Source organism: [Clostridium] scindens, from assembly GCF_019597925.1.
Classification (GTDB): Bacteria; Bacillota; Clostridia; order Lachnospirales; family Lachnospiraceae; genus Clostridium_AP.
Window position 1 is genome coordinate 1,220,001 of the sequence record NZ_CP080442.1, and the last position, 57,671, is coordinate 1,277,671.

Sequence of the window (57,671 nt, forward strand, 5' to 3'; positions counted from 1 at the left end):
CGGCGATACGCCCGGGGGCAACACCCGTTCCCATCCCGAACACGATGGTTAAGGCCCGGGCGGCCGATGGTACTTTACTGGAGACGGTACGGGAGAGCAGGTGGCTGCCAGGATTTAAAAAAAGAGAAGGGCAGATGCAGATCCGCTGCAGATGTTCGGGATCAGATAGATACCGGCAGGGACGGGCAACAACCCGCAGGGCCGACCCCATCAGCAGGGCAGTGCTGTTAAGATAGCTGGTCTTACCAGTGATTAGAGGTCAGAAGCGCATTCTGGTTTCTAATGGCTGATAAAGCGTCAGCCGCGCATATGTACCTTGAAAACCGCATACATGGAAATACAAGAATGATCAAGAAGAATATCTAGATCAAGACATCCGAGGTAATCGCGGAAGCGATTATTCATAACAAACCAGATTCGAGGCAACGAATAGAAAAAATGCCGACTGGCCAACGCCGGCAACGCTATGCCGACGTAGGACTTAAGCGCCGCCCGTGCGCCGCTGTCCGCTTGGTCATGCTAGAAAGAGCATATGGTGGATGCCTTGGCACTAAGAGCCGACGAAAGACGCGATAAGCTGCGAAAAGCTTCGGGGAGGGGCAAATACCCTTTGATCCGGAGGTGTCTGAATGGGGAAACCCGCATGAGAAGCCCTCATGCATCCCTGCGCCAATCCATAACGCAGGGAGGGGAACCCGGCGAACTGAAACATCTAAGTAGCCGGAGGAAGAGAAAACAACAAGTGATTCCGTAAGTAGCGGCGAGCGAACACGGAAGAGCCCAAACCGGGGCGCGTGCGCCCCGGGGTTCGGACCGCATAATTGATCCGCGAGAGGTAGCAGAACGGCTTTGGGAAAGCCGGCCAGAGAGGGTGAAAGCCCCGTAAGCGAAACCGGGAGCGGCAAGGCGGGATCCAGAGTACCACGAGACACGAGAAACCTTGTGGGAAGACGCGGGGACCACCCCGCAAGGCTAAATACTCCTTAGTGACCGATAGCGCATAGTACTGTGAAGGAACGGTGAAAAGAACCCCGGGAGGGGAGTGAAAGAGAACCTGAAACCATATGTTTACAAGCTGTGGAAGGGCCTTACGTGCCCAACCGCGTACTTTTTGTAGAACGGTCCGGCGAGTTACGCCGGCTGGCAAGGTTAAGGGCCTTAGGCCCGGAGCCGAAGGGAAACCGAGTCTGAATAGGGCGAGCGAGTCAGCCGGAGTAGACCCGAAACCGGGTGATCTATCCATGTCCAGGTTGAAGTTGCCGTAAAAGGCAATGGAGGACCGAACCCACATCCGTTGAAAAGGGTGGGGATGAGGTGTGGATAGGGGAGAAATTCCAATCGAACCCGGAGATAGCTGGTTCTCCTCGAAATAGCTTTAGGGCTAGCCTCATACGAGTCTTGCGGAGGTAGAGCACTGAATTTCCTAGGGGGCGTCAAAGCTTACCGAAGAATATCAAACTCCGAATGCCGCGTAGATGATGTATGGGAGTCAGACTGCACGAGATAAGTTGGGCAGTCGAAAGGGAAAGAGCCCAGACCTGCGGCTAAGGCCCCAAAATGTGTGTTAAGTGGAAAAGGATGTGGGATTTCGAAGACAACTAGGATGTTGGCTCAGAAGCAGCCATGCATTCAAAGAGTGCGTAATAGCTCACTAGTCGAGAGGTCCCGCGCCGAAAATGTCCGGGGCTGAAACACACTGCCGAAGCCCAGGGATGTACGAGGTACATCGGTAGAGGAGCATTGGATGCGGGAGGAAGCGGCACCGGAAGGAGCCGTGGACCGCATCGAAGAGAGAATGCCGGAATGAGTAGCGAGAGGAAGGTGGGAATCCTTCCGGCCGAATATCCAAGGTTTCCAGAGTAAAGCTGATCTGCTCTGGGTAAGTCGGGGCCTAAGGCGAGGGCGGGAGCCGTAGCCGATGGACAACAGGTTGAGATTCCTGTACCGCGATATGACAGAACTGTGGGGACACGCGTGGAAAGCATAAGCCGGGAATGGAAAGACCGGCGCAAGCGGGGTAGGGGCTGCATAGGCAAATCCGTGCAGCGCAACCCGAAGCCGCGACGCGAACCGAACTACGAGTAGGGAAGTATGCGAGCCATGCGTCAAGAAAAGCCGCTATCGCTCATATCGCGCCCGTACCGCAAACCGACACAGGTAGATGAGGAGAGAATCCTAAGGCCGACGGGAGAAGCATTGTCAAGGAACTCGGCAAAATGACTCCGTAACTTCGGGAGAAGGAGTGCCATAGAGATATGGCCGCAGAGAATTGGCCCAAGCAACTGTTTAGCAAAAACACAGGTCTATGCGAAGCCGCAAGGCGAGGTATATGGGCTGACGCCTGCCCGGTGCTGGAAGGTTAAGGGGAGAGGTTAGGAGCGATCCGAAGCCTTGAACTTAAGCCCCAGTAAACGGCGGCCGTAACTATAACGGTCCTAAGGTAGCGAAATTCCTTGTCGGGTAAGTTCCGACCCGCACGAAAGGCGTAATGATTTGGGCACTGTCTCGACAATGCACCCGGTGAAATTGAAGTACCAGTGAAGATGCTGGTTACCCGCGCCAGGACGGAAAGACCCCATGGAGCTTTACTCCAGCTTGATACTGGGATCCGGTATTGCATGTACAGGATAGGTGGGAGGCTAGGAAGCGATGACGCCAGTCGTCGCGGAGCCGCTGTTGGGATACCACCCTTGCAGTGCTGGGTTTCTAACCAGCAGCCGTGAACCGGCTGGGGGACAATGTCAGGCGGGGAGTTTGACTGGGGCGGTCGCCTCCGAAAGGGTATCGGAGGCGCTCAAAGGTCCTCTCAGAATGGTCGGAAACCATTCGCAGAGCGCAAAGGCAGAAGAGGGCTTGACTGCGACACCGACGGGTGGAGCAGGTACGAAAGTAGGACTTAGTGATCCGGTGGTATAAAGTGGGATTGCCATCGCTCAACGGATAAAAGCTACCCTGGGGATAACAGGCTTATCACTCCCAAGAGTTCACATCGACGGAGTGGTTTGGCACCTCGATGTCGGCTCATCGCATCCTGGGGCTGAAGTAGGTCCCAAGGGTTGGGCTGTTCGCCCATTAAAGCGGTACGCGAGCTGGGTTCAGAACGTCGTGAGACAGTTCGGTCCCTATCCGGCGCGGGCGCAGGATATTTGAGAGGAGCTGTCCTTAGTACGAGAGGACCGGGATGGACTGGCCGCTGGTGGATCTGTTGCGCCTCCAGGCGCATGGCAGAGTAGCCAAGCCGGGACGGGATAAACGCTGAAGGCATCTAAGCGTGAAGCCCCCCTCGAGATGAGATATCCCTGGCGACAAGCCAGTAAGACCCCTTGAAGACGACGAGGTGGATAGGATAGAGGTGGAAGTGCAGCAATGCATGGAGCTGACTATTACTAATCGGTCGAGGGCATGACCAGAGAGGCCGGAAGGCGAGGAGGCCCGGGTCTGGGGCGTTGGATGGAAGTATTTCCCGTATGCGGTTTTGAAGGTATATATGAAAAGTCCAGGAATTAATTTCCTGGACTTTTTTGCTATTTAAAATCTTTTTCATAATGAAAAGTGGAAGTTTTTGTCCAATTGATATAGAAATGGTATAATACTTGTAACTATTTGGGGGATTGAAAGGTATTACATATGAAGAAAAAGAATGAGAACGGGGATATACGCCTGATTGATGCCAATAAAGCGCTGGATGACTACAGCGATATGGTGTATCGGATCGCGCTGCTTCATATGAAGAATAAGAGCGACGCGGAGGATATATTTCAAGAAGTATTTCTAAGGCTGGTCAGATATGCTGACAGGATAAAAGAAGAGGAACATCTGAAGCACTGGCTGATCAGGGTGACGATTAACTGCTGCAAGAAGCAGTTTGATAATGCGTATAGAAAGAGGACGGTTCCATTAGAGGCTGATGGCAGGAAGGAACCGTCTTATGAGATGCCTGAGCGGGATGATAGCATCTGGGAAGCTGTGAGACAGCTTCCGGATAACTACAGCAGCGTCATCCATCTGTTCTACTACGAACAGTATTCAATAAAAGAGATAGGGCAGATTATGGAATTATCTGACACCGCAGTTAAGACGAGGCTGTCCCGCGCAAGGGATATGCTGCGTGACTATTTGGAAGGAGGGCAAGGCTGTGCAGGATCACGATAAGGATTATGACAACTTTGAGAAAAGATATAAAGATGAAGTCAGCCAGATTCGTGCTCCCAGGGATTTGGTTGAGCGAACCAGGACTGCAATGCAGGCAGAGGCTTCGACATTTTGCAGGAACGAGAAAGAGCCAGATCAAATGGCTGAAGATCAGAACAGGAAAAAGAAACAGTACATGCGCAGATGGATCCCTGCCATAGCAGCCGCCTGCATATGCATTGTCATACTGGGCGTATATGGAGGCTATCGGTATTACGCTGGAAATCATATCAATGTAGGAGACATCGTATTAAGCCAGTCTGATGACAATGGATGGGAAATAGGAGTAGAACTTGGCAGGATAGATCCGAAGCAGGAGGAAGACTCGCCAGTGCAGATCGTGTCCGGGAACGAAAGAAGTATTGCGCCGAAACAGTTGTGGGAGATTAAGCCAAGCATGATAGAAGGACAGGAGGTATATATAGGCACGGATCAGAATAAAGGAACTTATTATGCAGCCTGGGAAAAAGAAGGGACTTATTATTACGCATCCTCCAATTCTACGAAGGAAGAAAAATTTCTGGATTATTTGAAAAAAAATATAAAAAAACTGTAACCTTAGCGGTCTATGCAAGGTATTCATAATAGAAACCATACAATGGAGGGTGATACATGAAAGAGAAAAGACGAAGACAGGCTGTCAGCCTTTTCCTGGTATTGGCGATACTGATGACGGGCTGCCAGGGAAAGCAGCAGGCACAAGATAGCCAAGAACGCAGCGGAGAGAAGATCGAGGCCGGGAAACTTGCCCAAAGTGTCCGTGATAAATATGCGGATGAAGAAAAATATGAGTACGGCGAGCCGATTACGGATATCGCAAGAGATGAGCATCTGAAGATTCAGATGGGATTTGACATCATGAATGCAGGATTTGACCAGTATACTCAGATCGTCCAGGTATTTCAGAATGCGGAACTTACCCAGAGCGTTGGAACCGGATTTGAGTGGGATGAAGAAAAGCAGGTGATATCCATCACCCCTCCGAAGTGGAGCGCAGGCGGTATCAGCAATGCGGAACTGGACAAGGATGTGCCGGGAAATAAATCTACTTCAACGGAACTGTTTGATAAAGGCGAATCAAAGGATTGGGGCAACCTCCCTCAGTACTATTTGGTGCAGTATGTAGACCTTGAGACAGGAGAAGTTCTGGCGAAGCCGATCGTTACAATTGTTACTGTAGACCATGAGGTGAAAAAGGCACCAAAAGTGTCGCTGCGGATCAGCGAGGACGGGCTGCCTGAATTCTCCTGGAAGAAGGTGCCGGGAGCGGATACCTATTATATTATGGAGATGAATTATTCTAAGGAGTCCGGATTCAGCGGCGCGGGATGGGTACAGGGACATACAAAGAAGACAAAGTGGAAGCCCGAATCAGCGACACATCTGGTGACCTTTACTGTCTCCGAAGCCCAACGTATCGAGGAATACAATATTGAAAAGTATGGAGAGGGCACAGACCCGATTCCAAAAGACGGAGTCTACGAAACATACTATTGCGTGATCGCTGCTTCCGAAGATGGCACATCCGCGATCAGCAATACATTTAATGAAAAAGAGATCGTAAGGCGCGTCCCCTATTCAGAAGAAGTAGGGATCAGCAGGGAAAAAGAAGGATCAAACTATGCGGATGGATTTGCGAATATGCCGTCATATAAGTGGGTGACCATGTGTGATGGTACCTTGGTACAGAAAATGATCAATTATGATTTCCAGGAAGCGGAAAAGGTAGTGGAGACTTGGGGAGAATATGAGAAAGAAGATATGTCCGATCTCCATAACGTGGAAGTAGACGTCGTAAGGGTTCCTTATGTAATAGAGGGAACCGGATTCACCGGAATCGTGAAGGTCCAGAACTTTAACAGCGAGACCTGGGAAAAGGATTTGAAAGAAATAGAAAAGCGGCAGGAGCAGCTGCGAAACCGGGCAGGAGCCAGGGATATCGAGATTGAGGAAGCACAGACAGAGGACGAGGCTGGAGGGGATAGTCAGAACGTCTATGAGACGGATTATAAGATTACAGCCAACAGCGCGTTAAGCGAATATCTTGCAGCCAATATGCTGACGGGCGCTTCGATGATAGACTTAAGCGACTTCCCGGAGAGCGCGGATCAGCAGTATCTATCCGATGCCTGGATGGAGGCGGTCTACCAGAACCCACTGATTCTTGGAGTCAAGAGCGCAGGCATCGCTGATGGCGGAAAGACGCTTATGGTACAGTACGATACGGACCCGGCGGCAATGGAAGAAAAGCAGAAAGAAATTGCAGAAGAGGTAAAAAGGGTCACAGGAGAGATCATTACGGACGATATGTCCGAACTGGACAAGGAACTGGCGATCAACCAATATCTCTGCGATACGGCTGAATATGATATGGATGCTCTTGATAATGCCGAGAAGAATAATTTTGAAACGGTAGATGAGCAGTTTAATGATTCTTTCACCCCATATGGCGTACTACTGAATAAGTCAGGCGTGTGCGCAAGCTATGCGGGGGCTTTTAAACTTCTGGCAGATGAGGCGGGATTAGAGAGTATCGTAGTGACAGGCAATCTGGAGGGAGAACTTCCTCATGCCTGGAATAAGATAAAGATTGACGGAGAATGGCAGATCGTTGACAGCACGAATAATGACAATGAGCTTATCTTTAACGCGCTGCTGAATCTTCCGGATAAGGCGGCTGGCAAGGTGCTGGTAGAGGATGACAGATATGTGCTGGATACCAGGATAGCACATTACCAGGCGCCGACAGATAAGATGGAGTATTACCGGCTTCAGAATAAATATTTCCAAAAAGACCAGATAGCAGATTCGCTTACGGCAGAACTAAAGAAAGGCAATGCGGCCGTACTTCGTACAGATTACGATCTGAATGACCAGCAGTTCAATGATATTGCCATGAAGGTGCTTGAGGAATACGGGAATGATGATCTTGCCGGATACTACTGGATGGGAGTCATATATCTGACGGACCAGGAATAATAAAAACTCACGGAGGGAAAAGAGATGAAGAAAAAGTTAACAGCAACAGTTACAGCAGCTTTGATTCTAACAGTCGCAGTAAGCGCGGCCGGCTGCGGAAAAAAGGCTACGCCAGAGAACCTTTTGACAGACTTGAACAAAAATATTAAGAAAGTAGAGTCTGTTTCTGGGAATATGAAGATGACGGCATCCATGGGAGATGACACGGGTTCTGCCGGCATGTCCATGGATGTGGATATGGAGTCAACCAGGAAGCCGGCGGCCACCCATATGGATGGAGAATTTTCCATCAAATATAATGGCTCAGATATCAATACGACGATCGAGGCATATGCGCTGATAGAAGACGATGAAGTGGTTACTTACACGAATACGAATGAAGCATGGTCAAAAAGCACTTCGGATGACGTAGAGGATGCGCTGGACATCAATGCATTTGAAAATCTTACCAAGACCCACGAGTCGTTTAAAAAGAAAGAAGATCTGGTAAAGGTAAATGATAAGGAATGCTTTGAACTGACCGGGAAAATTGGAGGAAAATACCTGGAAGGAATCATGGATGAAGATATGGTGAATTCTTTTGGCTCTTCCGGAGATATCCTGGATGAAGAAAAAATGGAAAAAGCCAAGATTCCATGTACCATAGACATTTACAAGGACAGTATTCTTCCTGCGAAGATCCATATTGATCTGAAAGATCTCGTACAGAAGTCTTATGCCGATAGCTACCAGAATCTTGAAGTAGAAGATTACTTTGTGGAAATCACATATTTTGAATATGATAACATAAAGGAGATCAAGGTTCCAAAGGAGGCATTGGAAGCGACCAAAGGAAGCGATACGGATAAAGACGATCAGGATGACGATAAATCTGCTAAGAGTAAGAAGGCTACCCCGGCAAAGCAGAGCAGCGAGCTGAAGGATAACTGGGACAGTTATACGGTTCAGATAAATGACAAGGTTCTAACGCTGCCATGTGAGATTAAGGATCTGGAAGCAGCAGGACTTGCCCTGGATACGGAGGATACGGCTGAGGATTATGTCGTGAATGCGGGCGAGTACGAGTTTGTCTTTTTTAAGAACGACTCGGGCGCATCCGTGATGATAGACATGATCAACCAGACAGACAGTCCTTGCAAAATTACCGAATGCATGGTAGGAGGGATCACGGTAAATGAATATGATCTGGAGGATGGAACTTTGTCCGTGATCTTCCCGGGAGGAATCCAGATTGGAGGCGCTAAGGCAGATGTTCTGTCAAAATATGGCGAGACGCAAGACGTATATTCCGATGAGAATTTCCAGATGTACACTTGGAAAGATGCTGATCCGGAGAAATATTATAACAGTTGTATGATAGAATTTGATGCGCCGACTGAAACCATATATGAGATGCAGATGCAGTGCTATGAGTAGGCACTGCCAGCAAGAACAAGACTGAATAAGAGAGAATAAGAGCGAATAAGGAGCACGCGGCAAGATTTCCGCGTGCTCCTTATTCGCTATCCGTTATCTAAGATTCCTGCCTGAGTTCTAAGATATGATTGACAAGCAGCGTGGCAACATCATCCTTGCTCATCAGTTCCAGTTCTGTTACAGAACCCGGAGTGATCATGGTGACAATATTGGTGTCGGCCTCAAATCCGGCTCCCTTCACCTTTAGATTATTGGCGATGATCATATCCAGATTCTTTTTCACCAGTTTCTTCTTGGAATTCTCCAGCATATTCTCGGTTTCCATAGAGAATCCGCAGAGGAACTGGCCGGGCTTTTTGTTATCGCCCAGGAATTTCAGAATATCGTCCGTGCGCTCCAGCGGGATGCTAAGTTCGGCATCCGATTTCTTGACCTTTTCATCTGCAACCTGGGATGGACGATAATCGGCAACAGCAGCAGCCTTGATGATAATATCCATATCCCGGCTTCTGGAAGTGACGGCTTCGAACATGTCTCTGGCAGAAATGACAGGAACCACATCGACGAACATCGGCGGATCTATAGCGGTTTTGCCGGTTACCAGCGTAACCTGGGCTCCCCTTAGCATACAGTCCCTCGCGATACTGTATCCCATCTTTCCCGAAGAGTGGTTGGTAATGTACCTGACAGGATCGATGGCTTCCTGGGTAGGCCCGGCGGTAACGAGAACCTTTAAGCCCAGCATGTCTTTGGGACAGGCGCAGCATCTGTAAATGTGCTGGAGGATGGTTTCAGGCTCCGGCATCTTCCCTGCTCCGGTATCTCCGCATGCCAGCCTTCCGCTGGCAGGATCTATGATTTCCATACCGTACTTTCTCAACGCCTCCAGGTTGTTCTGGGTTACCGCATTCTCATACATTGCCGTATTCATCGCCGGCACGATGATCTTAGGACATTTGCAGGCCAGGAAGGTAGTTGTCAGCATGTCATCAGCCATACCATGGGCAATCTTGGCAATCACATTGGCAGTTGCCGGGGCGATTACGAAAGCGTCCGCCTTCTGGGCAAGAGCAACATGCTCAACCTGGAATTCAAAATTCCTGTCAAATGTATCGATTACGCAGCGGTTGCCAGTGAGCGTCTCAAAGGTAATCGGCGTAATAAAGTTTGTAGCATGCTCGGTCATAAGCACATGGACCTCGGCTTGGGATTTGACCAGCATGCTGGCCAGGCTGGCGCTTTTATATGCTGCAATTCCTCCGGTAACGCCCAAGAGGATCGTTTTTCCTTTTAACATAGTAAGATTTCCTTTCTGTAGTAGTTTTCATATTACTATAACTATAACCTGTTTTGGGACGTGTTGCAAGAAGTCCTGTGTGAAAAGGGTGCTCCATCATCAGTTCAGGCGTTCGCTGCCTAATAATATTCTTATGGACATGGAGCATAGAATAGAGTAAAATATGAAACAAAAACAACGGTAGCCATGACAACGCCAGACTTCCTTCCGTATCTGGCTCAATCTCAATTGGGAAACGCCCCGGATTGTCCGGGAAAGGAAAAGGATATGGGTATTGATATGGGCCCGCATAAAGGGCAGGTGCCGGATTCGGCCATCTTCAATAAAAGACGATACGTTAGGGCGGGGAATTTTACAGCGAAAATCAAGGAAGATCGCTGGATAGCTGATTTGCCCGGCAGGCCTCTTCTGCACCCTCGTATTTCTTCGCTGCCAAGTCAGGAATGTGGGGGTGAACTATGAGAGAGTATGAAATCCTTATGCTGCTGCGGGAAGCATACCGCTTTATTGGGCGTGAAAACAGAAGGGGATATCAGCGTTGCATGGAGCAGGCTAAGGCTGCTATCGATGCTATGCCAAAGAGTCGTGCGCTCCGGGGCGAATGGCTGCTTATATCCGCGATTTCCTGTCCTTCGGATTTAGACCGTCTCTGCGTCCTCTTCCGGGAAGCAGCAGAGCTGATGGAAGGACATTCCCGCGTTCTGCCGCATTGCGCGCCGCTGTATGATGACTATGGCGCGTTTGCTGTCTGCAATAAACAGCCTGGTCATGCTGAGGAAAATATAGAGAAACTGGCTGAGGCAGTTCGGCTGTTCTATGGTTTGACGGGCGGCGCAATGGCAACAGACGTGTGTTATCGCGCCCAGGTCGCTTATTATCAAGGCAAGATAGCCGAGGCCCGGACGCTGGCAAAGGAAGCGTTCGAACTGTCACAACAGCAGGGACTTGTGGCGTTATGGGCCGCCTACATACTGGCCGACCTCGCAAAGCACCAGCTGGACAGCAGATTGTGGAGTTTTGCCTATGGGTATATAAACGCCGTGGCAAAAGGGATACGCAAGGCTGATCGCTGCAGTAGAGAGCAGGCGCTGATGTTTTCCTGTCTGCTGGATATGTCGCTGGGGCTTTTGCACAGCGTCCCGGACTGGGTAAAGGCTGGTGACTTTGGAATCATATCCACTTCATGGGGCTACGAACTTGTCGAGGACAAGGTCCTTCGCGGAACCCTCGTCCCGGCCCTGGTGGCCCGGCTGGAATATTACTGTTACTGCGCCCAGCCAGTGAAGGCGCTGAACATTGCCGATACAATACAAAAGGTATACGGCATGGGAAACGTTGAACTGGACGCTTACCTAGAGTTTTTCCGGGCAGGCAGTTATGCTTACATGGGCGATGCCGATCGGGTGCGTAAAGCCCTGATGCGGGCAGTAGAACTTCTTGCTCCGGACGGCCTGTGGCTGATTGCCGCTGAATTTGAACCATCCTTTGGAGAACTTCTTCATGAAGTCGCCAATCGGGTAGACCGGGAAGGAGCAATCCAAATTCGGAAGATCGGCGCGGGTTTCTGGGAAAAGCTTGCGCCGCTTCGGGAAGAACTTCTGCTTAAAACTTCCGTCGGATTGACAAAGCGGGAGCGGGAAGTCGCCGCGCTGCTGGTAGAGGGAAGAACCAACAGTGAGATCGCCGCAGCATTGTCCATCAGCGAGCGAACAGTGAAGGGCCATCTGACTAATATTTTCAGGAAGTACAATATTTCGCGGCGTACCCAGGTGGCGAGGGCCATGGAACAGGACGGAAAAATAGAACTGGCTGCCTGGATCACTTGAGTTTTTGTAAAAATCAATACCTTTGTACGGTATGTAAAATTAAAATCTATGTTAAACTTATAGGGTAGAATGTGGATTTTAATCTGTATAGAAAAGGAAAGGTACAAGCAAATGATAAAGAATACAAAGAAAAAACTGCTGACAATAGTGGTGTGCCTATTCGCAGTTTTGTCTGCAATGCTGCCTTTAAAGGCCTCTGCGCTGAACATGGAGGAAGGAACTCCGGAGCTAATAATAAATACGCATACCGTAAGTTTTGCGGGAACCGAATGGTGGGTCGTAGGAACGAAGACGCTCGGGGGCGTCCATGTGCAAGAGGACTGCATTACTCTTTTAGAAAAGAATGGTCCCTTTGGCAATACGGCATTCCGTACAGGGGCTGATACGCAGAATCAGCCGGACTGGAAAGAGTTTGTCTATGACGGATCATTCTATAATGGATGGTACTATGAGGGTGACTTTACAGATCCTAATGATTATGCGGACAGCACCTTGCAGCGCAGTATAGAAAAGATGGCAAATCAGTATCCATCTTCCAAAGAACAAACGTTGATTAAGCCCAGGACAGAATTATCTGAAGGCATCAATGATCAGAAAATGTGGGCTTTGTCCTATGATGAGTTTTTATATTTTAGTGGTACAGATGCGGCACCCTATAAAAAATCATGGTGGCTTCGGTCGCCGGGGCGCGGCATACCGAGCGCTGGCCCCGTGTTTGCTACTACGGTAGCCCCGACGGGAGACTCTATCAACTATACGAACGTAGATTTTGATGGACACCATGGGATACGCCCGGCACTCAATATGGACTGTTCCACTGTTCAATATACGGCTGACAGCCTTGCTAAGGCAGCGGTTACAGTCAGCGATGGCTTTATCCCTACATCGGAAATAGGTGCTTCAGGAAATGCGCTGAAATTTACTATGCAAGACAGTTCGCTGCGATTAAGTATGAATGCCACTGATGCGCAAAAAACACAGAGCGGCTCGACGCTGCAGTTCCCTTATTCCAGAGCGACCACAGGCGAGCACCAGTACATTTCCTGCGTACTGACGGATAATACAGGGGTAAAATATTATGCCAGGCTGGCGGACACTGCACAGAGCGAAGAGGGTTCTCTGGCAATTCCTCTTTCAGGAGTGGCCGATGGGACATACACATTAAAGATTTTTTCAGAGCAGGTCAATGATGCTAATTACACAGATTTCTCGGGTACGCCGACCACGATGACCTTAAAGGTGAATCAGGGAGAAGGTACAGTGAGTGATTTTAAAACAGAGCATATGCATTCTTGGAGCAAGGACTGGAGCTCGGATGATAAATACCATTGGCACGACTGCGATGAAGCGGCATGCCCCATTACTGATAACAGCGAGAAGGAAGGATATGCAGAACATACATGGCAGGACAGATCCGATGCGGACAAGCATTGGCAGGAATGCAGCGTATGCGGAAAGAAGCGCGATGAGGGCGTGCACAGTTATGGCGATTGGCAGACCATTAAGGAGGCGACTGCAGTCGAGGCAGGAAGCAGAGAAAGAGTCTGCTCGGTATGTGGCTATAAGGAGACGGAGCCGATTCCGAAAATTGTAACGCCAGCAAAGCCTACTGTAGAAAACAAGGCGCCAGAGACGGGAGATGATAGCTTGATGTGGGTTTGGGCCGCTCTTTTTGCGGCAGGCGGATTGTCTGTTTCCATTCTTTGGATCAGGAGAAGAAAATACAGTAAATTTTAATCCATAAAGAACCAGTATTTTACCGGGCTCGATGAAACGGGTCCGGTTTATTTTTTTACAAATTGAGAATGGCAATATAACTTTGAGCCTTATATTGCCTGGCATATATGGAAAAGAGTTGCTTAATATTAGGCTGGGTGTTATAATTACAGCGTAATTGTATTGTATCCTGCACAGCAGGAATGATAACAAGGAGGAATTGAATAATGAAGACAAAGAAACACGACACACGTTGGATGGTCAGTGTTGCACTTATGGCAGCCATTGTCATCGTGCTGGCGAACACGCCGCTGGGGATGATTCAACTGCCGATTATTAAGGCGACAACTGTACACATTCCGGTAATTATCGGAGCGATTCTGTTAGGCCCATCAGCGGGAGCAATCCTGGGCGCCGTATTTGGCGTATGCTCATTGATCAGCAATACGATGGCGCCAACGCTTTTATCCTTTGCATTCTCACCATTCATGAGTACTACAGGGATACCGGGAGCATTAAAGGCAATCTGGATTTCAGTAGGATGCAGGATTTTGATTGGAGTAGTGGCAGGATGGCTATGGATTTTACTGAGCAAGTTAAAGGTAAGCCAGGTGATAGCGCTTCCAATCGTAGGATTCATCGGGTCAATGGTGAATACGGTGGCGGTTATGGGAAGCATCTACCTGTTATTCGCCCAGCAGTATGCGCAGGCCAGGGAAGTAGGCGTGACCGCGGTGTGGGGCCTGATTATGGGAACGGTGACTGCATCGGGAATACCAGAGGCAATTGCGGCAGCAGTGCTGGTACTGGCGTTAGGCAAAGTACTGATTCAGGTATTTAAGAAGATGAACATTGGAATGATGAGCACTCAGCTAGCAAAGTAAGAAGTTAAGATAAAAAAATTAAGTGCCAGAGCAATCTGGCACTTGACAATTATATAGTAAATATGGTATAAATATCTAGTGCGACAGATAATGCCGCAGATATATAGGGGATTGGTCAAGTGGTATGATAGGGGTCTCCAAAACCTTTGGCGGGGGTTCGATTCCCTCATCCCCTGGTTCAAAAAAAGAAGCACCGGAAACTTTGCTTACAGCAAGGATTCCGGTGCTTCTTCGATTTTGCAGAAATAAACCTGCAGGGAATGGTTATTCTATCTTTAGGTGACAGTTGAAGGGAAGAATCAGAAAGGCAGGAATACGAATGTCATATTACAGTTATCACGGGATGGCAAAGAAGCTTATCAAAGAGGGGCATTTGATCAAGTATGAGATCGTTGAAGACTGGAACGGAATCAGGCCGGCACTGGTACTGTATTTTGACAATCACAGGCCAATGCCGGTAAGAGCCGGAAGATGGGATGAATATTGGGAGATGCTATCCTCCTAAGGAATATTTTTCTCGGCAGGAATGAAGAAAGTATGCGGACACTCCAAAGGTAAGCAGTTCGGCAACGGGAACCGCCAGCCACACGCCATTTACTCCGATGAGCGCAGGAAGGATGAGCAGGCATAGCATGATCAATCCAAAGGTTCTGAAAAAAGAGATCAGGGCTGATATCCTGCCATTGGATAAAGCAGTAAATGTGGCAGAGGAAAAGATATTCATGCCGGAGAACAGGAAACTGAAGGAAAAGAGTACGAATCCGGGCGCAGCAATGTCATATACCAGAGTTTCCGAACCAGCGAAAAGATGTACCAGCTTTGGGCCAAAAAGCAGAGAGGAAAGGAATATGCAGGCAGAGCTGACAGCGATGAATCTCAGGCAGATCCTACAGATATTCTTTAGCCGCAGGAGGTTTCCGGCACCATAGTTGAAGCTGATGACTGGCGCGACGCCCATGGAAAATCCAATATAAAGAGTGGTCAGCAGGAACTGGGCATATATAATGATCGTTATGGCGGCAACTCCATTTTCACCCAGCATCTTCAGCATGGCGCGGTTGAAGAAAAAAGTGGTGACTGCGGAGGAGATCTGGCTGACCATTTCGGAAGAGCCGTTGGCACAGCTTTTGGCCAGAACCGAGAGGCGAAGGGATGGCATTACAAAGGATAAGGTGCCATTTTTGCCGCTGAAAAACAGAATTCCGATGCTTGCCGGGATCACATAACCAATTCCTGTTCCCAGTGCGGCGCCCATGACGCCCATACCCAGGACTGCCATAAAAAGATAGTCTAAAATGATGTTGATAATACCTGCGCCGACAGATAGAGACAGGCCAAGCGAGGGTCTTCCGGCTGTGACGGTCAGATTCTGGAACAAGGTCTGCAGCATGCTTGCTGGGGCAAATAATAGCAGAATCCGTAGATAATCTTTACAGTAAGGGAACAGCATGTCGGTGGCTCCCAGCCCCCATATGATATGGTCCAAAAAGAAAAGGCCTGTGACGGCGACCAGAATTCCCAGGAACGCGCCAAACAATACGATCAAAGTAAAGTCCTGCTTTGCCTGCCTCTCCTGGCCTTCGCCCATCCTGCGGGCGATAATGGCGCTGCCGCCAGTTGCTGTCATTGTCCCCAGGCCTACCATGATATTAATGACAGGGCAGACGATGTTGACGGCTGAGAGCGCATTTGTGTTTACAAGTCTGGATATGAAGATCGTATCAGTCATGGTGTACAGTCCCATGAAGAGCATGGTGGCGATTGTGGGAAAGGCGAAGCGAAGCAGGGGAATCAGCGTAAAATCCTGCGCCAGAGGATTTCCAGGCGTTCTAGGGCGCGTCATCGGTATTGCCTCCTGCCTCTTTCGCAAGTATAAGCCTCTGCGTAGGATAGCCGAATTCTGTCAGTAGTTCTGCTTCTGCAAATCCCAGATTCAGATAGGCATCCCGGTAGCCAGTGTCCGCCTTGTCCCCTTCGCGGAAAGTGGTGATAGAGATGCTTCGGTCAGCCAGAAGCTCATTCATAAGCTTATCAAGGAACAGCCGGGCAATATTGGAGTTCCGATAAAGAGGATGAACTCCAAAAAAATCAATGCTGCCCGTGTTATGGCTTATGGTCATTACCGCAACAGCGATTCCTTCGCTTTTTAAGATCAGCGCCTGCTTTTTGCGGATATATTCTTTTAGAGTCATAAGATATTCGGATTCGTTCAGATGGGGGAATCCGTCTACGACCAGATGGACCAAGTCCATCCATACAGGGATATCTTCCGCTGTGGCAAAGGAAATATTCTCTTTTGCATCCATCATCGTATGGTTCTGAGGCGACCCTGCCTTCAAATCAAACTTTAACTGCAAGGGATAGAACTCTTCATCTGACCGGTATTCGTTGGGCGATTTTTTATACATCTGCCGGAAGATATTCGTAAAAGCCTGCTGGCTCTCATATCCGGAGATTAAGGCAATCTCCAGTATAGGCCTGTCAGAGAAAACAAGCAGTTTGGCGGCTTCTGTCAATTGCCTGCGCTGGACATAATCGTGGATGGAGAGTCCCACGGTATCGGAGAATATCCGGTGCAGATGGTATTTTGAATATCCAACCGATTTGGCGATAGAAGATAAGGTCAATTTCTCGCTCAAATGTTCTTCTATATAATTGATGACTGATATAATGTTTTCTACTTTGTTCATCTTTTCAAACCTCCTTACTAGTAAGATTATAGACAATTATTCAGCAGGTGTTTTAATAGATGTTGCGGTTTTTCCTATATAAATATTGAAAAAGAGTAATATTCTTCCATGCTTGTCTATATAATAATACTACATAGCCGCGATAAGGAAAGAGTAATTCCGTACGGTCAAATATTATGGCAAAGAGGAGATTTGTGGGATGGCAAGATGCAAGAAATCGTATGAGGATCAATTAAAGGCAGTAGAAGAACAGATAGCAAAGGTACAGGAGAAACTCAATCATCTCAAAGAACAGCGCGAAAATATCCTGTCAAAAAAGCGAGAGGAAGAGTTGGCAGAACTATACCAGGTGCTTCAGGAAAATGAACTTACGGTAGATGACGTGTTAGGCATGCTTCAGGAAAGCGAGGTACAGACAGCATAAGTCGGGGAACGGGGCAAGAGAGTCAAATCTTTTGCCCTGTTTTTGTATATGCATGGAAAAACTATCAATGATATAAATTTGACATCCCAGCTTATTGTCCTTACAATGAAGATATAAAAAGTACTAAAGAGAGTGAAAGAGAAGATGAAAAAACAGAAGAAGAATCCATTATATAAAAGTTTCCGCTATGCATTCGAAGGAATTATTGCAGGGATCAAAAAGGAGCGGAATATGAAGATCCACTGCATGGCGATGGTTCTGGTCATTGCAGCGGGAATCATCTTGAAACTATCCATAACAGAGTGGTGCATCTGCCTTGTGCTCTTTGGAGTAATACTTGCGCTGGAACTGGTCAATACTGCCATAGAGGCGGTGGTTGACCTGGTAACGGAGGAGTACAGGCCTTTGGCAAAACTAGCTAAGGATACGGCAGCAGGCGCAGTCTTGATCGCGTCGATAATGGCTGCAGGGGCGGGAATCTTGATCTTCCTTCCCAAGGTCCTGAGACTTGTGGGAGCGCTTTGATTTGCGGGGATGCATAGATGCATAAAATGGTGTAGAATAATAGAGAACAAGGAAACAGGTTTTATTAACAGAAGACAGAAAGGGGACATGCAGCATGGAGAAACTGGGAGATGGCGTAAAGAAGGTACTGCTGGCTGGCATCGGAGCAGTCGCCGTGACAGCCGAAAAGTCAAGGGAACTACTGGATGAGATGGTAAAAAAGGGAGAACTTACCGTAGAGCAAGGAAAGGTTCTCAATGAGGAACTGAAGCATAACATTAAAAAGACGGTGAAGGAAAATGTCAATGTTTCGATCAAGCCGTCTTCTGCCGAGGAACTGGAAGAGCTGGTAAGCCAGATGACGCCGGAGCAGCTTGCCGGGCTGAAGGAGCAGATTGCAAGAAAAGAGGCAGAAGTTAAAGCCGATGTAAGCGAAGAAACTGACGGAGCAAAGGATGAGTAAAAAGGAATCAGGCGAATACGGTGCCCGGTTAAGGGAGATGACCTCTGTACTGCACAAGCACGGCATAACCAGAGGAGTGACTCCGGAGAAACTCCGGCTGATACTGGAGGATCTGGGACCAACTTTTATTAAACTGGGGCAGATTATGTCTATGCATTCGGACATCCTGCCCAAACGGTACTGTGATGAATTGATGCGGCTGCAGTCTGAAGTGACGCCGATGCCCTTTGAGGAAGTGGCAGAAGTAATCGAGGGAGCATATGGCTGCCCATGGAAGGAAATATTTCTCGAGATAGAGGACACGCCTCTTGGATCAGCCTCTATCGCGCAGGTGCACAAGGCCGTACTGGGCAATGGATGCAAAGTCGTGGTGAAGGTTCAGCGCAAGGGAATCTATGAGACGATGGCAAGGGATATCAGCCTCCTCCACAAAGCAGTAAAGCTTCTGCCGCCGGTCAGCCTCAAAGGCGTGGTGGATCTGGACATGGTTTTGGATGAACTGTGGGCGGTAACGCGCGAGGAGATGAATTTCCTGACAGAAGCGGCCAATATGGAAGAGTTTGCCCGCAGAAATGAAGGAATTGCCTACATCGGCACCCCTGTGCTCTACCAGGAATATACAACGCTTCACGTGCTGGTCATGGAGTATATCGAAGGATACAGGCTGGATGAAAATGAGGCGCTTATCGATAATGGATATGATTTGAAAGAGATTGGCAGCAAACTGGTAGATAACTATATCAAGCAGGTGATGGAAGATGGGTTCTTCCATGCGGATCCTCATTCAGGCAACGTTAAGATACGGGATGGGAAGATCATCTGGATTGATATGGGCATGATGGGACGCCTCACTGAGCGGGACCGCGAGCTGATCGGGAATGCGGTGCAGGGAATCGCGTTAAATGATATCGGGATGATACAAGAAGCGGTGCTCGCACTGGGAGAATTCAAAGAGAAGCCGGATCAGAACAGGCTATATAAGGATATTGACGGCCTGCTTCTTAAGTATGGCAACGTTGATATGGGAAAGATTAACGTGGCAGAGGTCATGACGGACCTCATGGACGTCATGAAGGAAAATAAGATTGCCATGCCCCATGGCCTGACGATGCTTGCCAGAGGCCTGACGCATATGGAAGGCGTGCTTGCAAGCCTGTCACCGGATATCAATATGGTGGAGATTGCTTCCGCTCATATGGCTGGCGAAGTCTTAAGGAATAAGGACTGGAAGAAGGAAGCAAAGGCCGGGGGAAGGAGCCTTTACCGGTCATTGAAGAAGGCATTGGATATCCCGGCGCTGACGGCGGATATCATGCATGGCTACTTAAAAGGGCAGACAAGGATCAATCTGGATCTGCATGCGGCGGATGATCTGGCCCTGCTTCTTAGGCGTCTGGTCCGCAATATTGTGATGGGGCTATGGGTAATGGCGCTGCTGATCAGTTCCAGCATCATATGTACGACGGATATGTCGCCTAAGATCTGGGGGATTCCCGCGCTGGGAGCCTTTGGCTATCTGATGGCCTTTGGGATTGTCATGTATGTATTTTTAAAACATATTTTTTCGAAAAAGTAAAGGATGCAAGGGGAAGGATATTCCCCTGCATCCTTTTTTTTGCAAGCGGATCATTACTGGCAGTATTTTTCCATATCTTCTTCGAAGTCGGCGATCTGCCTGGCAAGGGACTCTCTGTGCGCATCCGTCAGGGCCGCCGTAAGAGTTGCCATATTCTCTTCGATCTGGGCAGGGTTATAAGGAATATCCAGGGCAAAATCGCTGAATGCGCGTATCTTCTGAAAATACATATTCGTATCAGGCTCCTCATGGCCGTTTCTGCACATGTGGTACATAGTAACGCAGTCGGTTGCCTCGGTATCTGTACATTCCTTGCAGATCCATTTTCCCAGATAATAATATCTTCCCCCAATATCATATAAGAATCCGGGGAGTTTTAATAATTTTTCCACCATCATTGAACGATACCTCCTTCATCTAAATACAACAGTAGCAAATACGACGGGAAAAAGCAAGCTTTTTGGCTTCTAAAGTGAATTTTTAGGATAGTCTTTTTCTGGATAATAGTGTACAATTAAAGCAGTGAGATTTTGTAAGTCAAGACTCAGAGCAGACGTAAGGAGAAGACGATGGAAAATGCACGGCATACGATGCTATTAGTAGATGATACAGAGATTAATCTTGACATTCTGGAAGGGATTTTTGAGGCTGATTTTATTATATTAAAGGCACTGAATGGAAAGCAGGCGTTGAAGGTCCTGAAATCACAGAAGGTTGATATTGTCATATTGGATGTTGTTATGCCGGAGATGGATGGCTTTGGGGTACTGGAGGCAATGAAGGAAGATCCTGCGCTTGCGGACATCCCGGTGATCATAGCGACAGCGGACGAAGGCGAGAATGAGGAAAGGGCGCTGCTTAACGGCGCCGATGATTTTATCAAGAAGCCATATAATCCAGTAGCTGTTTATAAGCGTGTGGAAAATATTCTGGTTAAGCACGTGCTGGAGCGGGAGAAGTTAAAAGATGCCCTGAATAATTCCAAGATGGAATTTCAATCCCTGGCAGACAGCGTGCCGAGAGGAATCAGCGTATGGAAGGCGGAAGATAAGATAAGCGTCCGCTACTATAATGATGGATGGTGCGAGCTTATGGGGTGTACCCCGGAGAGGTTTGCCGAGAAATATGCGGAAGACCTGTCCAAGGTCATCTATCCTCCGGACCGCGAGAGGGTGATGGGGGCGCTGCTGGCAGACAGCAAGCCGGGAAGAAGCGTGCACTTGGAGCATAGGATCGTGAGAGACGACCAAGAGGTAAGATGGGTCAATCTCTCAGCAGTACATTACAAGACGGAAGATGGCGCCCCGATCTACCGGGCGGTGGATATCGACGTTACCTCCAGCAAGGAGAATGAGATCCTGGCGGAGCAGCGGAACGTGGAGTTGCGGCATATATTGGAGCATGACTCGCTTACGGATGTATATAACCGTTATGGGTTCTGCACCAGGACATCAAGTTTTCTCAAAGACCATCCGGATGAGAAGTATGTGATCATGCAGCTGGACATTGAGCGGTTTAAGGTTGTCAATGAATTATATGGCATTGATGTAGGAGATAAGGTGCTGTGTACTCTGGCTGAGTGCCTGAAGAAGCATCTGGAAGGCATCGGAGTATTTGGAAGGTTTGAGGCGGACCATTTTGTAATGTGCATACCGGATGACAGGGAGTTCCAGGAGCATGTACGTACCACGCTTCAGAGTCAGATGGCCGATATGGGGCTGCGTCATGAGATTGACTTATATTTTGGAATCTATCCGATTACGGACAGGGACATGTCGGTAGAATTAATGTGTGACCGGGCGCAATTGGCGCTGGAGAGCATTAAAGGAAACTACAATCAGAATTATATCATATATGATGATATCATGAACCAGAAGGTTCTTCTGGAACAGGAGATTACTAATGAGATGGAGTGGGCGCTGGAGGGCGGCCAGTTCCAAGTATATATACAGCCGATCTACAGCCTGAAGGAAAACTGTCTGGTAAGCGCTGAGGCGCTGGTTCGCTGGTTCCATCCCGAAAAGGGAATGATATCTCCAGGAGACTTTATCCCATTTTTTGAGAAAAATGGCTTTATTGTCAAACTGGATGCTTATGTAAGGGAAAAGGTGGTTGAATTGCTGGCTGCTGTCAAGAAGCAGGGAAAGAGAAGCGTTCCGGTGTCTGTCAATCTGTCCAGACTGGAACTATATGACCCTGATTTTTGCAACAAGCTGGTAGGCCTGATTGAGAATTATCAGGTAAGCCCGGAATATCTAAGGCTGGAAATCACAGAGAGCGCTTATACCGATAACCCGCAGCAGTTGCTGGATACTATAGGAGTTCTGCGGAAGTATGGATTTGATATATTGATGGATGATTTTGGCAGCGGGTATTCTTCTTTGAATATGCTAAAAGAAGTGCCGGTAGATATTCTGAAACTGGACATGCGTTTCCTTGCGGGAAATGATGTGTTTGGAAGGGAAGCCAGCATTCTGGCATCCATCGTGCACATGGCTCATGATATCGGAATGGCTACGGTTGCCGAAGGAATAGAGACGGAAGAGCAGGCAAGCTTTTTAAAGAAGATCGCCTGCGAATATGGGCAAGGCTACTACTATTCGAGACCGATCCCAAGCGAGAAGTTTCTTGAATTGCTGGATTCCGGGACGCATGCCGAAGGCAGGCGGGCCTCTGGCAGCAAGGCTTAGGAATCAGAGGTACATATATGGGGACGGATAAAGAGGAAGTTTTGGGAAAAGGTATTTTTGAATCCATTTTAGAGCAGATGAACGCCAATATATTTATCATGGATGCACAGACCGGCATCATTGTTTTTATGAATGAAATGATGAAGAGGGACTTTGGCATTAAGGAGGCGGAAGGCAGACGCTGCTTTGAAGTCCTGCAGAGAGGAATGACGCAGAGGTGCTGCTTCTGCAAGCGGGATAAGCTGCTGAAGATGTGGGAGGCAGGAGAAGAGGCCGGCATTACCTGGATAGAGGAGAATACGCTGGATGGACGCAGTTATAAGAATCATGACCGCCTGATTCCGTCTCAAGGAAGGCTGTATCATGTACAGTACTCTACAGATATGACGGAATTAATGAGACTGTCCAAGAACGCAGCCATGGATGAATTGACGAAGGTTCTGAACCGAAGAGCGGGAAAAGAGCGGCTGGACCTGATGCTGGAGCAATCCAGGAAGGAAGAGAGGCCCCTCTGCGTTGTCCTGCTTGATATCAATCAGCTGAAGACAATTAATGATAATTATGGCCACATCGAAGGCGACAGGCTGCTAAAATATGTGACCTGCCTCGCAAAAGAATCTATAGGGGAAGAAGATATGATCTTCCGGCTTAGCGGGGACGAATTTGTAATCGCATACTATGGCGAAGATATATTAGGGACGGAAGAACGAATGAGGCTGATACAGAAGGAGATCGATAAAAGGAGGGAGGAATTCTCCATCTTTTATCCGGTGTCCTTCAGTTATGGCGCGATCCAGGTGTATCCAAGCGACACTTTGAGCGTCTCGGATATATTGGGAAAAGCGGACGAGCAGATGTATGTCCAGAAGCGGCAATACCATATTATGCAGGCGAAGAGCAGGCTGGAGGGAATGGAGTGCAGCAAGGGACAGGCGGCTGATTTTGAATATGACAAAGAACATCTTTATGAAGCGCTGATCGTCGGAACGGATGATTATATATTTGTAGGAAATATGAAGACAGGCGTATTCCGGTATCCGCCGAAGATGGTCGAAGAGTTCGGCCTGCCGGGCGAAGTTGTAGAGAATGCGGCGGCCTTCTGGGGCGAACTGATCCATCCGCATGACGAGCAGTATTTTCTGGAGAGCAACCAGGAAATTGCAGATGGAAGGGCCAGCTACCATAATATAGAATACCGTGCAAGAAATATCCGGGGGGAATGGGTCTGGCTAAGATGCAGGGGCAAGATGATTCCCGATGAGTATGGGGAGCCGGGCTTATTTGCCGGCATGATTACCAATCTTGGGAAAAAGAACCAGATTGATCATATGACAGGCCTGTATAACCGGTTTAAGTTGGAAGGCGATGTAAAAAAACAGCTGGCAGATGGCGACAGCAGCATGAAGTTCGGTATTATGATTCTTGATATGGATTCGTTTCACAATATCAACGATCTGTACAACCGATCCTATGGAGACGAGATACTGCGTATTGCCGGGCAGAGGATATCCTCTATCATTCCGCCCAATGCAAAGGCATACAGGCTGGATGGAGATGAATTCGGGGTATTGGTTCTTGGCGGGGAGAAGCAGGAGTGCTTAAGCATATATGGAAAGATACAGAACGCGTATCAGAAGCAGCAGGAATATAATGGAAGAAAGTACTATTGCACGATTTCGGCAGGATGCGTGTTCTATCCCCAGGACGCGGACAATTATCTGGACTTGATGAAGTATGCGAATTATTCGCTGGAAGCGTCCAAGGATGCTGGTAAAAACAGAATGACCATATTTTCGGGCAGCCTTCTGGCGGAGAGGGAGAGAAGCCTGGGACTGATGGAAGAGTTAAGGGAGTGCGTAGAGAGAGGCTTTGCAGGCTTCGCAATCTATTACCAGCCGCAGATCGTGGTGGATACGCAGGAACTATACGGGGCGGAGGCCCTGGCCAGGTGGAAAAGCGTAAAATATGGCAACGTATCCCCAATCGAGTTCATACCTCTTCTGGAAAAAAGCGGACTGATTATAGAATTCGGCGCATGGATCTTTTATCATGCAGCGATGCAGTGCAAGAAATGGATGGAGCAAAGAAACGATTTCCAGATGAGTGTAAATCTATCGTATCTACAGCTGTTGGAGGGGGATATTGTGGATTATATGCAGGAGACGCTGGAATCTCTGGAACTGGCTCCACAGCATATTACAATGGAACTGACAGAGACCTATCTGGTAAAGGCAGACGCGGATGTGCTTGGCACGATGGAAAGGATGCGGAGGATGGGCATAAGGATTGCCATGGATGATTTTGGCGTGGGATACTCGTCTCTGCATTCGCTTAAGAATATTCCAGTAGACCTTGTAAAGATTGACAGGGGATTCGTAAAGGGGATTGACGGAGATATTTTTAACGCAACCCTTATCCGTTCCATCACGGAGTTATGCCATGATGTGGGGAAAACGGTCTGCCTGGAAGGAGTAGAGATAGGGGCAGAGTATGAGGTGGTCCGGGATATGGGACTGGAACTGATCCAGGGATACTACTATGGGAGGCCGGTACCGGCCGATGAATTTGAGAAACAGTTCTTTTGATATAGGAAGTGTAAAAGCGGCGGGAAAGTACGAGGATAAGAAAATCCGGTATTTTCCCGCCGCTTGCTTTTTGCGCCTATATAGATAGGTTCTTCCGGCTGAAATGCACGATTGCGATCAGGTAGCCAAGAAGCCCGATGGCATACAGGATCAGGCATCCGAGAAAGGCTTCGCTTTTGGAGGCGGCCAGGCCGTCTGGATCAAAGAGTGTAAGCGGCGTAGCGTATTTTAGATTCTCAAATTTGTCCCCTACCTGGGAAATCATCTGCACCAGGAGGGAATACACGACGACTGCAGACGATGCTCCTGTGCAGTATCTGCTTTCATTAAAAAGGCAGGAAAAGAAGAAGCAGATTCCGCCAAAAAAGAGGAACAATCCGAAAAGCCCGACATTTACCCGCAGGAAGGCGGCCTTTTCCAACTCGCCGGGAAAGAGCGCTTCGCTAACGATAAGTATCAAGAGAGTGACATATACTGCCATCGCAAGAAGGCAGGCGACCATGAAAAAGGCCTGCGTCCCTGCCAGCTTGCTTCGCTTATGCGGAACGGACAGCAAATATGCCATAGAGCCATTGTCTACATATCTTGCAATAAGGCGGTTGGACAGAAGAATGATGAAGACTCCTGGAAACGCTGTAAACAGTATGCCATATAAATAGCCTATGATAGACTCCAGCAGCGTCGTTCCTACATCTGCCATTCCAAACGCAGAAAACAGCTGGGGCATGCTCTCGGCCATGGCCCGCAGGCTGTCGCCAAGCTTAGGGTCGAACATGGCAATGATCATGCAGGAATACATGCTTAAAACGGCGAGAAATATGAGAAGCAGTATATAGTTGGATTTGAATTCTTTTTTTAATAAGGTCGTGTTAATCATCTTCCTTCCCTCCATAAAAATGCATGAATATTTCTTCCAGCGACTGGGTCTTTATATCCAGATCAGCCACAGGATACTCGGAAGCCAGCTTAACCAAGGCATCCATATTGCCCTTCACCTTGACGGTGACCGATTCCCCGTTCTGGCGGGCAGAAGGCATTCTGGATGCAAAGTCCCGGGCCGTATCCGCGGAAGGGAATTGTAATTCTACGATCTTACGCTTGTTCTGGCGAAGTTTTTCTATATCCTCCACCGCCGCCAGACGTCCTTCGCGTATGATGGCCGCCCGGTCGCAGGTACGCTCCACCTCTTCAAAGATGTGAGAGGACAGAAGGATCGTCTTGCCCTTCTTCTTCTCGTCAAGAATCAGATCGATGAAGGCGCTTTGCATCAGAGGATCCAGGCCACTGGTGGGCTCATCCAGTAAAAGGATGTCAGGATCCTGCATAAAAGCGCATACGATACCTATTTTCTGCTTGGTTCCTTTGGACATTTTCTTGATCTTGGGAGAAGGATCCAGTTCGAACCGCTCCATCAGCTGATGGGCGCGGCCAAGTTCCTTCATGCCCTTCATCCGCGCAATGAAACGGATGAATTCCATGCCAGTCATAGAGTCGATGAATGCGATCTCCCCGGGTAGATAACCAACAAAGCGCGCGATCTGGTCCGCCTCCTTGAAGCAGTCTTTTCCCAGAATCAAGACCTTGCCTTTGTCAGGCTTTAGGAATCCCATCAACTGGCGGATGGTAGTGGTCTTTCCGGCGCCGTTGGGACCGAGGAAGCCCAGGACTTCCCCGCGCTTTACCTGGAAGGCAATGTCAAAGACGCCCCGACCGCCGCCGTAATCTTTGGTTATATCCTGAATGTCTATAATGTTCATACCAGATATTCCTCCTTGTAAACGAATTTGCGGAACATTTCCATCCATTTCGTGAATTCAGCCATCATTACGTCCATATCCGGCTGCTGACCCAGCATGCGGGCTTCATGCAGATAGCCGTCTGCCATCCAGATCAGCATCTTGCAGATCTCATGGGGAGATATGCCATCCTTAAATTTGCTGGCGTCTATATGGCTGAAATAAGCCTGATAGATCACATCCTGCTGGACGAAGTTATGATTCCTGAGGTCATCCGAAACATCTTCTTTCTCCGAGTAGAATGCCCGCATGGCAAAATCCATGATATAGGGGCTGCCTTGCTCCATTACCTTTACTTTTTGACGGGCCGCATATTCCAGAAGTTCAAAGAAATCAGTAATATTAAGAATGTCCCTGTCAGGCAACTGTTCTTTCATTACATCCATGATATAGTTATAAAGATACAGATACAGTTCCTTCTTATTATGAAAATAATAGAACAGAGAGCCTTTGGAAATTCCTGCTTTTGCGGCAATCAGGTCGGTGGAAGCATGCTTGTAATCGTACTTTGAGAATACTTCTATGGCTGCATTGATGATCTGATGGCGTTTTTCTTCCGGAAGGGCAAAGAATTTTTCGTTCATATAACCTCCTTTATATAAGTGGCTTTGGATGTTCGCCGGTCTGATTGACTGGAATGGTCAGTTCTTAAATATCAGAATACCTGATTGACTGGAATTTACAACCCCTTTATGAGAAATTTCCGCTATTTTTTCAAATCGGTTTTCCAGGACTGATGGAAGAGCCAGCCGCCAAAGACCGTGGCTGCGATATAGGAGAGGATTCCGGCCTCATTGCCCCATAAGCGTACGATATCACGGAACACGATCTGGTTCATATAATAATGAGGGCTGATATAGAACATATTGATAGCGCCATACTGGTAGAATGCCAGATTGAAAAAGGTCGCCAAAAGACAGCAGGAAAGGTAGCAGCATGCGCTCCCGAGAAAGCCTTTCGCCGAATCATCGGCTTCTTTTGATAAACCGGCAAACAATCCGATTGTAATCAGCAGGATGTGCCACGCATAAGAGTGGATGGTCAGTGGCAGATATTCATAGTGCATGCCGCTTGTATCAAAGAACGCAAAGATTCCGCCCAGCAGTCCGAAGTTCATAAGGAATGTGATCAGAATGCTGCGCAGCCTTTCGGTATGTATCCAAGGAATCACCAGGCACAGATACATAGGGATGCTGCATAACTGGAAGGGGAAATACCACCAGTTATATTGCCCGTGGTTCAGGATATAAGTAAGGCACCATTGCTTCCACAACTCGCTTAAAAGCATCAGGATGCCACAATATAGGTAAAAACGATTCTGCTTCTTCATATCAGATAATCTCCTTGCTTTTATTATACACAAATAAATGCCATTATGCTATAATACGGATAGTTGTCTGCTGACAAAAGAAAAATAGATATTGGAGTGAGCGTTATGAAAATAAAAAATGGAATTATGCTGGTGCTGACCGCATTTATATGGGGGACGGCCTTCGTGGCCCAAAGCGTCGGGATGGACTATTTGGGACCTTTTACTTTTAATGGCGTGCGAAGCCTGATTGGCGGCGTAGCGCTGCTTCCCTGTATCTGGCTCTTTCAGAAAGGAAAGGGCAAAGCCACAGAGAAACCCAGCCGTGGCGCGAGGAAGGAACTGATCGCAGGGGGAATCGCCTGCGGGCTTCTTCTGTTTGCGGCCAGCAGCCTGCAGCAGATTGGAATTCAGTATACTACGGCAGGAAAAGCAGGATTTATCACTGCATTTTACATCGTGATCGTACCGGTGCTGGGGATATTTCTTCATAAGAAGATCAGCGGAAAGGTCTGGGGGGCTGTGGCCATAGCGCTGGCGGGACTGTACTTCCTTTGCATTACGGAGAAGTTTGCCGTGGGAAAGGGGGATATCCTGATTTTCCTATGTGCGCTTGTATTTTCCATTCATATCCTGGTGATTGACTATTTCTCGCCCAAGGTGGACGGAGTGAAGATGTCCTGCATCCAGTTCTTCGTCTGCGGCATCGTATCCCTGCCGCCCATGTTCTTTACGGAGACGCCGAAGATCGGGGCTATCGTGGAAGGGTGGGCGCCGCTCTTATATGCAGGCGTTCTGTCCTGCGGCGTGGCTTACACTTTGCAGATCATTGGCCAGAAGAATGTGAACCCGGCGGTCGCTTCATTAATCTTAAGCCTGGAGTCCTGCTTTTCCGTGCTAGCCGGATGGATGGTGCTGGGAGAAAAACTTTCCATGAGGGAATCCGTAGGATGCGTCCTGATGTTTGCGGCGATTATTCTGGCACAGCTGCCGGATAGGAAGAAGGAGGAACTGCAATATGAATAATCAGCTGATCATGGAGATGACGCGATATTATAGCGGAGATCCAAAACATATCCAGCATTTTATGAAAGTCTATGCATATGCCAGGATGATCGGCGAGATGGAAGGGCTTGACAGAAAGACGCAGCACATGCTTGAGACGGCGGCAATCGTTCATGATATAGGGATTAAGGAAAGCATGAAAAAATATGGAGACAGCGCTGGGCATCATCAGGAGCAGGAAGGCCCTGCGGTGGCGGAAAATATGTTGGAGCGATTGGGCTATGAAGGGGATATTATCAAAAGGGTCTGCTATCTGGTAGGCCATCATCATACTTATCAGGGCATAGATGGCCTGGACTATCAGATTCTGGTGGAGGCGGACTTCCTGGTGAACCTGTATGAGAACGGCTCTTCCAAAGATGCGGTGCTGGCGGCTATGGACGGAGTATTTGTTACAGAAAGTGGAAAAGATATCTTAAGGAATATGTTTCTTGCATGATATGAAAAGATATAAAAGGAGAAAATGACAATGATCAGAGAAATCAGAGAAGAAGATAAGCAGCTGTATATGGATTTGACGGAAGAGTTTTATAATTCCGAAGCCGTGCTTCATCCGATTCCGGAAGCATACCGGGAGGCGACCTTTGATGAGATGATGCGCTCACAAGATTATGTAAAGGCCTATATTCTTGAAAAAGATGGGCAGGCCGCAGGCTATGGCCTGACCAGCTATACATTTTCACAGGAAGCCGGCGGCAAGGCAGTATGGCTGGAAGAATTGTATATCCGCCCCCAGTTTCGCTGTCATGGACTGGGAAAAGAGTTCTTTGCCTACGTGGATGAACAGATTGCCCCTAAGGTAATGCGCCTGCGGCTTGAGATCGAGCCGGATAACCTAAGGGCCAAGAAACTCTATCTGGCAATGGGGTATGAGGATCTTCCTTATGCACAGATGATAAAAGAAGTACAGGAGGTTAAGTAGATGCGTTTTGTAATACAGAGAGTGTCCGAAAGCGAGGTTAAAGTAGACGGACAGGTAATTGGAAAGATCGGGAAAGGCTTCATGGTGCTGATCGGCGTATGCGATTCCGATACCAGGGAAATTGCTGATAAGATGGTCAAGAAAATGCTGGGGCTTCGGATATTCGAAGACGAGGAAGGAAAGACGAACCTATCACTTGATACGGTGGGCGGAAGCCTCCTTCTGATCTCGCAGTTCACGCTGTACGCAAACTGCAAGAAGGGAAACCGTCCAAGCTTCATCGAGGCCGGAGAGCCGAAGATGGCGGAAGAGATGTATGAGTACATTATCGGGAAATGCAAAGAACAGGTAGAAGTGGTGGAGAGAGGCCAGTTTGGCGCTGATATGAAAGTGAGTTTGGTAAACGACGGGCCGTTCACGATTATACTGGATTCGGAGAAGCTGTAGGCTAAGTGGACACGTAACACTTTTTAAAAGTGTTACGTGTCCACTTAGCTTTTTTTGTTAAAATATCTAATTAAATTTCTGTAAAAAGTTATAGTGAATTCTTAAATAAATATAAATACGTTGACATTTATGGTAATATTGACTAATACAATCGTTAGATATCTAACTAATTGTTGGATTGGACTTTTGAGAGGAGGCGCATCATGCAGGATACAAAGGATGTATCTGTTTTTATACTGCTGTTTCAGATACAGCATCTAAGCAGATATCATGCCATGAAACGGCTGGAGGAACTGGAATTAAAGCCAGGGCAGGCCGGAATATTATTTACATTAAATGTGGAAGGGGTGCTCTCCCAGAGGCAGCTGGCCGAAAAGATTGGGATTACGCCTCCGTCCATGACGGTCGCACTTAGAAAACTGGAAGAACGGGGATACGTTCGGAAGGAGCCGGACGGCAGAGACCAGAGGATCATCAGAATCCGTCTGTCAGAGAAGGGGAAAGAATGTGTAGAAGACCTGAAGAAGGTTATGGGCGATATGGAAGAGATTATCTATCAGGGAATGTCCCGGGAGGAGAGGCTGCTGCTGAAGCGCCTGCTTCTGGAAATGCGAAAGAGTCTGATGGATTCGAAAGACTTTAAGGGGATGGATATGTGCTCTATCATGGAGAAGACCCGTCCGTCCAAGGGACCTAATGATTTCTAGAAAAGAAAGGAAAGACGCTATATGAGTAAATTATTGAAGTTTTTGAAGCCATATGCGGGCGCGGTCCTTGCGATCCTGTGCGTGCTGATCGTTCAGGCGTACTGCGACCTGTCGCTGCCTACCTACACCTCCGAGATTGTAAATGTAGGCATACAGCAGGGCGGCATTGATGAGACTGTGCCGGATACCATATCGGAGGAAGATTTGGATCACCTGCTGCTATTTGTGCCGTCGGATAAGCGAGAAGTGGTAGAATCCGCGTATAAAGAAGATGCGGGCGCTTATGATTACGACGGAAAAGTCATGAAGCTGAAATCTTCCGTGAAGAAAGACGAGGATAAGATGGATGAACTGTCCTCCCTTCTCGGCAAGCCTATGCTTCTTGCTTCCGGATTTGATTCAGACAGTGACATGACGAAGAAGATGGAAGAACAGATGAAGCAGCAGATGTCATCCCAGATGGAAGCGCAGATGGATGAGCAGATAGACAGCCAGCTGAAGGAACAGCAGCTGCCGGATGCTGCAAAAGAGCAGATGAAGCAGCAGATGAAAGAGCAGATGCAAAGTCAGATGCCGGATGTAAGCAAGATGTCCGTCTACGACATGTTTGAGATGATGGAAGATAAGCAGAGAGATTCTGCGGTAGGGGAGATCGAAAAGCAGATGAAATCCATGCCGGATTCCATGATTGAACAGGCTGCAGCCACATATATCAGGAATGCGTATGGCAAGATAGGCCTGGATACCGACAAGATAGAGACGGATTATATCCTGGGCACTGGTGCTAAGATGCTTGCCCTGGCGGCTCTTGGCATGGTGGCGAGCATTATCGTAGGGCTGATGGCGTCACGGGTGGGTGCCAGCGTAGGAAAGGGCTTGAGAAGAGACGTATTCCGCAAGGTGGTGGGATTCTCCAATGGAGAGTTTGATGAGTTCTCCACAGCCTCGCTGATCACTAGGAGTACCAACGATATCCAGCAGATCCAGCTTCTGACTGTCATGATTCTAAGAATGGTGCTGTATGCGCCAATCATGGCAATCGGAGGAATCTGGAAGGTATTTAATACGAACGTGGATATGTCCTGGATTATCGGCATTGCGGTAGGCCTTATCGTGATGGTCGTAATCGTGCTGTTTGTGGTGGTCATGCCAAAATTCAAGATTGTACAGAACCAGGTAGACCGGCTGAATCTGGTAAGCCGGGAGATACTGACAGGACTTCCGGTTATTCGTGCATTCAGTACGGAAAAATATGAAGAGAAGCGTTTTGACGGAGCAAACCGTGACCTGACGAAGACGAACCTGTTTGTAAACAGGGCTATGACTTTCATGATGCCTATGATGATGCTGATCATGAACTGCATTGCAGTGCTTATCGTATGGATTGGCGGCCATAGCGTAAATAACGGCACTATGCAGGTTGGCGATATGATGGCATTTATCCAGTATACGATGCAGATTATCATGTCCTTCTTAATGATCTGCATGATCTCTGTCATGCTGCCAAGGGCAGCCGTATCCGCAACCCGTGTGGATGAAGTCCTTGTGAGCCATACACTGATCCACGACCCCGAGAATCCGAAGAAACTTCCGGAGGATGGTCATGGAGAAGTGACATTTGATCATGTATCCTTCCGGTATCCGGGGGCAGAAGAGGATGTCCTGCATGACATATCCTTTACGGCTAAGCCAGGACAGACCACGGCCTTTATTGGAAGTACGGGAAGCGGCAAGTCCACGCTTGTCAATCTAATCCCGAGATTCTATGACGTGACCGAAGGGAAGATCACCCTCGACGGCGAGGATATCCGCAATATCACGCAGCATGAACTGAGGGATAAGCTGGGATACGTGCCGCAGAAGGGCATCCTGTTCTCGGGAGATATTGCTTCGAACATATTATATGGCAACCCTGACGGAAGCGAGGAGGATATGAAAGAAGCGGCTACGATTGCCCAGGCTACGGAGTTTATCGAGGCGAAGAAAAAGAAGTACCAAAGTTCGATATCCCAGGGCGGCTCGAATGTGTCCGGCGGACAGAAGCAGCGCCTGTCTATTGCAAGAGCGATCGCGAAGCATCCAAAGATCTATATCTTTGACGATAGTTTCTCCGCGCTTGATTACAAGACGGATGTGACGCTGAGAAACGCGCTGAAGGAAAAGACGGCCGACAGCACAGTCCTGATCGTGGCGCAGAGAATCAGCACGATTCTGCACGCAGAACAGATTATCGTACTGGATGAAGGAAAGATCGTAGGAAAAGGAACCCATGAGGAACTGCTGAAGAATTGCGATGAGTATTATCAGATTGCGTCTTCCCAGTTATCGGAGAAGGAACTGGAAGACAACGTAAAGGAGGTGGGCTAATATGCCAAGAAGAGGTCCGGGACATGGTCCGATGCCTGGAGAGAAGGCAAAGGACTTTAAAGGCACTATGAAAAAACTGATGGGCTATATGGGGAAATATAAGATTGCCCTGCTCTTTGTGGTCATATTTGCCATCGGCAGTACCATTTTCAATATCGTAGGCCCTAAGATTCTTGGAAAGGCCACGACAGAAATATTTACCGGCCTGGTAGGCAAGATATCCGGGGGAAGCGGAATTGATTTCACAAAGATCGGAAGAATTCTGGCGACATTGCTCTGCCTGTACTTATGCAGCGCCTTGTTCTCGTTTATCCAGGGATACATCATGACGGGCGTATCCCAGAAACTGACCTACCGGATGAGAAGAGAGATCTCCGAGAAGATCAGCCGGCTGCCAATGAACTATTTTGATAAGATGACCCACGGAGAGATCCTGTCACGCATCACCAATGACGTGGATACCCTGAGCATGAGCTTGAACCAGAGCGCGACACAGGTAATCACCTCGGTGACGACGATCATCGGAGTGCTGATCATGATGCTCAGCATCAGCCCGCTGATGACGGTGATCGCCCTGTTGATCCTTCCGCTGTCTATGGGGCTGATCTCTGTGATCGTCAAGCGCTCCCAGAAGTTCTTCAAAAGCCAGCAGAGGTACCTGGGCCATGTCAATGGGCAGGTGGAAGAAGTGTACGGCGGACATAGCATCGTAAAGGCATTCAATAAGGAGAAAGACGTGATCGCGGCATTTGACCGGGACAATGAGATCCTCTACCAGTCTGCATGGAAGTCCCAGTTCCTCTCAGGAATGATGATGCCTATCATGCAGTTTGTTGGAAATCTTGGCTATGTGGCTGTAGTCATTCTTGGTGGCTACCTCGCGATCAAGAAGACGATAGAAGTAGGCGATATCCAGTCATTTATCCAATACGTAAGAAGTTTTACCCAGCCGATCCAGCAGGTAGCGCAGGTGGCCAACATGCTTCAGTCCACGGCAGCAGCTTCCGAGCGCGTGTTCGAGTTCCTGGAAGAGCCGGAAGAAGACCAGACGGTGCCGGATGCAGTGGCTTTGGAAGGCCTGGAAGGGCGTGTGGAATTTGACCATGTGCATTTCGGATATAATCCGGATCATATCATTATCAATGATTTTAGCGCCAAGGTAGAGCCTGGGCAGAAGATTGCCATCGTCGGTCCTACCGGAGCCGGCAAGACCACCATGGTCAAGCTGCTGATGCGGTTCTATGACGTCAACAGCGGCGCCATCAAGGTAGACGGCCATGATATCCGTGACTTTAACCGCAGCGAGCTGCGCCAGATGTTCGGCATGGTACTGCAGGATACCTGGCTGTTTAAGGGGAGCATTGAAGACAATATCCGCTATGGCAAGCTGGACGCTACCCATGAAGAGGTGGTCGAGGCTGCCAAGGCTGCCCATGTACACCGTTTTGTACAGACGCTGCCGGGAGGCTACCGAATGGAACTGAACGAAGAGGCAAGCAATGTGTCCCAGGGACAGAAGCAGCTTCTGACTATTGCCAGGGCAATTCTGGCGGATCCGAAGATTCTGATCCTTGATGAGGCAACCAGTTCCGTAGATACCCGTACGGAAGTCCGGATTCAGAAGGCGATGGATAATCTGATGCGTGGCAGGACCAGTTTCATTATTGCACACCGCCTCTCAACCATCCGCGACGCAGACCTGATCCTTGTCATGAAGGACGGAGATATCGTCGAGCAGGGTACCCATGAAGAACTGCTGGCAAGAAACGGCTTCTATGCGGATCTTTATAACTCTCAGTTTGAAAGAAGCGCATAGGAGGGCAAAACTATGGAGCGTATAGATCAGCAGTTTGAATTCTTAAGAGAGATTGACAAAGAGAAGTTTATTGGCCGCCAGACTTATCTGACGGACGGAAAACGAAAGGAAAACGATGCGGAGCATGCATGGCATATGGCCATTATGACCATTCTTCTTGGCGAATATGCCAATGAAGAGATTGACGTCCTAAAGACGGTGACCATGCTGCTGATTCATGACATCGTGGAGATTGACGCGGGTGATACCTATGCCTACGACGAAGAGGGCAAAAAGACCCAGCGGGAGCGGGAAGAGAAGGCGGCAGAGAGGATATTCGGCCTCCTGCCAAAAGACCAGTGCAGGAAGATGAGAAGCCTGTGGGAAGAATTCGAAGCCTGCGAGACCAAGGAGGCTAAGTTTGCCCGTACTATGGATAACCTTCAGCCGGTCATGCTCAATGATGCCACGGACGGAAAAGCGTGGGAAGAGCATGGCGTTTGGCTTCAGCAGATACTGAACCGTAACCGAAATACTGCGGATGGCTCCCAAACCCTGTGGGAGTACTCCCTGAACCACTTTATCAGGCCGAATGTAGAAAAAGGCCGTATAAAAGACAGTGAAAAAGAAAAGGATAGCATCTGATCTGCAAAGAAAACAGCCGCCCGGATTCGGGCGGCTGCGCTTGTGTAAGGGCTGCTAGTAAAATATGCGGTCCATTACTTCATGGAAAGTCCAGTCAATACGGATTTTACGTGGTCGACTTCCTGCTGTGTCGCTTTTGCGGCAGGGACATAATAGCTCTTTTCTCTGGCAACCTGGTAAAGTTTTTCCTGAGACATTTCGCATTCGTTGCGAAGCTGCTTTAAGCAGGCTTTTAATTCCTTGTTTTCTGTCTGTGAGATCATTTCGCCGTAGCGTACAAGTTCTCCATTGACGCCTGCTAAGGCGTCAGATACCATTGTTTTGTCATCCAACATCTCGCTTACCTCCTATAAGAATTTCATCAAGTCTTGCTTATTCTTCATTGCAGATTGTGCAGCATCCTGGAAGAGTTTCTGCACTTCCGGATCCTGTGCCTGTGAGGCATAGTCCTGCATCTTGCAGTGACTTGTGTCAAAGCCGCCGATCAAGTGGCGTAAGTTCTGTAAGTCGAGTATAGATATATCAGCCATATTCGTTTCCTCCTTTTACCCTTTGGATTCAAGATTATTTTGTCCCTAAGTCGGAGAAAATATACTGTAGATTCTTAGCATCTGCGGCTTTTTTTAAAAAAGCATGGAACAACTTCTGCATAGGCTCTATGGACTGGTACATGCATTCCGGATGCCATTGTACGCCGAGGACGAAAGGACGGCTTACAGATTCTACCGCCTCGATGACGCCGTCAGAAGCGATGGCAGTAATCTTAAGGTCCGTTCCCAGCGTATGGACGGATTGGTGATGGAAACTATTAACGCACGCGGAGTCTCCTAGAATATTATATAGCATGCTATTTTGTGAGACCGTGATTTTATGGCTCGTGTCCGCGCGGCTCTCAGATAACTGCATATGGTTTAGGGAGGATGCCGGACGTAAGGCAAGATCCTGGAAGATGGTGCCGCCGAGGGCAATATTAAGAATCTGCATGCCCCGGCAGATGCCTAGGATTGGAAGCTTGGTCTGGAGGGCATATTCCATGAAGGAAAGGTGGAAGATATCCGTACGGGTATCCATCCGTCCACGATCTGTCTGTAGTTCTTCGCCGAACAGAAGCGGACTAACATCATCGCCTCCGCAGAACAAGAAGCCGTCGCAGATCTTCCCATAGTAAGGGAATGCTTCTTTTTCCCTGGTACAGGGAAGGATTACAGGGATGCCTCCGGCATCTTCCATGGCTCTGATGTAAGTCTGCGGCACGAATTGGCGCTGACCCATGTATCCGCACGCTACGATTCCGATGATAGGGTTCATAATATGACTCATCCTTTCAAAATAATGTTCACTTTATAGGCAAACGGAGTATACTTATAATTGACAAATGTTATTATGAAAGTATGAAAAGAGGCTGGTAATTATGAAACTAATCGATATGCACTGCGATACTTTATGGAAATTGATGGATCTGGATAAGAAGGGGAACCTGATGGAGAATGCCTGCAGCATCAGCATCCCTTCCATGAAAAAGGCGCGATCCAAGGCTCAGTTTTTTGCATGCTTTACTTATATAAAAGATTATGAGTCCAACGGAGGGTACAATAAGGCATATGAACATGTATTTGAGATGATCGCCTATATGAATTCTCAACTGGCAGCGTATGAAAGGGAGATATCCCTGGCCCGCTCTTATACAGAGTTGGAGAAAAACGCCGCAGAAGGAAGGATATCCGCATTCCTGACGGTGGAAGAAGGCGGAATCCTGAATGGGCAGATGAAGCGGCTGGAAGATCTCTATGGAAGCGGCATAAGGCTGATGACGATTATGTGGAATTACGAAAACTGCATCGGACATCCCGCCAGCAAGGACGCTTCCGTGATGTGGCAGGGGCTGAAGCCCTTCGGGATAGAGGTGGTCCGCCGGATGAATGAATTGGGAATGATCATAGATCTTTCCCACGCATCGGACGGTACGTTCCGCGATGTGCTGGAATACGCGGCAAAGGGCCCGGTGGTAGCGTCCCACTCCAATTGCCGGGCGATCGCGGACCATCCCAGGAACCTGTCGGATGAGATGATACGGAAACTGGCAAATGCAGGAGGTGTTGCAGGCCTGAACTTTTATGGCCCGTTTCTTGGAAACGATGAAGAGTCAAGAATTGACCAGATGGTGGCTCACATCCTTCATATGATCCGAACGGGAGGAAGCGAGTTTCCTGCTATTGGAACGGATTTTGACGGTTTTGACGGAATGAAGGTTATGGAGGTTCCGGATATATCGCAGATGGAAAAACTGTGGGATGCGCTGAAGAAGGCCGGCGTTGGGGAACGTCAGCTGGATAAATTATGGGGAGGAAATGTGGAGCGGATTTTAAATTACATATAGAGCATGACAAAGGCGGGCCGCTCGGTTTACGAACGGACCGCCTTTTGTATATTGGGATTCTATTTGGGATTATTTCTGGCTCTTTTCAACTTCCTGCATCTTCAGCGCGCGGACCTTTAGCGGCAGTCCGAACAGATTGATGAATCCTTCCGCATCATGATGGTCGTACAATTCTCCGGTGGTAAAGCTTGCCAGAGACTCGCTGTATAAGGAATATGGAGATGTGGTTCCGGCCTTGATGATATTTCCTTTGTAAAGTTTGAACTTTACTTCCCCGGTCACGTATTCCTGAGTGCTTTCGATGAATGCCTGAACGGCCTCGCGAAGAGGCGTGAACCATTTTCCTTCATATACGATCTGACTAAGCTTGTTGCCCATTTCTTCTTTTACTTCATAGGTGGCGCGGTCTAACACCAGTTCCTCCAGCTGCTGGTGGGCCTCATAGAGAATCGTTCCGCCAGGCGTCTCATATACGCCGCGGGACTTCATGCCAACCACGCGGTTCTCTACGATATCGCAGATTCCAATGCCGTGCTTTCCGCCAAGCTCGTTTAACTTGCGGATGATATCGGATACCTTCATCTCTTCCCCATTGATGCTCTTAGGAACTCCCTTTTCAAAGGTCATGGTGACGTACTCGCCCTCATCAGGCGCTTTCTCAGGCGTTACGCCCAATACAAGGAGATGGTCGTAATTTGGCTCGTTTGCCGGATCTTCCAGTTCCAGGCCTTCATGGCTGATGTGCCATAAGTTACGGTCACGGCTGTAGCTGTGGCTTGCGTCGAACGGAAGGTCAATTCCGTGCTGCTTGCAGTACGCAATCTCCTCTTCACGGGAATTCATGGTCCAAACGTCCGTCATTCTCCATGGAGCGATGATCTTAAGATCAGGGGCAAGAGCCTTGATGCCAAGCTCGAAACGAATCTGGTCATTTCCTTTTCCTGTAGCCCCATGGCAGATGGCGCTGGCGCCTTCTTTTCTTGCGATCTCAACCAGTTTCTTGGCGATCGCGGGACGCGCCATGGAAGTACCCAGGAGATACTTGTTCTCGTATACAGCGTGTGCCTGTACGCAAGGAACAACATAGTTGTCGCAGAAATCATCAACAATATCTTCTATGTATAACTTGGATGCGCCGGAAAGTTTAGCCCGCTCTTCCAGCCCGTCTAATTCTTCGCCCTGTCCGCAGTCTACGCAGCAGCAGATGACTTCGTAATCAAAATTTTCCTTCAGCCATGGAATAATGGCCGTGGTATCCAGTCCGCCTGAATATGCTAATACAACTTTCTCTTTCATGTGAAAATCCTCCTAATATAGAATCTTTATTTGACTTTTTTTAAATTCATAACTGCATCATTGTCAATCGCAAAACATACTATACACTATTTTTTATAAATATGCAAGAATATAATGAAAAAAAGTAAAAAATATACAAAATATGCATATGGGTTGAATATAAAGTGAAAAATATGCAGCCTTTATGAATAAATCTCCAGAAGAAATGTAAAGGCATCGCTTGACATATATCGACTATCTATATATTATATAGATAGTCGATATATAGGCCGTCGATATAAATTTGGAAAGGAGAAACATTATGGCGATTGATAGAAGCCTGGTGTCCGGAAGCACGTCAATGCTGATATTGAAACTGCTGGAAGGAAAGGATATGTACGGCTATGAGATGATTGAAGCCTTGCGCGAGAAATCGAACAACGTATTTGAATTGAAGGCGGGGACCTTGTACCCGCTTCTGCATGGGATGGAAGAAAAAGGATATCTTGGATCTTACGAGCAGGAGGAGGGAGGGAAGATACGAAAGTATTATAGTATTACGAAAGAAGGAAAGAAGATCCTGAAGCAGAAAAAAGAAGACTGGATGGCATATTCCAAGGCTGTCGTGGACGTATTAAGCGTACAAGGAGGGATGGCATGAAGACGGAAGAATACCTGAAAAAACTGACGGATCAGATCCGGTGCGCGAAAGCCAGGGCGGCGATTGCAGAAGAGATGCGCGGACATATCGACGAGCAGAAGCATGCCTATATGAGCGTTGGGATGGAAGCGGAGGAAGCGGAAGAAGCCGCTGTGAAAGAGATGGGGGATCCGGTGGAGGCGGGGAGCCTGCTGGACGGCATCCACCGGCCCAGGATGGCCTGGGGAATGATTGGCTTGATCGCCGTCCTTAGCATAGCAGGTTTCATAATCCTATATCTGCTGCAAAGAAATTTTAGCGATATGACCTTTGTGACAGGAAGCCCTGTGCATTTTGGGGGCTGGGCAATTGCTGGCTTTGCGGGAATGATAGGGGCGTGCTATTTAGATTACAGCAGGATCGGGCGCTGGGCAAAGGAGATTATGCTGGCGGCCTCTGTGGTTCTGCTTGTGGGCATAGAACATTACGGAACATCCATAAATGGCGCGATTGGCTGGATTTATGGATATCAGGTGAATGTGAAGCTGCTGCTTTTCCTTTTCGTTCCCTTGTATGGGGCTGTGTTATACCAATACCGCGGAGAGGGGAAACGAGCAGTCGTAAAAGGCATTCTTTGGATGGCCCCGGCGATTATGACCGCGCTTAAGATCCCAAGTACGGCTACGGTGCTTATCCTGTTTCTGGCATTCATGGCAGTGCTGTCCATTGCAATCTATAAGAACTGGTTCTGCGTGTCCCGCAAGGCAGCGCTTGGACTTCTGTGGCTATCTGCCTTCTTGCCCGCGATACTGTTCTGCCTGCATATATTTACAAGTGGCCCGCCCTATCAGCGTGCCAGGCTATGGGACATGGTGCATGCGGGGGCGACAGTGGAGAAAAATACCATAGGACAGATCCTGTCTGATAGCCAGCTGATTGGCAGCCCAAATGGGGGGACTTGGCAAGGTGGCGCGGCTTCCGGGCGGAAGCGACTATGTGCTTGGCTATATTGCGGCCTGCTATGGGATTCTTATCGCAGTGGCCTTTGCCACATTGATGACGGTCTTGTTCCTGTATTTCCTGAAACTTTCGTTAAAACAGAAGAATCAGCTAGGAATGATCATGGGATGCGGATGTTCTTTGGTACTGTTCTTCCAGCTGCTGGTCTATATCCTTATCAATATAGGCATAATGCCGATAGGAAGCGTCTACTGTCCATTCATTACCTATGGAAGATTCGGGATGCTGGTGACCTATGTTCTTCTGGGACTTCTTCTGAGTATCTACAGATACCAGGACGTGCCTCTTGAAATGCAGAAGTCCGTCCGGAAACGAAGAAAGAGAAAGCCTGTATCAAATTAAAAATCGGTCGAATTCTAAAAAATTACTTGACAAAGAGAAAAACATGAGTAAAATTATTAGAAAATGAGATACTAATGAACGACTATACACAAAAAAGGAGTAGTTATTATGAAAGGTTCGCGCATCATGAATCATGACAGCATCATAAATAACGCATGCTCTACTCTGCCTTCTATGGACAGTGTTGTTTTTGTGCCGTGCCGCCCCAATCCCCTTGGGGTGTATTTGGCATAAAATTCAATATTGTTTTTGGAAGATAGGATATCGTTGTACTTGTCGCTTTATATTCTGCATAAAAGAAATAAAGGGAAACAGAAGTGTAGCATATGCTTCTGTTTCTTTTTTTGCTCTTTTATACCGATCAAGCAGCAAAAGCGGCAGACACTTATATAAGCAGAGGAGAGAAAAATCATGGACTACAGGCAGGAATTGAAAGATAAGAAAAAGATTGTGATCAAGATAGGAACATCGACCATTACCTATCCGGAGACAGGAAATATCAACCTGGACAAACTGGAAAAATTCGTAAGGATACTGATCAACCTCAGAAATAAGGGAAAAGAAGTCATCGTGGTGTCATCGGGTGCCGTGGGCATTGGAAGAAATGTACTGGGCTTTTCTGAACGGCCAAAGGAGAAGCCGATCCGCCAGGCCTGCGCGGCGGTAGGACAGGGAAGGCTCATGATGATGTATGAAAAACTCTTTGCAGAGTACAGCCAGCTGACGGCACAGGTACTTTTGACGAAAGAGTCTATTACCAATGAAGAGTGCAAGAAAAATGCGAGGAATACGTTTGATGAACTGGCCGCAATGAACGTGGTGCCTATCGTAAATGAGAATGACGCGATATCCGTAGACGAGGAATTGTACGGAAACTTTGGGGACAACGATACAATGGCTGCGTATGTGGCGTCTCTGGTAGATGCGGATCTTTTGATCCTGATGTCGGATATCGAGGGGCTGTATACGGATGATCCAAAGAAGAATCCAAGCGCACGATTTATCCATACGGTGGGGCAGATAGACGGGGAACTGGAAAAGATGGGGAAGGGATCTGGAACCGGACTTGGAACCGGAGGAATGGCAACTAAGATAGAAGCCGCAAAGATCGCGACACGCTCCGGAGCGGATATGGTGATTGCCAATGGAGATAATATCTATACGATCAATGACGTGATGGCAGGAAAGAAAGTAGGGACGCTGTTCCTGTCAAAGGACAGAGGCGATCTGGCAGGAAATGAGATGGCGCCGGTGCGGGAGCAATTCCGCAGACAGGCGAAAAGGCGTAAAAAGGAAGGCATAAATAAAGAACTGGCAGGGAATGTTATTGGCAGCCAGATCAGTACAGGAGGACAGGCATATGGATTACATGCAGGAAATTGGTAGGACGGCAAAAGAAGCTTCATCCAAGGTTCAGTTCTTAAAGCAGACGCAGAAAAATGAAGGGCTGTGTTCTGTGGCAAGAGAACTGCGGATGCAGACGCCTTTTCTGCTTCGGGAAAATGCGAAAGACGTGGCAAGAGTCAAAGAAGAAGGAATGAAGCCGGCTATGATCGACCGGCTGCTGCTTACGGATCAGAGGATCCATGCCATGGCGGACGGGCTGGAGCAGATAGCGAAGTTAAAAGACCCGATCGGAGAGACTGTCTCTATGGAAGTAAGGCCCAATGGCCTGCAGATTGGCAAAAGAAGGGTGCCTCTTGGGGTAGTGGGGATCATCTATGAATCCAGGCCAAATGTGACGGCAGATGCCTTTGGACTATGCTTTAAGACAGGGAATGTGGCCATCTTAAGAGGAGGTTCGGATGCAATCCGATCGAATAAGGCGATCATAAAAGTGATTAGGGATGGGCTTAAGAAGGAGCAGCTGCCCCAGGATGCGGTGCTTCTGGTAGAGAATACGGACAGAGATGTGGCCACCCAGATGATGCGGATGAATGAATATATCGATGTGCTCATCCCGCGGGGAGGCAAGGGGCTGATCGCAAACGTGGTGGAAAACAGCACGGTACCCGTGATTGAGACAGGAACAGGCAACTGCCATATCTACGTGGACGCATCGGCGGATCTTGACATGGCGGTATCAATCATTGACAATGCGAAGACGCAGCGGATGGGCGTGTGCAATGCCTGCGAGTCTCTGGTGGTCCATGAAGAGATCGCGCCTGTGGCAATACCTGCAATCTACGAAAGGCTGAGGCAGAAGCAGGTGGAGGTGCGCGCAGATGACAGGGCCTGCCAGATTCAGGAAGGAATGACCCGGGCAGGGGAAGAAGACTGGGGAATGGAATATCTGGACGCAGTCATATCCCTTAAGGTCGTCTCCGGGATTGAGGAAGCCATTTCCCATATCAATCGGTATAATACCGGCCACTCAGAGTCTATTATTACCAGGGACTACGCCAGCGCGCTGAAGTTTCTGGATGAGATTGATGCGGCAGCCGTATATGTCAACGCATCCACGCGGTTTACAGACGGGCATGAGTTTGGCTTCGGGGCTGAGATTGGAATCAGCACCCAGAAACTTCACGCCAGAGGGCCCATGGGGCTGGAGGCGCTTACAACGACAAAATATATTATCTTCGGCAATGGACAGATACGTCCTTAAGCAGCATATTGGAAAACCCCCAAAAAAGTACTTGCATATTATGCATATTAGATGTATAATTATGCAAGTACTTTAATTTGGACCTGTATCTGGACATTTGTAAAAAAGTGGTATAATATTTACAGGTGCATGGTTATAAATACATTCAGGAGGATATAAAATAGATGATTAAAGTAGGAATTATAGGCGCTACAGGCTATGCGGGCGGCGAACTGGCAAGGATATTGATGGGGCACAAGGATGCAGAAATCGTATGGTATGGCTCCAGAAGCTACATAGATAAGAAGTACGCGGATGTATACCAGAACATGTTCCAGATCGTGGACGCCAAATGTCTGGATGACAATATGGAGGAACTGGCGAAGAAGGCAGATGTCATCTTTACCGCCACGCCCCAGGGATTCTGTGCTTCCGTGATCAGCGAAGCCATCCTGGCTGATACGAAGATCGTGGACTTAAGCGCTGACTTTCGCATTAAGGATGTGGCGACTTATGAGAAGTGGTATGGAATCCAGCATAAAAGCCCGCAATTTATAGAAGAAGCCGTGTATGGACTGTGCGAGATCAACCGGGAGGATGTCAAAGGCGCAAGGCTGGTTGCCAACCCGGGCTGCTATACGACTTGCTCGATCCTCACCGCCTATCCGCTGGCAAAAGAAGGGCTGATCGATATGAATACCTTGATCATTGACGCAAAGTCCGGGACCTCCGGCGCGGGAAGAGGCGCCAAGGTAGGAAATCTCTACTGCGAGGTAAACGAGAACATCAAGGCCTATGGAGTGGCAAGCCACAGGCATACGCCGGAGATTGAGGAGCAGCTGGGGTATGCGGCGAAGGAAGATGTGCGGATCAGTTTTACGCCGCATCTGGTTCCCATGAACCGGGGCATTCTGGCAACCGAGTATGCAACGCTTACGAAGCAGGCGACCTATGAAGATATAAAGGCAGTCTATGATAAATACTATAAGGAAGAGAAGTTCATACGCGTGCTGGAGGAAGGCGTATGTCCGGAGACAAAGTGGGTGGAAGGAAGCAACTACGTGGACATTAACTTTAAGATAGATCCCAGGACGAACCGTATCATCATGATGGGAGCCATTGATAATCTGGTAAAAGGAGCGGCCGGCCAGGCGGTACAGAATATGAACCTGATGTTTGGCCTTCCGGAAAGCGAAGGACTGGAACTTGTTCCAATGTTCCCATAGAGGTGGCTTATGATACGGACAATGACGATTGAAGATTACGATGAAGTATATGCCCTGTGGACCAAGATCCGCGGGTTCGGGCTAAGAAGCGTAGATGACTCCAGAGAAGGGATCGCGCGCTTCCTTAAGAGGAATCCAACAACCAGCGTTGTAGCGGTAGAAGATGGAAAGGTAGTTGGAAGCATTCTCTGCGGGCACGACGGACGAAGGGGCTGCCTGTACCATGTCTGCGTGGATGAAGATTACCGAAGACGGGGAATCGGGAAATCCATGGTGGTAAAGGCTATGGAAGAGTTGAAAATAGAACAGATCAATAAGGTATGCCTCATAGCGTTTACAAAAAATGATGTAGGAAACGCATTCTGGAACACGATTGGGTGGACGGAGAGGCTGGATCTGAATTATTATGATTTTGTACTGAATGAAAAGAATATTACGGCATTTAATGAACAATAACAGGCCGCATATAAGGAGGAAGAATTATGGAGATCATAAAAGGCGGGGTTACCGCGGCAAAGGGATTTGAAGCAGCAAGCACGGCAGCAGGAATCAAGTATAAGGACCGGACGGATATGGCGCTGATCTACAGCCAGGCGCCTTGCGTGGCCGCCGGCACATTTACGAAGAATGTCGTAAAGGCTGCGCCGGTCAAATGGGATCAGCAGGTAGTCGGAAGCGGCGCCAAGGTTCAGGCGGTCGTGGTTAACTCTGGAATTGCCAATGCATGCACAGGAGCAGAAGGGTTTGGCTATTGCAAGGACACTGCCGTGGCTGCGGCCAAGGCTCTGGATATCTCTGAAGATGGCGTGCTCATAGGCTCTACCGGAGTCATTGGAAAACAGATGCCGATCGATAAGCTGACTGCGGGCATTGATGTACTGGCTGAAAAGAAGAATGATACGCTGGAGAATGGCACAGAGGCAGCCAAGGCGATCATGACAACGGATACCTGCGAGAAAGAGCTGGCAGCTGTCATAGAAGTGGGAGGCAAGAAGGTGACCATCGGCGGCATGGCCAAAGGTTCCGGCATGATTCACCCCAACATGTGCACCATGCTGGCGTTTATTACCACGGATGCCGTGATTGCCAAGGAGACCCTTCAGAAGGCGCTGAGCGGGGACGTGGATGATACCTACAACATGATATCCGTAGATGGGGATACTTCCACCAATGATACGGTGATTCTGCTGGCTAATGGTCTGGCAGGCAATCCGGAGATTGCGTATGGAAGCCCGGAGTACGAGGAATTCGCGCTTGCCCTTCATACCATCAACGAGTATCTGGCCAAGAAGATCGCTGGGGACGGCGAAGGAGCCACGGCTCTGTTCGAAGTAAAGGCCATAGGATGCGAGAGCGTGGAGCAGGCCAAGACTCTTGCAAAATCCATCGTATGCTCCAATCTTACCAAGACGGCAATCGCCGGTCACGACGCTAACTGGGGCAGAATCCTCTGTGCGATGGGATATTCCGGCGCGCAGTTTGATCCGGAGAAGGTAGACCTGTTCTTTGAGAGCAAGGCAGGAAAGATCCAGATCATCGAAAATGGAACGGCAGTGGACTACAGCGAGGCAGAAGCCACGAAGATTCTCTCCGAGCCTGAGGTCACCGCTATCGCGGATGTGAAGATGGGAGCGGAGGAAGCAGCCGCATGGGGATGCGACCTGACCCATGGCTATATCGAGATCAATGCAGACTACAGAAGCTGATGCGAAAAAGAGGGGGCGAAGGAATCATGAATCAATCAATGCAGAAATATCTGGATAAGGCGGAGGTGCTGATCGAAGCCCTGCCCTATATCCAAAGATTCAACCGGAAGATCATTGTCGTGAAGTATGGCGGAAGCGCCATGATCGATGAGGAACTCAAAGAACATGTCATCCAGGATGTGACTCTGCTGAAACTGGTAGGCTTCAAGCCGATCATCGTACACGGCGGCGGCAAGGAGATCAGCAAGTGGGTTGGCAAGGTAGGCATGGAGCCGGAGTTCGTCAACGGACTGCGGGTGACGGATGAAGCGACGATGGAACTGGCCGAGATGGTTCTCGGGAAAGTAAATAAAAGCCTGGTACAGCTGGTGGAAAGCCTGGGCGTGCGCGCGATCGGAATCAGCGGAAAAGACGGCGGATTGCTAAAAGTTGAAAAGAAACTGGCAGACGGCGAGGACATCGGATTCGTGGGGGACGTCAAAGAGGTGAATGCAGATATCCTTTATGACCTTTTGGAGAAGGATTTCCTTCCGATTGTATGCCCGGTGGGACTGGACGATGAATTTAATACATATAATATCAATGCGGATGATGCCGCGTGTGCCATCGCTAGAGCGGTAAAGGCGGAGAAACTAGCATTCCTTACGGATATCGAGGGCGTATATAAGGATCCGAAGGATCCGGATACCCTAATCTCGGAACTGCGGGTATCAGCCGGCAAACAGCTGATGGAGGAAGGCTATATTGGAGGCGGAATGCTCCCGAAACTTCAGAACTGTATTGACGCCATCGAGAACGGCGTTTCCAGAGTGCATATTCTGGATGGAAGAATTCCTCACTGCCTGCTTCTTGAGATATTCACCAACAAAGGAATCGGGACGGCAATTTTAAATGATACTGAGGAAAAATATTATCATGGAGAATAGAAATGAATAAATATATAGAAGAGACAAACAGTGGGCTTGTGCACACTTATAATCGCTTTCCGCTGGTGCTGGACCGGGGGGAAGGAGTCTATCTTTACGATGAAAAAGGCGACAAATATCTGGACTTTGCAGGAGGCATAGCTGTATCCGGCCTGGGATATGGCTGCCAGGAATTAAATGATGCCCTGAAAAGCCAGATAGACAAGATGATTCACAGTTCCAACCTATACTATAATACGACCTGCGGACATGCGGCGGAAGAACTGAAGCGTATCAGCGGGATGGACAGGGTATTCTTTACCAACAGCGGAACAGAGGCCATTGAAGGCGCGCTGAAGGCAGCCAGGAAATACGCGTATAAAAAGCAGACCGGGCGGTATGAATTCATTGCAATGGAGAATTCATTTCATGGCAGGAGCATGGGCGCATTGTCGGTGACGGGAAGCGATGCTTACCGGGAACCCTTCGAGCCATTGGTTCCGGGCGTGTCGTTTGCAGAATTCAATAACCTTGACAGCGTCAAGGCTCTGGTGACCAGTCAGACTTGCGCGATTATCTTAGAGCCTCTCCAGGGAGAAGGTGGAATTAATGTTGCCACAGAAGAATTCATGGCCGGAATCCGAAAACTTTGCGACGATGAAGGCATACTGATGATCTGCGACGAGATTCAGTGCGGCATGGGACGGACCGGCGCTATGTTTGCCTACCAGTCTTATGGAACTAAGCCGGATATTATCGCTATGGCCAAGGCTATCGGAAGCGGCATGCCGGTAGGTGCATTTGCCATGACGGAAGCGGTGGCGGAGTTTTCTCTGGAGCCTGGGGATCATGGAACGACCTATGGGGGAAATCCGCTGGCCTGCATGGCAGTAAGCAAGACGATAGAAATCTTTGAGAAGAAAAATATGATCTCCCATGTGCAGGAAATTGGCGCCTATCTGGCAGAACAGCTGGAGAGGCTGGTGCAGGAAAAAGACTGCGTGATCGCGAGAAAAGGAAAAGGCCTGATTCAGGGAATCGAGATATCAAAGCCCGTAGGAGAAGTAACAAACGCCGCGCTTAAGGAAGGGCTTCTGGTTATCAGCGCCAGGGGAAACGTGATCCGTCTGGTTCCGCCTCTTGTGATAGAGAAGCAGCATGTGGATGAAATGATCGATAAATTGTCAAAAGTGCTATAGACATAAAAAAACAATCATTGGATATACTATCTACAGGAATGTAGGAGGTATATCTGATGATTGGTTTTTTTATTGCGCTTTTATCCGGGGCGCTGATGAGCGTCCAGGGAGTATTTAATACACAGGTTACAAAGACGACAGGCATGTGGGTGAGCAATGCATGGGTGCAGTTAAGCGCATTTGCGCTGTGCCTGGTGGCATGGCTGATCGCGGGGAGGGACAGTGTTACTACCCTGGCAAAAGTAGAGCCGAAATACGTCCTTTTAGGAGGCGTCATCGGGGCAGGCATTACCTGGACCGTAATCAAAAGCATGGAGCAGCTGGGACCTGCCAAAGCGGCGCTTCTCATCGTCATTTCACAGTTGATCGTCGCCTACGTGATAGAGCTTCTTGGCTTGTTCGGCGTGGATAAGGAGCCTTTGGAATGGCGTAAGATAATCGGCATGGTGATTGCGCTGATTGGAGTTGCAATTTTCCAATGGAAATAGTACAATAATTTTATCTAGGCATAATCGGGGTATTTGCAGTTTCGACAGACTGTAAAGGAGTTTTTTATGCATAGAAATAGAATAAAAATGATATGTTTTACTATCGGTTTTACAATGACGGCCCTCCTGGCCGGATGTTCCAGGAAACAGGACGCCAGGACTGTGGAACTGTCGGAGGCAAAAGAAGGCAGCGTTGCCGAAGAAAAAGAAGAAGAGACAGAAGAAAGCGCCATTGAGGAAAACGAAGAGATCTATGTACATGTATGCGGGAAGGTAAATCAGCCGGGCGTATACTGCCTTCCGACAGGCAGCAGGCTGTATGAGGCAATTGAGGCGGCTGGAGGGCTTAAGGAAGGTGCGGCGGCAGAATCTCTGAACCAGGCACAGGAGGCCCAGGACGGACAGCAGATCTACGTTCCTTCCATAGAAGAGGCGTCCGGGGGAGAAGCATCAGAAGCGGGAGTACCGGCTGAGGCATCCGATGGAAAGATGAATCTTAATACGGCAGCCAAAGAGCAGCTGATGACCTTAACTGGAATCGGAGAGGCCAAAGCAGCGGCGATCATCCGCTACCGGGAAGAGAACGGAGGCTTTCGGAGCATAGAAGAATTAATGGAAGTAGAAGGAATCAAGGAAGGCGTATTTAACAAAATCAAAGACCAGATCAAGATTTAATAAGGGAGATAAGTAATGAGTAGACGTGTATTGGTTGTGGATGATGAAAAACTAATCGTGAAAGGCATCCGTTTCAGCCTGGAGCAGGATGGAATGGAGGTTGACTGCGCTTATGATGGGGAAGAGGCGCTGAAACTGGCGAAAGAGAATGCATATGATATGATTCTTCTGGATATTATGCTGCCAAAGCATGATGGCTTTGAAGTGTGCCAGCAGATCCGGGAATTTTCCGATGTTCCGATAGTAATGCTGACTGCCAGGGGAGATGACATGGATAAGATACTGGGCCTGGAGTACGGGGCGGACGATTACATAACAAAGCCGTTTAACATCCTGGAAGTCAAGGCGCGCATCAAGGCGATCATGCGCCGTACCAGTAAGAGAGATAAAGCCCAGCCCAATGACAAGATTATTATCAAGGGCGATATGAAGATAGACTGCGAAAGCAGAAGGGTATTCATTGGAGAGAAGGAAATTAATCTGACGGCCAAGGAGTTCGACTTGCTGGAACTGCTGGCTATGAATCCGAATAAGGTATACAGCCGGGAGAATCTGCTGAATATCGTATGGGGCTATGAGTATCCGGGAGATGCAAGAACAGTGGACGTACATATCCGGAGGCTGCGGGAGAAGATAGAGACGAATCCAAGCGATCCGAAGTACGTTTATACAAAATGGGGAGTTGGTTATTATTTCAGGGGTTAGGAAGTATTTTAAACACAGGATATTCAAGAGTCTCCGCTTTCGGATTATCCTTCTGGTTATGCTGGCAGGGATTATTCCCGGGATAATCATGAAGGCGGTGATTCTGAACAGTTATGAGAAGAGGGCAGTCGATGTACGGACTGCAGAGATACAGAATCAATGTACAATTCTATGTAACCAGCTGAGTAACTCCAGTTACTTGGACGGTATTACATCCGAAGTGATCAAAAGCGAGCTGGTTCAACTGTCCAATATATACAATGGACGAGTCATGGTCATCGCAAATGATTTCCGAATTGCTGAAGATACATACGATATGGATAAGGGAAAGACCATCGTGTCGGAAGATGTCATCCGGTGCTTCCAGGGAAAGGGCACCAGTAATTATGATGCAAAAAATAAGTATATTGAGGTGACATCGCCAATCCTGGATGGAAATACGGAGGCGGTCACCGGAGTCATGCTGGTCAGCGTTTCTACGGATACCATCGTGGACAGCCTTGTCGTCCTGGATGGAAAGGCTAGCATTGTTGGCATTACCATAGGAGTGGTAGTCCTGGTGCTGGCATCTCTTGCGGGGTTTGTGATGGTGAAGCCTTTCCAGCGCATCACGCGTTCCATATCGGCCGTGACGGAAGGATACGATGACAATTATCTCCATGAAAATGCCTATACTGAGACACAGCTGATCTCAGACGCATTCAATAAGATGCTGGGTAGGATGAGGGTTCTGGATGATTCCAGGAATGAATTCGTCTCCAATGTGTCCCATGAACTGAAGACGCCTCTTACTTCCATGAAGGTACTTGCAGATTCCCTTCTGACGCAGGAAGATGTTCCGGCTGAATTGTATAAGGAATTCATGGGAGACTTATCCGAAGAGATCGAGAGGGAGAATAAGATCATCAATGACCTGCTGTCTCTGGTTAAGATGGACAAGACGGCAAATACGCTGAATATTAAGTCGGAGAATATGAACACCCTGGTAGAAAAGATTCTGAAGCGGCTGCGTCCAATCGCGGCAACCCGGAATATTGAAGTGGTATTTGAAAGTTTCAGGCCGGTAACTGCGGAAGTAGATGAGATGAAGCTGTCTCTTGCGATTTCGAATCTGGTGGAAAATGCCATCAAGTACAATAAAGATGATGGCTGGATCCACGTATCTTTGAATGCGGACCATAAGTATTGCTACATCGAGGTGGCGGATTCCGGTATTGGAATTCCGGAAGAATCGGCAGAGCATATCTTCGAGAGATTTTACCGCGTGGACAAGTCTCATTCCAGGGAAATTGGCGGAACCGGACTTGGCCTGGCCATTGCAAGAAGCGCGGTTTTGATGCACAGAGGAGCGATCAAGGTGTACAGCCAGCTGGGCGAGGGAACTACATTTACCATACGTATCCCATTGACATATGTATCATAGTTCGGAGGTAAGAGGTATGAAAAATAAATTTTGGTCCAGCCTGTGCATTGCGCTGTGCGTCCTCCTTCTTGCCGGGTGCGGAAAGGGAAAGGAGCCGGATGGCTCCGGCACATATCTGTACTATGTGAACCAGAAGGGCACCGGGCTGGTTAAGGAATCCTATAAGATCAAAGGCGATTCTGTGGAGGATGAGATTAAAGATGTGCTGAAAACAATGAAGAAAGAGCCAGACTCCATTGATTATAAAAGCGTGTTCCCCAAAGAGGTACGCATCAAGACCTGGACACTGAATGATACTAAGCTGGATCTTCATTTTAATGGAAGTTATAAGGATATGCCGCTGGCATCCGAGGTGCTGCTTCGGGCGGCGGTGGTCCAGACGCTGGTACAGATTGCCGGCGTGGACTATATAGACTTCTTCATAGAGGATGAGCCGCTTACGGACAGGAACGGAAACCTGATCGGATACATGCGGGCCGAAGATTTTATACAGAATACGGGCTCTTCTTTGCATTCTTATCAACAGGGGGAACTGCGCCTTTATTTTGCCAATGACAAGGGCGATAAACTGGTGAGGGAGGATGTAAGCGTCCGGTATAACAGTAATATCTCCATTGAGAAACTGATCGTGGAGCAGCTGATAAAGGGACCTTCATCAGATAAGGGAAAGCCGGTGATCCCGCCGGAGACGAAAGTCCTGGGGGTATCGTTAAAAGACAGCATCTGCTATGTGAACCTGGATGAAGGGTTTCTCAACAATGCCTATGTGCTAAATCCCAGGCTTACGGTGTATTCCATCGTCAATTCGGTGATAGACGGAGGCAATTCCAGCAGGGTACAGATATCCATCAATGGAGAATCCGATATCAAGTATATGGACAGCATTGATCTGAGCAAGCCTTTGTCCAGAGACCTGGATATTGTGGAGGAGAGTGAAAAATGAAAAACAGGCCGCTGTTATGTACATGCCTGATACTGCTGGCGGGGGTCGTCTTAAGCGTTTTCGCGGGAGACAGCGCGCTGATCCGCCAGCTGCGGCCCTCCCCGCTGGAAATACGCGCGAAGCAGGGAGAGGTGCTTGCCATTACCGGCCAGGCATATAAGATCGAGAAAAGAGAGAAGCATCAGGCAGTCTATCTAAAGAATAATTCTATTTTACAAATTCAAAAAGATCAGAAACAATCGTTTCAAGAATCCAAGTTTATTCTATATACAGATCCCGAAATACAGATACATATCGGCAATGCCATAAGGGCTGCAGGAGAATTGTCCTTTTTCCAAAATGCCCGCAATCCGGGGAATTTTGACCAGAAACTCTATTATCAGAGACAGGACATCCATGGGTCGGCCTGGGCCAAAGAGGTAGAAGTCGTGGACGACTCCATATGGAAGATCAGGGACTGGCTGTCCGAATTCCGCAGCCAGTGGAAGAAGGCACTGATCCAGGCAATGGGGGAGAAGGATGGCAATGTCCTAAGCGCAATGCTGCTGGGAGAAAAGTCCGAGATGGATCCGGACACGAAGGAACTGTATCAGGTGAGCGGAATCGGGCATATCCTGGCCATCTCCGGGCTTCACCTGTCCTTTATCGGTATCGGGGCGTACCGAATCTTTAGAAGGATGACAGGCTCCTATACGGCAGGAGGCATCGCAGGCATCCTGCTTCTGGTCCTATACGTCATGATGATCGGGGTTACGATATCCGCTGTCCGTGCTTTGGTCATGTTCTTATTCCGGGTGGGCGCGGATATGACGGGACGGCATTATGACCCGCCTACGGCACTTGCGGCAGCAGCGGCGGCTGTCCTTTTATGGAGGCCGCTTAGCCTGTATGACGGAGGCTTCTGGCTGTCCTTTGGAGCGGTATTTGCCATGATCATCGTCCTCCCCATCTTCAAGGGGCTGCCAGTGCAAGGCTTCTGGGCAAGCGTGAGCATCAACCTTACGATACTTCCTGTCATGTTATTCTATTTCTTTGAATTTCCACCCTACTCCCTACTTCTGAACCTGTTCGTAATTCCCTTGATGTCTGCCATGCTGTTTTTGGGCTTGCTGGGAAGCGCTGCGTATGCGGCAGGCATTCCCATAGCCGTCTTTGGGCTTCGAATCTGCAAGGTAATTCTCTGGCTTTATGAGAAATGCAGTGAGATTGGCATGGGCATACCCGGGGCGCGTATGATTGCAGGAAAGCCCCGACTGTGGCAGATCGCGGCTTACTATATCCTGCTGGCGGCAGCACTGGTATTCCTTAGGCGGCTGCGCCGGAAAGAAATAAAGAAAGCCTCCGGGATGGAAACTGCGGGCAGGATAAGAATCATGCCATTGCTTGCCCTTGCCGCCGGAATTTTCATACTGACATTTCGGTTCGGAGAAGAAGGAAGACTGTCGGTGACGATATTGGATGTAGGGCAGGGAGACGGGATATTCATCCAAGGCCCAGCTGGCGGCACCTATCTGATTGACGGAGGAAGCAGCGATATAAAGAAGGTAGGGCAATACCGGATAGAGCCGTTCCTCAAATCCCGCGGAGTGGGGAGGTTGGACTATGTCCTGATATCCCACGGCGACAGCGACCATATGAACGGCGTGGCAGACCTTATTGAGCGCAGAAAGATCGGCATAGAGATCGGCACCCTGGTACTGCCGATGCAGGAGGCGTGGGATGAATCTCTTTGCAGCCTTGCTGATATGGCGCGCCAGGCAGGGATACAAGTGGCGGAGATCGGGCCGGGACAAGGCATCCAGGAGAAGGAGGCGGCCTTATCCTGCATCCAGCCGGCAAAAGGGGATGAGATCCAGCCAGGCAATGAAGCGTCCATGGTCCTGGCCCTTTCAAGCGGGGAGTTTGATATGCTGCTTAGCGGGGACGTGGAAGGGAAGGGGGAAGAACTGCTGACAGAACGCCTGACAAAAACGGAGCAGGCCCGGACTTGGGAGGTGCTGAAAGTGGCGCACCATGGGTCCAGAAATTCTACGAGCGAACGCTTCCTTCAGAGTGTTCAGCCGGCATTTGCCATCATATCCGCAGGGGAGCAGAACCGCTATGGACATCCTCATCAGGAGACGCTTGTTCGTCTTAAAGAAAGGGGAATAAAGATCTATTCTACCCAGGACAAAGGCGCGGTTATGATAGAGGTCAAGGATGGAAAAATGACCATCTACTGAAAATTGGAAAATCTGGGGTAGAAAAAATAGTTTTCTTATACCAGACTGGTAGTTGAATTTGAGGGAAAAAAACAGTATACTTCTAAGAAGAGATGAAAACAGACAGATAGGAAAAGAGGGAATTAAAAATGACTTATGAAGAAGTATTAAGCAATGCCAAAACTTGTATGGGAGAATTCTGCAAGGCCTGTCCGGTATGCAATGGCAAGGCGTGCAGCAACAAAGTGCCGGGACCGGGTGCAAAAGGAAGCGGGACGGTGGCAATCCGCAACTATGACAAGTGGCAGGAACTGTGTATTAATATGGATACTATCTGCGAGAATAAACCGGTGGATCTGACCTCTGAGATTTTTGGCAGAACATTCAAGTATCCAATCTTTGCGGCACCGATTGGCGCCATGAAGCTTCATTATGGAGACAAGTATGATGATCTGGAATATAATGATATCCTGGTGTCTTCCTGCGCGGACGCGGGGATTGCCGCATTTACCGGAGACGGAACCAATCCGGCGGTAATGGAAGGCGCGACCAGGGCGATCAAGCAGAAGGACGGAAACGGCATTCCGACCGTAAAACCATGGGATATCAATACGCTGAAAGAAAAACTTGCGATGATCAAGGATGCAGGATCTTTTGCAGTGGCTATGGATATTGACGCGGCAGGGCTTCCATTCCTCAAGAACCTGACCCCTCCGGCAGGAAGCAAGACAGTGGAAGAACTTCGCGAGATCGTGAAGGAGGCAGAAGTGCCATTTATCATCAAGGGCATCATGACGGTAAAGGGCGCGCTGAAGGCAAAAGAAGCCGGAGCGGCAGCCATCGTCGTATCCAATCATGGCGGGCGCGTGCTTGACCAGTGCCCGGCTACGGCAGAGGTGCTGGCAGAGATCGCCGATGCAGTGGGAAATGATATGAAGATTCTGGTGGACGGCGGCATCCGTTCCGGCGTGGATATCTTTAAGGCATTGGCGCTTGGCGCGGATGCGGTGCTCATTGGACGTCCGTTCGTAACCGCGGTATATGGCGGAGGCGCTGAAGGGGTTGCTGCCTATACGGCAAAACTGGCGGCAGAACTGGAAGACACTATGGCAATGTGCGGCGCGCATAGCCTTTCTGAGATATCCAGAGATATGGTAAGGTAATGAAAAGTTTAAACGAAGATATTAAGACAGGACAATTCAAGCAGGCCTACCTCCTCTATGGGGAGGAGGCCTATTTAAAAAAGCAGTATAAGGATAAGCTTACAAAAGCCATGCTTCCGGAAGGCGACACCGTGAACTATGCTTACTATGAAGGGAAAGGCACGAACCCGGCGGAACTGATTGATCTGGCTGAGACAATGCCGTTTTTTGCGGATCGCAGGCTGATCGTGGTGGAGAATTCTGGCTTCTTTAAGAATGCGACTCCGGAACTTGCGGATTATATTAAGAATATGCCAGAGACGGCATGTTTTCTTTTTGTGGAAAGCGAAGTAGATAAGCGGGGCAAGATGTACAAGTCCGTCAAGGACAAGGGACGGGCCGTGGAGATGGGACGTCAGGACGAAAAGACGCTTCTGTACTGGCTGGCCGGGATGGTTAAGAAGGAAGGAAAGCAGATCAAAGAGTCCACAGCCCGGTATCTGGTGGCCAAGACCGGGACGGA

52 protein-coding genes, 1 tRNA gene, 2 rRNA genes and 1 pseudogene (2 of these 56 cut by a window edge) are annotated in these 57,671 nt (G+C 48.6%); 44 read left to right on the forward strand and 12 right to left on the reverse strand.

The window, feature by feature from the left end:
- The 6 genes from rrf to K0036_RS05875 form a co-directional block, all read left to right on the forward strand.
- A 5S ribosomal RNA gene (gene rrf / locus K0036_RS05850) occupies positions 1 to 113 on the forward strand (it extends 5 nt beyond the left edge of the window).
- 399 nt (positions 114 to 512) lie between these two features.
- Positions 513 to 3,410 (forward strand): 23S ribosomal RNA (locus K0036_RS05855).
- A 217-nt stretch (positions 3,411 to 3,627) separates the two neighbouring features.
- Positions 3,628 to 4,152 (forward strand): RNA polymerase sigma factor, encoded by a 525-nt coding sequence (locus tag K0036_RS05860; RefSeq protein WP_220430938.1) that lies wholly within the window; start codon positions 3,628 to 3,630, stop codon positions 4,150 to 4,152.
- Entirely contained in the window at positions 4,136 to 4,747 is a 612-nt protein-coding gene (locus tag K0036_RS05865; RefSeq protein ID WP_173692910.1) for a hypothetical protein, read from the forward strand. The genes K0036_RS05860 and K0036_RS05865 overlap by 17 nt, the downstream gene beginning before the upstream one ends.
- Before the next feature lie 56 nt (positions 4,748 to 4,803).
- Positions 4,804 to 7,170 (forward strand): transglutaminase domain-containing protein, encoded by a 2,367-nt coding sequence (locus K0036_RS05870; RefSeq protein ID WP_220430939.1) that lies wholly within the window; start codon positions 4,804 to 4,806, stop codon positions 7,168 to 7,170.
- A gap of 24 nt (positions 7,171 to 7,194) precedes the next feature.
- Positions 7,195 to 8,586 carry a DUF6612 family protein gene (locus K0036_RS05875; protein WP_220430940.1) on the forward strand — a complete coding sequence of 464 codons (1,392 nt, stop codon included), beginning with the start codon at positions 7,195 to 7,197 and terminating at the stop codon, positions 8,584 to 8,586.
- A 97-nt stretch (positions 8,587 to 8,683) separates the two neighbouring features.
- Here the strand turns inward: K0036_RS05875 and coaBC are convergent, their stop codons facing one another.
- A complete protein-coding gene (coaBC, locus tag K0036_RS05880; RefSeq protein ID WP_173692913.1) occupies positions 8,684 to 9,883 on the reverse strand; it encodes a bifunctional phosphopantothenoylcysteine decarboxylase/phosphopantothenate--cysteine ligase CoaBC in 1,200 nt (399 codons plus the stop codon).
- A gap of 458 nt (positions 9,884 to 10,341) precedes the next feature.
- Here coaBC and K0036_RS19030 point away from each other — a divergent pair, with 458 nt between their 5' ends.
- From K0036_RS19030 to K0036_RS05905, 5 genes are all read left to right on the forward strand, one after another.
- Positions 10,342 to 11,709: a helix-turn-helix domain-containing protein gene (locus tag K0036_RS19030; RefSeq protein WP_259283400.1), complete on the forward strand. Its 1,368-nt coding sequence runs from the start codon at positions 10,342 to 10,344 to the stop codon at positions 11,707 to 11,709.
- Positions 11,710 to 11,820: 111 nt separating this feature from the next.
- Positions 11,821 to 13,446, forward strand: coding sequence for a hypothetical protein (locus K0036_RS05890; protein WP_220430941.1), 1,626 nt, complete (start codon positions 11,821 to 11,823; stop codon positions 13,444 to 13,446).
- A 206-nt stretch (positions 13,447 to 13,652) separates the two neighbouring features.
- On the forward strand, positions 13,653 to 14,309 hold the full coding sequence (locus K0036_RS05895) for an ECF transporter S component (protein ID WP_025644454.1): 657 nt from the start codon (positions 13,653 to 13,655) through the stop codon (positions 14,307 to 14,309).
- 105 nt (positions 14,310 to 14,414) lie between these two features.
- A tRNA-Trp gene (locus K0036_RS05900) sits at positions 14,415 to 14,485 on the forward strand.
- 143 nt (positions 14,486 to 14,628) lie between these two features.
- A complete protein-coding gene (locus K0036_RS05905) occupies positions 14,629 to 14,814 on the forward strand; it encodes a hypothetical protein (protein ID WP_025644453.1) in 186 nt (61 codons plus the stop codon).
- Here K0036_RS05905 and K0036_RS05910 read toward each other — a convergent pair.
- Together K0036_RS05910 and K0036_RS05915 are read right to left on the reverse strand one after the other, a co-directional pair.
- Entirely contained in the window at positions 14,803 to 16,152 is a 1,350-nt protein-coding gene (locus tag K0036_RS05910; RefSeq protein ID WP_220430942.1) for an MATE family efflux transporter, read from the reverse strand. The two genes, K0036_RS05905 and K0036_RS05910, sit on opposite strands and share 12 nt — an antisense overlap.
- Complete coding sequence (locus K0036_RS05915) at positions 16,139 to 16,999, reverse strand: helix-turn-helix domain-containing protein (protein WP_025644449.1); 861 nt, start codon at positions 16,997 to 16,999, stop codon at positions 16,139 to 16,141. Before K0036_RS05915 ends, K0036_RS05910 begins: the two co-directional genes overlap by 14 nt.
- Positions 17,000 to 17,198: 199 nt before the next feature.
- On the opposite strand from K0036_RS05915, the gene K0036_RS05920 reads away from it, so the two are divergent.
- The 4 genes from K0036_RS05920 (at position 17,199) to K0036_RS05935 (ending at position 19,966) form a co-directional block, all read left to right on the forward strand.
- Positions 17,199 to 17,423 carry a hypothetical protein gene (locus K0036_RS05920; protein WP_220430943.1) on the forward strand — a complete coding sequence of 75 codons (225 nt, stop codon included), beginning with the start codon at positions 17,199 to 17,201 and terminating at the stop codon, positions 17,421 to 17,423.
- Positions 17,424 to 17,567: 144 nt separating this feature from the next.
- Positions 17,568 to 17,948, forward strand: a complete 381-nt coding sequence (locus K0036_RS05925) for a diacylglycerol kinase family protein (RefSeq protein WP_025644445.1) — start codon at positions 17,568 to 17,570, stop codon at positions 17,946 to 17,948.
- 94 nt (positions 17,949 to 18,042) lie between these two features.
- Positions 18,043 to 18,390 (forward strand): phasin family protein, encoded by a 348-nt coding sequence (locus K0036_RS05930; protein ID WP_025644443.1) that lies wholly within the window; start codon positions 18,043 to 18,045, stop codon positions 18,388 to 18,390.
- Positions 18,383 to 19,966: an ABC1 kinase family protein gene (locus tag K0036_RS05935; RefSeq protein ID WP_173692918.1), complete on the forward strand. Its 1,584-nt coding sequence runs from the start codon at positions 18,383 to 18,385 to the stop codon at positions 19,964 to 19,966. Before K0036_RS05930 ends, K0036_RS05935 begins: the two co-directional genes overlap by 8 nt.
- A 53-nt stretch (positions 19,967 to 20,019) precedes the next feature.
- Here K0036_RS05935 and K0036_RS05940 read toward each other — a convergent pair whose 3' ends face one another.
- Positions 20,020 to 20,364, reverse strand: a complete 345-nt coding sequence (locus K0036_RS05940) for a hypothetical protein (RefSeq protein WP_220430944.1) — start codon at positions 20,362 to 20,364, stop codon at positions 20,020 to 20,022.
- Positions 20,365 to 20,535: 171 nt separating this feature from the next.
- On the opposite strand from K0036_RS05940, the gene K0036_RS05945 reads away from it, so the two are divergent.
- Together K0036_RS05945 and K0036_RS05950 are read left to right on the forward strand one after the other, a co-directional pair.
- Positions 20,536 to 22,656: an EAL domain-containing response regulator gene (locus K0036_RS05945; protein ID WP_220430945.1), complete on the forward strand. Its 2,121-nt coding sequence runs from the start codon at positions 20,536 to 20,538 to the stop codon at positions 22,654 to 22,656.
- A gap of 17 nt (positions 22,657 to 22,673) precedes the next feature.
- Complete coding sequence (locus K0036_RS05950; RefSeq protein ID WP_220430946.1) at positions 22,674 to 25,241, forward strand: diguanylate cyclase domain-containing protein; 2,568 nt, start codon at positions 22,674 to 22,676, stop codon at positions 25,239 to 25,241.
- 76 nt (positions 25,242 to 25,317) lie between these two features.
- Here the strand turns inward: K0036_RS05950 and K0036_RS05955 are convergent, their stop codons facing one another.
- The 4 genes from K0036_RS05955 to K0036_RS05970 form a co-directional block, all read right to left on the reverse strand.
- Positions 25,318 to 26,118 (reverse strand): ABC transporter permease subunit, encoded by an 801-nt coding sequence (locus tag K0036_RS05955; RefSeq protein WP_025644432.1) that lies wholly within the window; start codon positions 26,116 to 26,118, stop codon positions 25,318 to 25,320.
- Positions 26,111 to 26,998: an ABC transporter ATP-binding protein gene (locus K0036_RS05960; RefSeq protein WP_173692921.1), complete on the reverse strand. Its 888-nt coding sequence runs from the start codon at positions 26,996 to 26,998 to the stop codon at positions 26,111 to 26,113. Before K0036_RS05960 ends, K0036_RS05955 begins: the two co-directional genes overlap by 8 nt.
- The gene (locus K0036_RS05965) at positions 26,995 to 27,621 is read right to left on the reverse strand and encodes a TetR/AcrR family transcriptional regulator (RefSeq protein WP_025644428.1); all 627 of its coding nucleotides are present in this window, start codon (positions 27,619 to 27,621) and stop codon (positions 26,995 to 26,997) included. The genes K0036_RS05960 and K0036_RS05965 overlap by 4 nt, the downstream gene beginning before the upstream one ends.
- Positions 27,622 to 27,743: 122 nt before the next feature.
- A complete protein-coding gene (locus K0036_RS05970; RefSeq protein WP_220430947.1) occupies positions 27,744 to 28,367 on the reverse strand; it encodes a YwaF family protein in 624 nt (207 codons plus the stop codon).
- A 105-nt stretch (positions 28,368 to 28,472) separates the two neighbouring features.
- On the opposite strand from K0036_RS05970, the gene K0036_RS05975 reads away from it, so the two are divergent.
- From K0036_RS05975 to K0036_RS06010, 8 genes are all read left to right on the forward strand, one after another.
- A complete protein-coding gene (locus tag K0036_RS05975) occupies positions 28,473 to 29,372 on the forward strand; it encodes a DMT family transporter (protein WP_220430948.1) in 900 nt (299 codons plus the stop codon).
- On the forward strand, positions 29,365 to 29,850 hold the full coding sequence (locus K0036_RS05980; protein WP_220430949.1) for an HD domain-containing protein: 486 nt from the start codon (positions 29,365 to 29,367) through the stop codon (positions 29,848 to 29,850). The genes K0036_RS05975 and K0036_RS05980 overlap by 8 nt, the downstream gene beginning before the upstream one ends.
- A 30-nt stretch (positions 29,851 to 29,880) precedes the next feature.
- Complete coding sequence (locus tag K0036_RS05985; RefSeq protein WP_173692925.1) at positions 29,881 to 30,333, forward strand: GNAT family N-acetyltransferase; 453 nt, start codon at positions 29,881 to 29,883, stop codon at positions 30,331 to 30,333.
- A complete protein-coding gene (dtd, locus tag K0036_RS05990) occupies positions 30,334 to 30,780 on the forward strand; it encodes a D-aminoacyl-tRNA deacylase (protein ID WP_220430950.1) in 447 nt (148 codons plus the stop codon). It begins immediately after the preceding gene.
- Between the two features lie 203 nt (positions 30,781 to 30,983).
- The gene (locus K0036_RS05995; RefSeq protein ID WP_025644416.1) at positions 30,984 to 31,487 is read left to right on the forward strand and encodes a MarR family winged helix-turn-helix transcriptional regulator; all 504 of its coding nucleotides are present in this window, start codon (positions 30,984 to 30,986) and stop codon (positions 31,485 to 31,487) included.
- A gap of 21 nt (positions 31,488 to 31,508) precedes the next feature.
- Positions 31,509 to 33,854, forward strand: a complete 2,346-nt coding sequence (locus tag K0036_RS06000; RefSeq protein ID WP_220430951.1) for an ABC transporter ATP-binding protein — start codon at positions 31,509 to 31,511, stop codon at positions 33,852 to 33,854.
- Position 33,855: 1 nt separating this feature from the next.
- A complete protein-coding gene (locus K0036_RS06005; protein WP_220430952.1) occupies positions 33,856 to 35,670 on the forward strand; it encodes an ABC transporter ATP-binding protein in 1,815 nt (604 codons plus the stop codon).
- A 12-nt stretch (positions 35,671 to 35,682) separates the two neighbouring features.
- Complete coding sequence (locus K0036_RS06010; protein WP_173692929.1) at positions 35,683 to 36,294, forward strand: HD domain-containing protein; 612 nt, start codon at positions 35,683 to 35,685, stop codon at positions 36,292 to 36,294.
- 74 nt (positions 36,295 to 36,368) lie between these two features.
- Here K0036_RS06010 and K0036_RS06015 read toward each other — a convergent pair whose 3' ends face one another.
- From K0036_RS06015 to K0036_RS06025, 3 genes are read right to left on the reverse strand one after another with little or no spacing between them, the layout of a single operon-like run.
- Positions 36,369 to 36,626: a spore coat protein gene (locus tag K0036_RS06015; protein WP_025644413.1), complete on the reverse strand. Its 258-nt coding sequence runs from the start codon at positions 36,624 to 36,626 to the stop codon at positions 36,369 to 36,371.
- 15 nt (positions 36,627 to 36,641) lie between these two features.
- Positions 36,642 to 36,824: a hypothetical protein gene (locus tag K0036_RS06020; protein WP_004607016.1), complete on the reverse strand. Its 183-nt coding sequence runs from the start codon at positions 36,822 to 36,824 to the stop codon at positions 36,642 to 36,644.
- 34 nt (positions 36,825 to 36,858) lie between these two features.
- Positions 36,859 to 37,602, reverse strand: coding sequence for a gamma-glutamyl-gamma-aminobutyrate hydrolase family protein (locus K0036_RS06025; protein ID WP_220430953.1), 744 nt, complete (start codon positions 37,600 to 37,602; stop codon positions 36,859 to 36,861).
- A gap of 103 nt (positions 37,603 to 37,705) precedes the next feature.
- Here K0036_RS06025 and K0036_RS06030 point away from each other — a divergent pair, with 103 nt between their 5' ends.
- Positions 37,706 to 38,671, forward strand: a complete 966-nt coding sequence (locus K0036_RS06030; protein ID WP_220430954.1) for a dipeptidase — start codon at positions 37,706 to 37,708, stop codon at positions 38,669 to 38,671.
- Between the two features lie 69 nt (positions 38,672 to 38,740).
- On the opposite strand, the gene K0036_RS06035 is transcribed toward K0036_RS06030, so the two are convergent.
- Positions 38,741 to 39,967, reverse strand: a complete 1,227-nt coding sequence (locus tag K0036_RS06035; RefSeq protein WP_173692932.1) for an argininosuccinate synthase — start codon at positions 39,965 to 39,967, stop codon at positions 38,741 to 38,743.
- A 301-nt stretch (positions 39,968 to 40,268) separates the two neighbouring features.
- Between K0036_RS06035 and K0036_RS06040 the strand changes: the two genes are divergently transcribed.
- The 18 genes and pseudogenes from K0036_RS06040 to holA form a co-directional block, all read left to right on the forward strand.
- Entirely contained in the window at positions 40,269 to 40,607 is a 339-nt protein-coding gene (locus tag K0036_RS06040; protein ID WP_025644407.1) for a PadR family transcriptional regulator, read from the forward strand.
- Positions 40,604 to 40,732, forward strand: a pseudogene (locus K0036_RS19655) (hypothetical protein); the annotation flags it as partial. The gene K0036_RS06040 and the pseudogene K0036_RS19655, both read left to right, overlap by 4 nt.
- Positions 40,733 to 41,534: 802 nt before the next feature.
- Positions 41,535 to 41,948 (forward strand): FtsW/RodA/SpoVE family cell cycle protein, encoded by a 414-nt coding sequence (locus tag K0036_RS19540; RefSeq protein WP_259283435.1) that lies wholly within the window; start codon positions 41,535 to 41,537, stop codon positions 41,946 to 41,948.
- Between the two features lie 411 nt (positions 41,949 to 42,359).
- A complete protein-coding gene (gene proB, locus K0036_RS06050; RefSeq protein WP_220430955.1) occupies positions 42,360 to 43,334 on the forward strand; it encodes a glutamate 5-kinase in 975 nt (324 codons plus the stop codon).
- Positions 43,309 to 44,556: a glutamate-5-semialdehyde dehydrogenase gene (locus K0036_RS06055; protein WP_025644403.1), complete on the forward strand. Its 1,248-nt coding sequence runs from the start codon at positions 43,309 to 43,311 to the stop codon at positions 44,554 to 44,556. The genes proB and K0036_RS06055 overlap by 26 nt, the downstream gene beginning before the upstream one ends.
- A 164-nt stretch (positions 44,557 to 44,720) precedes the next feature.
- Positions 44,721 to 45,761 carry an N-acetyl-gamma-glutamyl-phosphate reductase gene (gene argC / locus K0036_RS06060; RefSeq protein WP_220430956.1) on the forward strand — a complete coding sequence of 347 codons (1,041 nt, stop codon included), beginning with the start codon at positions 44,721 to 44,723 and terminating at the stop codon, positions 45,759 to 45,761.
- A 9-nt stretch (positions 45,762 to 45,770) separates the two neighbouring features.
- A complete protein-coding gene (locus tag K0036_RS06065; protein ID WP_025644402.1) occupies positions 45,771 to 46,217 on the forward strand; it encodes a GNAT family N-acetyltransferase in 447 nt (148 codons plus the stop codon).
- A 26-nt stretch (positions 46,218 to 46,243) separates the two neighbouring features.
- Positions 46,244 to 47,467 (forward strand): bifunctional glutamate N-acetyltransferase/amino-acid acetyltransferase ArgJ, encoded by a 1,224-nt coding sequence (gene argJ / locus K0036_RS06070; protein ID WP_173692936.1) that lies wholly within the window; start codon positions 46,244 to 46,246, stop codon positions 47,465 to 47,467.
- Positions 47,468 to 47,493: 26 nt separating this feature from the next.
- Complete coding sequence (gene argB / locus K0036_RS06075) at positions 47,494 to 48,393, forward strand: acetylglutamate kinase (RefSeq protein ID WP_009248102.1); 900 nt, start codon at positions 47,494 to 47,496, stop codon at positions 48,391 to 48,393.
- Between the two features lie 2 nt (positions 48,394 to 48,395).
- Positions 48,396 to 49,571, forward strand: coding sequence for an aspartate aminotransferase family protein (locus tag K0036_RS06080; protein WP_025644401.1), 1,176 nt, complete (start codon positions 48,396 to 48,398; stop codon positions 49,569 to 49,571).
- 56 nt (positions 49,572 to 49,627) lie between these two features.
- Positions 49,628 to 50,059: a DMT family transporter gene (locus K0036_RS06085; RefSeq protein ID WP_004607002.1), complete on the forward strand. Its 432-nt coding sequence runs from the start codon at positions 49,628 to 49,630 to the stop codon at positions 50,057 to 50,059.
- Positions 50,060 to 50,125: 66 nt separating this feature from the next.
- Positions 50,126 to 50,734, forward strand: a complete 609-nt coding sequence (locus K0036_RS06090) for a helix-hairpin-helix domain-containing protein (RefSeq protein WP_220430957.1) — start codon at positions 50,126 to 50,128, stop codon at positions 50,732 to 50,734.
- Between the two features lie 15 nt (positions 50,735 to 50,749).
- Entirely contained in the window at positions 50,750 to 51,439 is a 690-nt protein-coding gene (locus tag K0036_RS06095) for a response regulator transcription factor (RefSeq protein ID WP_004607000.1), read from the forward strand.
- A 58-nt stretch (positions 51,440 to 51,497) separates the two neighbouring features.
- Positions 51,498 to 52,862, forward strand: coding sequence for a sensor histidine kinase (locus K0036_RS06100; protein WP_259283403.1), 1,365 nt, complete (start codon positions 51,498 to 51,500; stop codon positions 52,860 to 52,862).
- Between the two features lie 16 nt (positions 52,863 to 52,878).
- Entirely contained in the window at positions 52,879 to 53,805 is a 927-nt protein-coding gene (locus tag K0036_RS06105) for a GerMN domain-containing protein (protein ID WP_025644396.1), read from the forward strand.
- Entirely contained in the window at positions 53,802 to 56,027 is a 2,226-nt protein-coding gene (locus K0036_RS06110; RefSeq protein WP_220430959.1) for a DNA internalization-related competence protein ComEC/Rec2, read from the forward strand. Before K0036_RS06105 ends, K0036_RS06110 begins: the two co-directional genes overlap by 4 nt.
- Before the next feature lie 128 nt (positions 56,028 to 56,155).
- Positions 56,156 to 57,169 carry an alpha-hydroxy-acid oxidizing protein gene (locus K0036_RS06115; RefSeq protein WP_025644393.1) on the forward strand — a complete coding sequence of 338 codons (1,014 nt, stop codon included), beginning with the start codon at positions 56,156 to 56,158 and terminating at the stop codon, positions 57,167 to 57,169.
- Positions 57,169 to 57,671, forward strand: partial view of a DNA polymerase III subunit delta gene (holA, locus tag K0036_RS06120; RefSeq protein ID WP_025644391.1) — the 5' portion only. The gene runs 478 nt beyond the window's last position; the window shows 503 of its 981 coding nt (coding positions 1-503); its start codon is at positions 57,169 to 57,171; the stop codon falls past the right edge of the window. Before K0036_RS06115 ends, holA begins: the two co-directional genes overlap by 1 nt.

What these genes read in the sequence shown, in the direction of transcription:
- K0036_RS05860 (WP_220430938.1), top strand. Translation starts at nt 3,628, where the DNA reads ATGAAGAAAAAGAATGAGAACGGGGATATACGCCTGATTGATGCCAAT.
- K0036_RS05870 (WP_220430939.1), top strand. Translation starts at nt 4,804, where the DNA reads ATGAAAGAGAAAAGACGAAGACAGGCTGTCAGCCTTTTCCTGGTATTG.
- K0036_RS05875 (WP_220430940.1), top strand. Translation starts at nt 7,195, where the DNA reads ATGAAGAAAAAGTTAACAGCAACAGTTACAGCAGCTTTGATTCTAACA.
- coaBC (WP_173692913.1), bottom strand. Translation starts at nt 9,883, where the DNA reads ATGTTAAAAGGAAAAACGATCCTCTTGGGCGTTACCGGAGGAATTGCA.
- K0036_RS19030 (WP_259283400.1), top strand. Translation starts at nt 10,342, where the DNA reads ATGAGAGAGTATGAAATCCTTATGCTGCTGCGGGAAGCATACCGCTTT.
- K0036_RS05890 (WP_220430941.1), top strand. Translation starts at nt 11,821, where the DNA reads ATGATAAAGAATACAAAGAAAAAACTGCTGACAATAGTGGTGTGCCTA.
- K0036_RS05895 (WP_025644454.1), top strand. Translation starts at nt 13,653, where the DNA reads ATGAAGACAAAGAAACACGACACACGTTGGATGGTCAGTGTTGCACTT.
- K0036_RS05905 (WP_025644453.1), top strand. Translation starts at nt 14,629, where the DNA reads ATGTCATATTACAGTTATCACGGGATGGCAAAGAAGCTTATCAAAGAG.
- K0036_RS05910 (WP_220430942.1), bottom strand. Translation starts at nt 16,152, where the DNA reads ATGACGCGCCCTAGAACGCCTGGAAATCCTCTGGCGCAGGATTTTACG.
- K0036_RS05915 (WP_025644449.1), bottom strand. Translation starts at nt 16,999, where the DNA reads ATGAACAAAGTAGAAAACATTATATCAGTCATCAATTATATAGAAGAA.
- K0036_RS05920 (WP_220430943.1), top strand. Translation starts at nt 17,199, where the DNA reads ATGGCAAGATGCAAGAAATCGTATGAGGATCAATTAAAGGCAGTAGAA.
- K0036_RS05925 (WP_025644445.1), top strand. Translation starts at nt 17,568, where the DNA reads ATGAAAAAACAGAAGAAGAATCCATTATATAAAAGTTTCCGCTATGCA.
- K0036_RS05930 (WP_025644443.1), top strand. Translation starts at nt 18,043, where the DNA reads ATGGAGAAACTGGGAGATGGCGTAAAGAAGGTACTGCTGGCTGGCATC.
- K0036_RS05935 (WP_173692918.1), top strand. Translation starts at nt 18,383, where the DNA reads ATGAGTAAAAAGGAATCAGGCGAATACGGTGCCCGGTTAAGGGAGATG.
- K0036_RS05940 (WP_220430944.1), bottom strand. Translation starts at nt 20,364, where the DNA reads ATGATGGTGGAAAAATTATTAAAACTCCCCGGATTCTTATATGATATT.
- K0036_RS05945 (WP_220430945.1), top strand. Translation starts at nt 20,536, where the DNA reads ATGGAAAATGCACGGCATACGATGCTATTAGTAGATGATACAGAGATT.
- K0036_RS05950 (WP_220430946.1), top strand. Translation starts at nt 22,674, where the DNA reads ATGGGGACGGATAAAGAGGAAGTTTTGGGAAAAGGTATTTTTGAATCC.
- K0036_RS05955 (WP_025644432.1), bottom strand. Translation starts at nt 26,118, where the DNA reads ATGATTAACACGACCTTATTAAAAAAAGAATTCAAATCCAACTATATA.
- K0036_RS05960 (WP_173692921.1), bottom strand. Translation starts at nt 26,998, where the DNA reads ATGAACATTATAGACATTCAGGATATAACCAAAGATTACGGCGGCGGT.
- K0036_RS05965 (WP_025644428.1), bottom strand. Translation starts at nt 27,621, where the DNA reads ATGAACGAAAAATTCTTTGCCCTTCCGGAAGAAAAACGCCATCAGATC.
- K0036_RS05970 (WP_220430947.1), bottom strand. Translation starts at nt 28,367, where the DNA reads ATGAAGAAGCAGAATCGTTTTTACCTATATTGTGGCATCCTGATGCTT.
- K0036_RS05975 (WP_220430948.1), top strand. Translation starts at nt 28,473, where the DNA reads ATGAAAATAAAAAATGGAATTATGCTGGTGCTGACCGCATTTATATGG.
- K0036_RS05980 (WP_220430949.1), top strand. Translation starts at nt 29,365, where the DNA reads ATGAATAATCAGCTGATCATGGAGATGACGCGATATTATAGCGGAGAT.
- K0036_RS05985 (WP_173692925.1), top strand. Translation starts at nt 29,881, where the DNA reads ATGATCAGAGAAATCAGAGAAGAAGATAAGCAGCTGTATATGGATTTG.
- dtd (WP_220430950.1), top strand. Translation starts at nt 30,334, where the DNA reads ATGCGTTTTGTAATACAGAGAGTGTCCGAAAGCGAGGTTAAAGTAGAC.
- K0036_RS05995 (WP_025644416.1), top strand. Translation starts at nt 30,984, where the DNA reads ATGCAGGATACAAAGGATGTATCTGTTTTTATACTGCTGTTTCAGATA.
- K0036_RS06000 (WP_220430951.1), top strand. Translation starts at nt 31,509, where the DNA reads ATGAGTAAATTATTGAAGTTTTTGAAGCCATATGCGGGCGCGGTCCTT.
- K0036_RS06005 (WP_220430952.1), top strand. Translation starts at nt 33,856, where the DNA reads ATGCCAAGAAGAGGTCCGGGACATGGTCCGATGCCTGGAGAGAAGGCA.
- K0036_RS06010 (WP_173692929.1), top strand. Translation starts at nt 35,683, where the DNA reads ATGGAGCGTATAGATCAGCAGTTTGAATTCTTAAGAGAGATTGACAAA.
- K0036_RS06020 (WP_004607016.1), bottom strand. Translation starts at nt 36,824, where the DNA reads ATGGCTGATATATCTATACTCGACTTACAGAACTTACGCCACTTGATC.
- K0036_RS06025 (WP_220430953.1), bottom strand. Translation starts at nt 37,602, where the DNA reads ATGAACCCTATCATCGGAATCGTAGCGTGCGGATACATGGGTCAGCGC.
- K0036_RS06030 (WP_220430954.1), top strand. Translation starts at nt 37,706, where the DNA reads ATGAAACTAATCGATATGCACTGCGATACTTTATGGAAATTGATGGAT.
- K0036_RS06035 (WP_173692932.1), bottom strand. Translation starts at nt 39,967, where the DNA reads ATGAAAGAGAAAGTTGTATTAGCATATTCAGGCGGACTGGATACCACG.
- K0036_RS06040 (WP_025644407.1), top strand. Translation starts at nt 40,269, where the DNA reads ATGGCGATTGATAGAAGCCTGGTGTCCGGAAGCACGTCAATGCTGATA.
- K0036_RS19540 (WP_259283435.1), top strand. Translation starts at nt 41,535, where the DNA reads ATGGGGGGACTTGGCAAGGTGGCGCGGCTTCCGGGCGGAAGCGACTAT.
- proB (WP_220430955.1), top strand. Translation starts at nt 42,360, where the DNA reads ATGGACTACAGGCAGGAATTGAAAGATAAGAAAAAGATTGTGATCAAG.
- K0036_RS06055 (WP_025644403.1), top strand. Translation starts at nt 43,309, where the DNA reads ATGGATTACATGCAGGAAATTGGTAGGACGGCAAAAGAAGCTTCATCC.
- argC (WP_220430956.1), top strand. Translation starts at nt 44,721, where the DNA reads ATGATTAAAGTAGGAATTATAGGCGCTACAGGCTATGCGGGCGGCGAA.
- K0036_RS06065 (WP_025644402.1), top strand. Translation starts at nt 45,771, where the DNA reads ATGATACGGACAATGACGATTGAAGATTACGATGAAGTATATGCCCTG.
- argJ (WP_173692936.1), top strand. Translation starts at nt 46,244, where the DNA reads ATGGAGATCATAAAAGGCGGGGTTACCGCGGCAAAGGGATTTGAAGCA.
- argB (WP_009248102.1), top strand. Translation starts at nt 47,494, where the DNA reads ATGAATCAATCAATGCAGAAATATCTGGATAAGGCGGAGGTGCTGATC.
- K0036_RS06080 (WP_025644401.1), top strand. Translation starts at nt 48,396, where the DNA reads ATGAATAAATATATAGAAGAGACAAACAGTGGGCTTGTGCACACTTAT.
- K0036_RS06085 (WP_004607002.1), top strand. Translation starts at nt 49,628, where the DNA reads ATGATTGGTTTTTTTATTGCGCTTTTATCCGGGGCGCTGATGAGCGTC.
- K0036_RS06090 (WP_220430957.1), top strand. Translation starts at nt 50,126, where the DNA reads ATGCATAGAAATAGAATAAAAATGATATGTTTTACTATCGGTTTTACA.
- K0036_RS06095 (WP_004607000.1), top strand. Translation starts at nt 50,750, where the DNA reads ATGAGTAGACGTGTATTGGTTGTGGATGATGAAAAACTAATCGTGAAA.
- K0036_RS06100 (WP_259283403.1), top strand. Translation starts at nt 51,498, where the DNA reads ATGCTGGCAGGGATTATTCCCGGGATAATCATGAAGGCGGTGATTCTG.
- K0036_RS06105 (WP_025644396.1), top strand. Translation starts at nt 52,879, where the DNA reads ATGAAAAATAAATTTTGGTCCAGCCTGTGCATTGCGCTGTGCGTCCTC.
- K0036_RS06110 (WP_220430959.1), top strand. Translation starts at nt 53,802, where the DNA reads ATGAAAAACAGGCCGCTGTTATGTACATGCCTGATACTGCTGGCGGGG.
- K0036_RS06115 (WP_025644393.1), top strand. Translation starts at nt 56,156, where the DNA reads ATGACTTATGAAGAAGTATTAAGCAATGCCAAAACTTGTATGGGAGAA.